The following is a 55,843-nucleotide window of genomic DNA, read 5'->3' as shown; positions in this document are numbered from 1 at the left end:
GGTAAAACGAGAAGCAGGCGGCGTCGCCGAACGATCCCACCTTCCGGCCACGGAACTGCGCGCCGTGGGCCTGTGCGGCGTCCTCGACCAGCGCCACGTCGTGACGGTCGGCGAGCTCGCCGAGTCGGTCCATCTCGGCCGCCAGCCCGTAGAGGTGGACCGCCAGGATCGCGGCCACGTCGTCCTCGCGCCGGAGCGTCTCCTCGACCGCGGTCGGATCGAGGGTGAAGGTCTCGGGGTCGACGTCGGCGAACCGGGGTTCGGCGCCCGCGAGCCGGATCGCGTTCGCGCTCGCGACGAACGAGAACGGCGAGGTGACGACCACGTCGCCGTCGCCGACGCCGAGCGCTTCGAGGGCGGCGTGGAGCGCGGTCGTGCCGTTGGCGGTCGCGACGCCCCGGTCGGCTCCGCTGAACTCTGCGAACTCGGCCTCGAACTTCCGGACCTGCGGGCCGTCGGCGAGGTGACCGGATTCGAGCACGTCGACCACCTCTGCGATCTCGCGGTCGCCGAGCGCGGGGTCGGCGATCGGAATCTCGCTCATGCGATCCGGTTCCCCCCGGTCAGTTCCGCCGGGAGCGGTCGGTGGTCGGCGGGTGCGCCCACCGCGAGCGTCCCGGGCGGGACGTCTTCGGTCACGACCGCGCCCGCGGCCACGAACGCGCCCTCGCCGACGGTTACGCCGGGCAGGAGGGTGGCGTTCGCGCCGATCGAGACGTGGTCTTCGAGGGTCGGTCCGTCGAGGTCGACGTCCCGGCGGATCGGGTAGGGGTCGTTTGTGAGCACCGCGTGCGGACCGACGAACACCTCGTCGCCGAGGACGGTGTCGGTCGGGACGTAGACTCCGGTCTGGAGGCTGACGTGCGAGCCGATCGCCGTCGTCCCGTCGATCACCGTGTCGGTGCCGACGACCACGTCGTCGCCGATCCGGGTGTCCTCCCGGATCACGGCGTTGTGGCCGGTGGTGAAGTCGTCGCCGATCTCCACGTCCGCGTAGACGATGCTCCCCGACCGGACGGTGGCGCGGTCGCCGACGACCGGGGGATCGGCGTCGGCGGCGTGGCGGTGGCCGAGGATCGCGTCGGGAGCGATCTCACAGTCGTCTCCGAGCCGCGGGACCAGTCGGTCGTCGGTGGCGGGGGCGTCCGACTTAGCCACGGACGGTCACCTCCGGCGCTGTGCGCGTCGAGAATCGAGTCGTTTCGGTCGGTAACGTGATCATAGGGGATCGAGTGGGTGTGCCCGTGCGTCCCGAGCGGGGGAAGGCCGGGCGTTATTCTCCCCATGCCCTGCACGCCTCTTTGTTATACGCCGGCTGGTTCCCCCGAAGGCGACGCCTATCGGGCCTCTCGCGGGCGAATGGGCCCGAACGAGACCCAGCGGTCGACCCCCGGTCGTCGCCGAGTCGAGCGCGCGGATCGACGCGGGCTATCCACCCCGTATCGCCGGCGCTGACCGACCGTACCGTCGGATTACCCCCGAACAGCACGCGGGTAACAAAGTGCCAACGCCGCAATATCGGGTGTATGCGGCGGTCTCACCTGCGCACATCTCCCCCGTCCGGTGGCCCAGTAGACGTATCGCCCCCGACGACCGGCCGGCGGCCACTGGACTATGTCTAGAACCGACCAGCTCTCCCAAGACGAGGTGTTCGAAGTGCTGAAAAGCCCCAGACGCCGATACGCGCTCTACTACCTCCGTCAGGAGGGCGGCGAAACCGAGCTGTCGGATCTCACCGAGCAGGTCGCGGCGTGGGAAAACGAAACCACGCTCGCGGCGCTCACGACCGAACAGCGAAAGCGGGTGTACATCTCGCTGTACCAGACCCACCTCCCGAAGCTCGATGAGGCCGACATCGTCGAGTACGATCGGGACGCGGGCGTGGTCCGACTCGGCGACCGGGCGTCGGATCTCAACCTCTATCTCGGCGAGGTCTCTCGCGAGCAGTTCCCGTGGGACCGGTACTACCTCGGGCTGGTCGCGGTGAGCTCCGCGCTGGTCGCGGCGGTCTGGCTCGACGTCTACCCGTTCGAGTTGCTCTCGGGGCTCGTGGTGGCGACGGTGATCCTCGTGGCGTTCGGCGTCTCGTCGGTCGTCCACTTTCTCAACTACCGGCGGACCGACGAGGTCGGCACCCCGCCCGAACTGAGCCGCGCCGACGGCCAGGAGCACTGAGATGTTCGGGACAAGCGGCGTCCGCGGCGCGGTCGGCGACACCGTGACCTGCCGGCTCGCGCTCGACGTGGGCCGGGCGGTCGCCAGCGAGGGGTACGAGACGGTCGTGGTCGGGCGCGACGCCCGCGAGAGCGGCCGGATGCTCGCGGACGCGGCGGCCGCCGGACTCCGGGAGTGTGGCGCTGACGTCGTCCGAATCGGACGGGCGGCCACGCCCACCGTCGCCCGGAGCGTCGGGTGGCGCGACGCCGACGCCGGGCTCGTGGTCACCGCGAGTCACAACCCCGCGCCCGACAACGGACTGAAGCTGTGGAATCCCTCCGGGCAGGCGTTCGACGAGGCCCAGCGCGAGGCCGTCGCCCGCCGGGTCCGGGAGGGCGACGTCGACCTCGCGCCGTGGGACGGGCTCGGCGAGGTCACGCGGTGGGACGGCGCGACCGACCGCCACGCCGCGGCGCTTGCCGACGCCGCCGAGCCGGGCGACCTCTCGGTGGTTCTCGACGTCGGCAACGGGGTCGGCGGGGTGACCGCCGAGGCGCTCCGGGCGCTTGGACACGACGTCCAGACGCTCGACGCCGACCCCGACGGATCGTTCCCGGCGCGCCCGAGCGAGCCGACCGCCGAGAACTGCCGGACGCTCGCGGACACCGTCGCCGCGACCGGCGCCGACCTCGGGATCGCTCACGACGGCGACGCCGACCGGATGCGCGCGGTCGCCGCCGACGGGGAGTTCGTCGGGGGCGACGTCCTGCTCGCGCTGTTCGCCCGCGAGGCGACCGGCGATCGGTCGGCGGCCGACCGGGTGGCCGTCCCGGTCGATACGAGCCTCGCGGTCGCCGACTCGCTCGACCCGCTCGGGGTCTCGGTCTCGCGTACGCGCGTCGGAGACGTGTACGTCGCCGAGCGGGCGAGCGAGCCCGACGTCGCGTTCGGCGGCGAGCCAAGCGGCGCGTGGATCTGGCCCGACGAGACGCTGTGTCCCGACGGCCCGCTGGCGGCGTGTCGGCTCGCGGGTCTGGTCGCACGCCGCGGATCGCTCGCGTCGCTGGTCGGGGAGATCGAGACGTACCCGCTCTCTCGTGGGAGCGTCGAAACCGATCGCAAGGAGGCGGTGATGGAGGGCGTCCGGGAGCGAGTCTGCGCCCGGTACGCGGAAGTCGACACCAGAGACGGCGTGCGCGCGAGCGCGGAGGGCGGGTGGTTTCTGGTGCGCGCCAGCGGGACCGAGCCCCTCGTTCGCGTGACCGCGGAGGCGAGGCGGGCCGAGCGGGCCGAGGACCTGTTCGCGGCGGCCCGACGGATCGTCGAGTCGAGCTAGATCCGGTCGACGACGTCGCAGACCGAGCAGGCGTCGGCCACCACGAACGCCTCCTCGCGGAGCTGATCCTCGTCGTCGGGGAGGAACATTAGGTGGCCCCGATCGCCCTTCTGGGCCTGGATGACCTCCCAGTCGTCGAGTTCGTACCCCAGATCCTCGGGGTCCGGATCGCGGGCCACGTCTTCCCAGCGTTCGCGGCCGGCCTGAACGTTACTCGCCATCTCGACCCTCCGGGGAGCAGACGGACCGAGCGTCGCCGGGCGCGAGCGTCCGGGTCGTGTCAGCGGGGACGGGAGACTCGGTGCGGCCCGAACGGGTGGCGGCCACACCTGCCAGCCGGGGGTGTGACCGTTCGTCGGGGCGAGTGCGTTCGGTGCCGGGGTCGCGTGCCGTATCGTCGCGTGCCATGCAGTTCTCAATGGTTGCTTACCACTTCAAAAAGCTTCCGACTTTCGCTCAATGTGAAGTTACTAATTTAAAAGCACTGGCCGTCGGTGGAACAGTCATCCGGGAGGGCCGAAACAGTCTGCAACGGACAGCGCTCGCGCGAGCCGTCTCACGGCGAGCGTGGAGTAACGAGCGGTTTCTCCCGGGCTTGGGACCGATTAGCCGCGAGGGTCGGCGTCGAAGCGATTCGTCGATCAGGAGTTGTTCTCTACCTGCACGTCGGCGGGGCCGTCGATGCTGAAGCCGGTGACCTCGCCCGAGAACCGGTAGCCGTCTTTCCCGCCGACGATGCGACCGGAGATCTCGCCGTCCGAGACCTCGTCGTACGCGTTGACCGACCCGAGGTCGGCGCTCTTGCGGGCCCGCCCCGAGACCTCGAAGGTGTAGGTGGTGACCGCACGCGGTCGGTTCGAGCCGTCGACGATCAGCTTGTTCGGGAGGACCAACTCCTCGACCGACACCTCCTCGCCGCCGTACCGGAGCGTCCAGACGCTCTCGTCGACGTCGATCGCCGTGATCGACCCCTGAACGTAGAAGGAGTCGCCGTACCCGTTGCCCCCGACGCCCGAGACCGTCACGGTCCCGTCGCCGTTGTCGGTGATCGAGTCGGCGACCTCCGCGGAGTTGTCCCCCGAGAGGTTCTTCGAGACGCTCCCCTCGACGGTGAACTCGTAGGTGACGCTCGACGCGTCGTCGGCGCTGATCAGTTCGAACAGCGTTCCGTCCTCGTCTGCGGACTGGTCGGCGTCGGTGGTCGGTTGAGTGGTGCTACCGCCGTCGCCGCCGGACTCGCCCGCGGCCGCGGCCTCGGCGGACATCGGGACGGTCTCGGGCGGGGTGACGTCGGGGTCGCCCGAGACGTTCTCCTCGGTCACGTCGCCCCGGATCGAGCCGTCGACCCGGCAGTTCCGGAGGGTGCCCGCGCCGCCGCGCCCGCCGCCGTAGACGGCGGTCGCGCCGTCGACCTTCACGTCGCAGTTCACGGCCAGCAGGCCGGTCTCCTCTTTGAACCAGATCCCGCGGGGGTTCTTCTGGCCCGACTCGTTGCTCGTGACCGCGCTCTCGCCCTCGACGTGGACGACCGAGTCGCGGATCTCGCTACCCGTGGTGCCGATCCGAATGTTCTCGATGTTGTTGTTCTTCGCGAACGCGCGCTCGACCGTGAACGTCCCGCCGGAGTTGCCGGGGACGCCGGGGTGGCTCAGATACATCCCGTCGGCCGACCAGCCCTGGACGTGTACGTTCCGGATGGTGACGTGGCCGGCGTTGCCGTAGCCCGAAAAGGCGGCGTGGCCACACCGGTCGGCCGCGCCGTCGCCCATGTAGACGTTCTCGACGAGACCCTCGCCGCCCTCGTCGGCCCGGCAGTAGATACAGCCGAACGTGTCCGACCGGTCGTTGTTCCGGCCCCGGACGCCGATGTTCCGGACGGTCCAACCGTCGCCGTTGGTCATGATCTTGAAGTGAGCGCCGTCGGCGCTGATGTCGATCAGCTTGTTCTCGAAGGTCTCGCCCGACCCGACGTCGAACACTCGGCGCTCGCCCGCGGGGATCTCGATCGTCTCGTAGTCGGCCGCGTCGGCGGTACTGCTTGACGCACCGACCGCCGCGACCGACGCCGCCGCCGCACCCGCCATCTTGAGGTACGACCGCCGGTCGAGCAGGGACGTTTCGGACTCCGTCTCGCGTGCCGCATCATCGCGTGCCATGTGTATCTCAATGGGAAGTTACCTATTCAAAAGTGTACCGATTTCAATTCAAGACTAGCTTACCAATTTAAATGTAGTGGCCGTTTACCGAACGGTCCGGGAGAGAAATCGAAACACTCCGTTGAATAGCGAGTGAGGGGCCGTAATGGAAGCATAACCGCCGAACGATCCGACAGGTCAGGTTTGTCGGGGGACAGACGGCCCATAACAAAGGACGGACGGGCGGTGGATCCGATACATGGCTGATCGCCCGGAGACGAACTTGGAGACCCTGCTCGTCGGGGTCGACGCGGGGTGTCGTCGGGTCCTCGACCCGCTGTTCGAGACCGACGCGGTGCCGCGGCTGGAGTCGATATTCGACGAGGGGACCGCGGGGGGACTGCGCTCGCAGATCCCGCCGTGGACCCCGAGCGCGTGGCCGTCGCTGTACACCGGCGTCAACCCCGGCAAGCACGGCGTGTTCGGGTTTCTGACGTTCGACGGCTACGACTGGGACGTGGTGAACGCGACCCACGTCCGCGAGCGGACCCTCTGGGAGGTCTTAGACCGCAACGACCGCACCAGCGTGGTCGTGAACGCGCCCGTGACACACCCGCCCCGCGAGATCGACGGCGCGATCGTCCCCGGATACACCGCGCCCGAGGAGCCGGACTGTCACCCCGCCGGACTCCTCGCCGACCTCCGGGCGGAAATGGGCGATTACCGAGTGTACGCGCCCCGGGACGTGTCGGGCGACGAGCAGATCGAGTGGTACCGCCGACTCACCGAGATGCGCGGGGAGGCGTTTCGGTACCTCGCCGATCGGTTCGACCCGTCGTTCGGGTTCGTCCAGTTCCAGCAGACCGACACCGTCTTCCACGAGCGGCCAGGCGACGACGAGGCCGTCCGGGCGGTCTACGAGGCGGTCGACGAGCAGGTCGGCGCGATCCTCGACCAGTGCGATCCGGACACCGTCGTGGTAGCGAGCGACCACGGCATGGGCGAGTACCGCGGGAGCGAGTTCCGAGTCAACGAATTCCTCCGCGAGCAGGGGCTCGTCGAGACCACCGCCGACGGCGAGGGGATGCCGACGTGGTCGACCATCGCGTCGAACCAGCTCCGGGAAGGCAAAGAGAGCAGGGACGCCGCCGACAGTCTCTCCCCGCTCGGGCGGGCGCTCGCCGCGGGTGCGGCGGTCGGCATCACCAGCCAGCGCATCCGCGCCGGACTCGACGCGGTGGGGCTCGCCGACTTCGTCGCCGAGCGCGTCCCGAACGACGTGGCGCGGGCGGCCGCCGAACGGGTCGACTTCGCCGAGTCGGTCGCGTACATGCGCGACCGGATCGAACTCGGCGTCCGGGTGAACCTGCGGGGCCGCGAACCCGACGGCGTCGTCGCGCCCGGCGATTACGAGCGAGTGCGCGAGGACCTGATCGCGATGCTGTCGGCGGTCGAGACCCCCGACGGCCGGCCGGCGTTCGAGCGGGTCGCGCGCCGCGAGGAGGTGTTCTCCGGGCCGTACGTCGAGGCGGCGCCCGACGTGGTGACGGTCCCGCGGGAGTTCGACGAGTTCCTCTCGACGCGGGTGGGCGACGGCCAGTTCGGGCCGCCCTCCGAACCGTACAACCACAAGCGCGAAGGGGTGATCGCGATGGCGGGGGCGGGCGTCGACGCGGACGCCGACCTCTCGGGCGCACACCTCTTCGACGTGGCGCCGACGGTGCTGGCGACGCTGGGAATCCCCGCCGGCGACAGGATGGACGGGTCCGCGCTCCCGGCGGTCGAGCCGGTCGGCACCCGGGCGTATCCGGCGTTCGACCCGGACGCGCAGGTGGCAACGGACGACGGCGACGTCGAAGCGCGACTCGCGGATCTGGGGTACATCGAATAACATGAGCACGACGATACAGAAACGCGGCATCTCGGTCAGTCGGGCCGACGACGGCGACTGGCGGCGGTGGAACGATCTCGTCGAACGGTCGCCCGAAGCGAACGTCTTTCATTACCGTGAGTCACTGGAAGTCCAGGCCGATCGGGCCGGCGCCGAACTCCACCCGCTGGTCGGGTACAAGGGCCAAGAGCCGGTCGGGCTCTTCCCGGTGTTCGAGCTCCGCAAGGGCGGGATGACGATGGCGTTCTCGCCGCCGCCGGGGCTGTGGGTGTCGTATCTGGGCCCGACTCTCCTGAATCAGGCCAAGCTCAAGCGCCGGAAGGCCGAGCGGCGAAACCGGCTGTTCGTCGACGGCTGTCTCAACTGGATCGAGCGCGAACTCGGCCCCAAGTACGTCCAAATCCGGTCGGATCCGGCCTACCGGGACGTGCGGCCGTTCGAGTGGTCCGAGTTCGACGTCGACGTCCGCCACACCTACGAGGTGGACCTCACGCCCGGCGAGGACGACGTGTTGATGTCGTTCTCGCGAGACGCCCGGAACAACATCCGGACCGATGGCGACTACCGCGTCTACGAGGGCGGCCACGACGAGATCGAGGCCGTCATCTCGCAGGTCGCCCAGCGCCACGCCGACCAGGACGAGGCCTACGGCGTCACGCCCGAGTTCGTCACCGACCTCTACGACCGACTCCCGGACGGGACGGTCCGCCCCTACGCCTGCGAGGTCGACGGCGAGATCGCGGGCGGGATGGTCGCGCTGGAGTTCGACGACACCGTCTACCGGTGGCAGGGCGGCGCGAAACACGATCGGGACCTGCCGGTCAACGATCTGGTCGACTGGGCCATCGTCTCGGACGCGATCGACCGCGGGGTCGAGCGCTACGATCTGGTCGGCGCCAACGAGCGCCGGCTGTGTGAGTACAAGGCGAAGTTCGGCCCGGAGCTCCGGTCGTACTACAGCCTCGAACGCGGCACGCGGGTCACGAACGCGCTGTCGAGCGTCTACAAGCGGCTCCGGTAAGCCTGCGCCATCGCCGGTTTAACCGACCGCTGTTCTCGGGCTCAGCGTCCTCGTAACTCCGTTCTCGCGGCGTCTGCGACCGGTCAGGCGCTCCCATCGCCGACCGTCGGCTGGTTCAGGCGCCGCGTTCGGCGCCGGCGCGCTCCCACAGGCGGTGCCTGACCGCAGGCGATTTAGTCCGGTGCTGTCGGTTACCTAAGCTCCAGAGAACAATGGTGGCCGGCGTCGTCTCGATCTGACGAGCGGGCGGTCCCGGAGACCGCGCGGAGACGACAATGACAGCCGAGAACAAAACCGTGGTCGTGGGCTTCGACGCCCTCGACTTCGAGTACCTCGATGCGTTCGACGAATCGCTCCCCAACTTCGCGTCGCTACGCGAGTCGGGCGTACAAGCGCCGCTGGCCTCGACGTTCCCGCCGTGGACCGCGAGCGCGTGGCCGTCGATGTACACCGGCACCGATCCGAGCCGCCACGGCGTCTACGGCTTTTTCAGCCCCGGCGACGATCCGGGCGACGACGAGCTGGTCACCCGCAACCACGTCCGGCGCCCGGCGATCTGGAACTACCTCTCGGCGACCGGCGAGCCGGCGGTCGTGTTGAACGTCCCGGTCACCCACCCCGCCGAACCGATCGAGGGAGCGCTGATCCCGGGGTATCTGGCCCACGAAGACGATCCGGGCCATCCGGCGAGCGTTCGCGACGAGCTCTCGGCGGCGATCGGCGAGCCCTACCGGATCTACTCGTCGGGCGAGACCAGCGACGACAAGGCCCAGAAGCGCCGGGGCTACCTCGACGCGATCGAGGTCCGCGGCCGGGCCGCCGAGTACCTCCTCGAATCGTACGACTGGCGGGTCGCGGTGATTCAGGTCCAGAAGACCGACGCCGTCTTCCACAACTTCGACGACCGCGAGACCTTCCGGGAGATCTACGAGGCCGCCGACGAGGTGCTCGGACGGGTCAGGGACGCCGCCCCGGGCGCCAACGTCGTGGTCTGTTCGGACCACGGCATCGGTCGGGTCGACGGCTACGACGTCTATCTCAACGAGATCCTCCGCGAGGCCGGCTACGTGGAGACGACCGACGACGAGACCGGCCCGAGCCTCGCGAGCGAGAAGTCGACGCTCACCGGCGAGGACGACGCGACCGACGACGACGGGTCGCCCCTCGCCGCGAACGCGGTCTCGGCGCTGACGAGCGCGCTCGGGGCCGTCGGACTCACGCCCGGGGACGCCTACGCACTCGCGCGGCGGGCCGGGATCGACGACCTCTTGCTCGATCTGCTCCCCGACGGCGCGGTCTCGGCCGCGAGCGAGGGGGTCGACAGGCGGGCGTCGGCGGCCTACTGCCGGAGCACGGAACTGGGCGTCCGGGTGAACGTCGCGGGCCGGGACCCCGGCGGCGTCGTGTCGCCCGACGAGTACGAACAGGTCCGCGAGGATCTCGTGGAACTGCTGGCGTCGCTCCGGACGCCCGACGGCGACCCGGTGTTTGAGTGGGTCCGGCGCCGGGAGGCGGTGTACGACGGACCGTACGCCGACCGGGCCTGCGACGTGCTGTTCATGCCGACCGAGATGAACCACGTCGTGAACCCCAACCTCATCGGCGAGCGGTTCGCGCCGATCGACGCCCACGACCACAAGCCCCGGGGCGTGTTCGTCGCCGACGGACCCGCGTTCGACGCCGGGACGGACCTCGACGTCCTCTCGCTGACCGACGTCGCGCCGATCGCGCTCGCGTCGGCCGGACGGGACGTGCCCGACCGGATGTCGGGCGGGGTGCCAGACGGCCTGCTCGACCGGGCGGTCACGCGGGCCGACTACGGCGACGTGGCGTTCGGGACCGCCGCCGTCGGGGACGGCGACGACGGCGCGGTCGAGGATCGGCTCGCGGACCTCGGCTACATCTAGTCGCCACAGGAGCCGTCCGTCCGGACGGCGGTGGTTTCGACGGTCGCGTCCTCGCCGACGACGGCGTCGCCGCCGACCGCGATCGTCGCGTTCCGGACCGCACACCCCTCGGCGCTCTCGACGAGCACGCCGTCCCGGCTCCCCTCGGGGTGGCTGACACAGATGTTCTCGAAGACGCAGTCGTCTCGATCGACCGCCCGGATCGCGGTGCCCGAGCCGACCGACCCCGTGACGGTGACGTTCCGACACTCCACCCGCCAGTCCTCGGGGAGCCGGTCCATGCTCGGCATCGTCTGGCCCTCGATCGAGTCGATCGGGTTTCGGACGCTGATCGCCGGCGCGTCGGCGTCGGTCCGGATCGTCGTGTCGGCGATGGTCGCCGCCCCGAACTGCTGGCCGACGACGATCGCCCCGGAGCTGTACGTGCCCGTCAGATCGGTGATGGCGATGTCGCAGTTCTCGATCCGGACCCGGCCGCCCTCCTCCATCCAGATGCCCCGCATGTTCGGCTTGCTGTCGGCGTGCTCGGGGTCGTCGACTCGGACGGTCACGTCCCGGACCGTCGCGCCCGACGGGCCGCCGCCGACCCGGACCTGGTCGATACCGTTGTTGGCGTAGTGGCCCCCGACGATTTCGAGGGGTCCCGAGTGGGGCGAGGCGTACAGCCCCTCTGCCCAGTCTTCGACCCGGCAGTTCCGGATCCTCAGGCGGCCGACGCTCTTCGGAAAGGTGTAGATGGCGTTGCCCGCGGTCGAGCCGTCGGGGAGCCGGACGTCCTCGAACAGGAGTTCGGCGTCCGGGTCGGCGGCCGCGATCTCGAAGCCGCTCCGGGGGACTCGTCGGTGGCCCCGGAGCGCCACGTCCCGGACCGCGCTCTGGCCGCCGGTCACCGAGATGTGGTTGACCGGGGCGACCCCGTCGGCGGTGCAATCGAGCGCGAACCCCTCGAAAAGGAGGTCCTCGAGTTGGCCCCACGCCAGCCAGTAGTCCTGTTTGCCCGCTGGCGGGACGAAGGTCGCGTCGTCGCCGACGACGCCGATGTTTCGGTGACCGCTGAGGTTCCACTTTCCGAGCCGGTAGCGTCCGGCCGGGAAGTAAAGCATCGTATCGTCGGCCGCCAGCTCCGCGAGCAGGTCGTCGACGCGCTCCTCGCCGGCGGTGTCGGCCCCCTCGTCCGCGACGTTCACCACCGTCTCGAAGCGGTCGGTCGCCTCGGTCGTCGCGTTCTCCCGGGCTGGGGCCTCGGCCGGCTCGCCGCCGGTCGGGGTCCGACCGGTCGTCTCGGTCGCGGTGCCGTCCGGATCGGCGTCGAGACCGCCACAGCCGGCCAACGCCCCGGCCGCTCCGGTCGCGCCGAGCGCCCGCAGATACGCGCGTCTGTTCAGCCGACGGTCGTCCTCTGTCACGCCCGGACGTTTGCCGGACGAACACATTGTTATGACCGTCCTGACGATCCTAGGCGGCGTCTTCGGTCGCGTTCGCCACCAGCGCGCCGACCGGTGGCATCCCGTCGTACACCCACAGCGCGACTACCCCGACCAGCAAGCCGAGTTCGACTGCGAGGTAGGGCGTCGGCTCGCCGGCGAGCAGTTCGCCCGCGTACCGGTCGAACAGCCGCCGGGCGGTGGCGAGCAGGCCCGCGTTGGCCTCCCCGGCGGGCGCGCTCGCCAGCGGCCAGAGCACGGCGTCGACGTTCGGTCGAGCGCCGCGGACCAGCGGGTAGAAGACGTCGCTCGGGAGATGGCTGAGGTATCCGACCGCGAACCCCTCCCCGACGCGGCGCCGCCCGACCCCGGTGGCCGCGCCGATCGCGAGCGCCGAGACCGGGACCGCGAGTAGCACCGAGTGGGCCACCGACTGGCCGCTCGCGACCACCCCGAGCGACCACGACAGCGGCTTGTCGAGCAGATCCGGAAACTGGGTCCCGACCGCGAGCGCGACCGCGGGCCAGCCGCCGGGGGCGCCGTCGCCGCGCAGGTGACAGCTCAACGAGTACGCGAGGTAGCCGACAGCGAGGTGTTCCCACGGCCACATGGATCAGTCGTGGCTCCGCATGCGGTCGATCACGCCGAGACGTTCACCCAGACGTGGACGTGTTCGTACGCGCTCTCGGTGGACGGGTCCTCCGGGGGCGCCCCGCGGTAGACGAGATACGCGAGCCGGAGATCATCGCCGGTCATCGTCGGCGTGACGTCGTGGCGGACACGCCACGTCTCCCCGTCCGCGACGGTCGGCGTGAACGCCGCGAGCCGGCGATCCTGGACGACTCGGGCGCCCCCGTCGTCGGCCTGCTGGACTCGCTGGAGTTCGACCACCACCGTGTAGTCGGTCTCGGCGCCCTCGTGGTTGTCGAGGCCGACGACGATTGGTCGGCTCTCGCCGCTGGTGAAGTTCCGCGGGTAGTCGTCGGCGACGAGCTGGCCGGTCTCGTTCTGCGAGAGCAGGTAGGCGTCGGTGTACGACTGACCGGGGCCGGGCGCGGCGACCGCGTACCCGACCGCGGCGACCGCGATAACGACCGCGCCGGCCAGCGCCACGTCGAGCGCGACCTCCCCGACCGACCCGTCCCGGACCGCGCGCCGGGCGTCCGCGAGCAACCCTCGGACCGGCACCGAGAACCGGCGGTCGGCCGGCCGGCGAAGCCGCCGGATCGCCGCCCCGATCGAGCAGGCGACCGCGAACCCGCTCGCCCCGACCAGGACCGGGACCGGCGCGATTGCCCACGGCGACGCCGCGAGCGCGAGCCCGAACGCCGGGAGAAACGCCAGACTGATCCCGAACCCGAGCGCCGCGCGCTCGCCGCCACCGAGCCCGTCCGACCGGACGGCGTCGAGCGCTCGGCCGCCGGCCGCGTCGTCGGGCGTCGCTCCGGGGAACAGCAGCGAGACGAGCGCGTAGCCGGGCGCGAACAGAAGCGCCGGGAGCCCGAGCGCGGTCGCTATCGGCGTCCCGTACACTCCGGGCCGAAAGACCACGAGGACCGCGACAGCGAGGTAGCCGACGACGGCGATCAGATCGACCGGCGCGCCCGGCCGCGCGAGTCGATCGACCAGCGTGCCGTCGCTGGTTTCGAGGCTCATGGCGCGGGCCACCGCGGGACGGCTGTCGTCCGGTGCTCGCGAGCGACGTGTCGGCGACTCATCGCCCGGAGTATCGGGCGACCGGTACTTTGTTATCTCCCGTCTGTCGGCCGGTAGGCGCCGGGTACGGCCGGACCGACGCGACCGATCTCGGCGACCGCCGCCGATTCGGTTCGACGAGACTCCCCGAGAGTCGCGGGCGAGGACGTCGTTCAACCGACGCCTACCGCGCGTTCAGACGCCACATAACAAAGGCTCGATCGGTCCCACGGTCGTATCGAACCTTCGCTCCGGCGACCGCAGGCCGGCGCAGGCGGGGAAATGCCTCGATACGACAACACAACGGTGGATTACCAATGAAACTGGACGCCGCGACGAGGGCAGACCGGGGGTACCGAGCATGAACCGAGCGATGCTGTGCGTGATCGCGGTGGCGGTGCTGGCGGCTCCGGCCGTCGGCACCGTCGGGGCCGCACCGACGCCGACCGCCAGCGCGTCGCCGCCGGCCGCCGACGCCGACGAGCCGCTCCCCGAGCGGTGGAACACGTCGGTGGGCGGGGACGGCGACGACAAGCTGACGACCGGCATCCGGACCGACGGCGGCTACCTCGTCGTCGGGTGGACCGCCGGCGATGACGGGACCGACGACGGCTACGTCGCGATGGTCGACGAGGCGGGCCGGACGACGTGGGAGCGGAGCTACGGCGGCCCCGGCACCGACCGGCTCTTCGACGTGAAGGCGGTCGAGGACGGCTACCTGCTCGCGGGCTACTCCAGTCCCGACGCAGACTCGGCGTGGGACGGCTGGGTGCTGAAAGTCGACGACGACGGCGAAGTCGTCTGGGAGGAGACCCACGGCGGCGACGGCCCCAGCGGCTTCTGGTCGCTCGCCAAGTCGGGCGACACCGTCTACGCCGGCGGCTGGCAGAAGGGCTCGACCGCCGAGGCGTGGCTGGTCGAACTCGAAAGCGACGGCACCCAAGCGTGGAGCCAGACCTACGACACGCTCAAGTCCAACGCCGACGAGTACGTCAACTCGATCTTCGTCGCCGACGACGGCGACCTGCTGTTGACCGGCACCGTCGAGTCGAGCACCTACGACCCCTCAGACGCGTGGGTGCTGAACGTCGACGCCGAGGGCGAGGTGAACTGGGACGCCGAGTACGGCGGCGCCGACGCCGACCGGATCCACGACGCGGCCGCGACCGAGGACGGCGGGTTCCTCCTCGCGGGTCGGACCGCCAGTCAGGGCGACGGCGCCGAAGACGGCTGGCTCGTGAAGATCGACGGCGGCGGCGACAAGCAGTGGGAACGAACCTACGGCACCGAGAAAGACGACGCCTTCTACGGCGTGCTGGCCGACGACGACGGGGTCGTCCTCTCGGGCGCGAAGCACAAACTGGGCCAGACCGGCGCCGACGGCTGGCTCGTAAAGGCCGACAGCGAGGGTCAAACGCAGTGGGAGCGGACCTACGGCAACCAGTACTGGGATAAGTTCTGGCCGGCGATCGACGGCCACGGCGGCGGCTACGTCGGGGTCGGCGACACGACGAGCTATTCGGAGAACCAAGACGGCTGGCTGGTCCGGATCGGCGGCCCCGCCTCGGCCGCGATCCGGGACGCCGACGCCGACCGGCCGGGCACCACCGTCGCGCTCGAGGACTCGCCCGTCAGGTCGGTGACGCTGGCCGACGCGAACGCCTCGGGCGTGCTGACGGTGTCCGAGCGGGCGAACCTCTCGGCGCTGGCGCCGCCGGGCGACCCCGTCTACGCGGTCACGCTGACCGGTCCGGCGGCGGCCGCCAACGCCTCGGCGACCGTCGAGCTCTCGGTGCCGACCGACGCGGCGGCGGTCGAGGACCTCCGGGTAGCCCAGCGAGCCGCCGACGGCTGGGCGATCCTCGACACCGAGGTCGTCGCCGAGTCGAACGCGACGGCGCGGCTCTCGGCCGCGGCCGAGGGCACCGGGACGCTGGCGGTGACGGCGGTCGACGCGCCGACCGCGAGCATCGACGCCGCCGAGTCGGTGCTGGTCGGCGAGTCGGTCGAACTGAGCGCGGCCGATTCGGCCGCCGAGGACGGTCGACTGACCGGCTACCGATGGGAGATCGACGGCGAGCGTTACGACGGCGAGACCGCGACCGTCAGCTTCGACGACCCCGGCGAGCGCGAGGTCGCGCTCACCGTCACCGACTCGGCCGCGCTGAACGACACCGCGACCGCGACGCTGGTGGTCAACGACCGACCCGGGGTCACCGTCGACGCGCCCGACTCGGTGACCGTCGGCTCGGCCGCGACCTTCTCGGCCGACGTGACCGACTCGGTTGGCGAGACCACGGTGACGTGGCGGTTCGGTGACGCCGAGGTGACCGGCGAGTCGGTCGAACACAGCTTCGGGACGAGCGGGACCGCGACGGTCGAGGTCGTGGTCGAAGACGAGTACGGCGCGACGGCGACCGAGTCGGTGACCGTGACCGTCGACTCGCAGGCCGGCGACTCGGAGACGACCCGAACGACCGAAGCCGGCGGCGCCGACGGCGGCGTCCCCGGCTTCGGCGTCGCCGCCGCGCTGGTCGCGCTCGCGGCCGCCGTCCTGTCGGCGAGACGCGTTCGTTAGCCAACCGTTTCACCGCGTTTTGGCGGGCGTACCGCGCTATAACGGGTCGTTACGACCGGAACAGTGGTGAATACTAAAGAGCCGTCCGTCACAAGGAACGATCACACCCGTCCGAACCACACGGTGATTACCCTGAGTTGGACTATCCCATCCGCAGACGACATCGACGAATCGTTCGAAGACGGCGAAGTCATGTTCGCCCTCGACGACAGCGGCGACGAGCCCACGACCGTGATCGCGGACGTGTCGAACGACGACGCGTGGCTCGTGATGCCCTACGAGGAGTCACACACCCTCTCGCAGTGGCGGTGACGGTCGGCGACTCCGGTTCGGAGGCCGCCGCCGAGCAGAACGGTTTTTAGGCGATCGACGTCCACGTCCCCGCATGGACGCGACGCTCACCGCCCTCGCGCTGGCGACCGGCACGGTCCTCGGCGCGCTGTTTCACGCACTCCAGATACCCGTCCCGGCGCCGCCCGAACTGCCGGGCGTGATGGGAGTCGTCGGGATCTATCTGGGATACCGCATCGTAGAAGAACTCGGTTTCAGTTTCGACCTGCTGGCGGCGCTCGGACTCTCCTAATCGGCGACCGACACCTCGTACTCGTCGGCCTCCCGTCGGATCCGATCGGCGTCGACCGCGACGTGGTCGCCGTCCTCGTAGAGCACCTCGCCGTCGACCATGGTGAACGCCACGTCGTCGCCGTGGGCCGCGAACACCAGATGCGAGAGCACGTCGTGGATCGGGGTCGCCCGCGTGAGGTCGGTCCTCAGCCCGACCACGTCGGCCTTCCACCCCGGCTCCAGCCGGCCGACCCCCTCGAAGCCCGCGGCCGCCGCGCCGTTGACGGTCGCCATCTCGAACACCGTCCGGGCCGGCAACGTAGTCGGATCGAGGTCCTCGACCTTCTGGAGCAGGCTGGCCTGACGCATCTCGGTGAACGGATCGAGCGTGTTGTTACACGGCGGGCCGTCGTTGCCGAGGGCGACGTTGATCCCCCGGTCGAGGTAGTCGGGGATCGGCGCGACGCCCGACGCGAGTTTCATGTTCGAGGACGGGCAGTAGGTGACGTGCGTGCCCGTCTCGGCCAGCACCTCGCGCTCGCTCTCGTCGGTCCAGACGCAGTGGGCCAGCACGACGTCCTCGCCGGTCAGCCCGACCTCGTCGAGCCAGTGGATGTTCCGCATCCCGGTGTCGGCCTCGACCTGCGCGATCTCGTCGCGGTTCTCGCTGGCGTGGGTGTGGATCCGGACGCCGTCGTGGGCGTCGGCGAGCTCCCGGACGCCCCGGAGACACGCCTCGGTACAGCTCACCGCGAACCGCGGGGTGAGCGCGTAGCCGATCCGACCGTCGTTGGCGCCGTGATACTCTTCGATGAGGCGCTCGCTCTCGGCCAGCGCGGCGTCAGTGTCTTCGGCCAGCCCGTCGGGGGCGTCTTTGTCCATCAGCACCTTCCCGATCCGGCCCCGGATCCCGATCCGGCTGGCGGCCTCGAACGCCTCGTCGGCGTGGCGGACCGAGAGGTGGTCGATGACGGTCGTCACGCCCGACTCGATCAGCTCCGCGTACCCCAGCTCGGCCGCGATACGCATCCCGTCGGCGTCGAGGTCGGCCTCCATCGGGAGGACGTACTCGAACAGCCAGTCTAACAGCGCGGTGTCGTCGGCGATGCCACGTCCGAGCGACTGGACCGAGTGGACGTGGCCGCCGACGATCCCCGGCGCGAGCACGTCGTAGCGCCGGCGCTCGCGGTCGGGGTAGCGCTCTGCCAGTTCGGAGCGGTCGCCGACCGCGGCGATACGGTCGCCCTCCACGACGACTGCGCCGTCGTCGATCACGGTGTCCGCGTCGGCGACGACGGTTCCCTCCAACAACATACCACCGTGGGAAAACACCGAGACGGAGATATAGTTGGCGATTCCCCGAGACTGCTCGGAGGACAGGTTCAAGCACTCGCGGGCGCTACACAGGCGCGTGACCGACAGCGACGACCGCCCGCCATCGGCGACCGACATCGACGACACTCCGACGGTCTCCTGCGAGCGGTGTGGCCAAGAGTGGGATCTGGCGTACGAACTCGACGACCTCGGGGTCGGCAATCAGGCGCTCGAGCAGTTCGCGCTCGACCACCAGCGCCACACCGGCCACTTCCCGGACGGGATCGCGACGTGGCGGGTCGCGTGTCGCAACTGCCCGGAGACCGTCGAGCGCCTCTCGGAGGACGCCGCCCGGCGGTGGGCCGAGACCCACGCCCGCCACACCCGCCATCGCCTCGAACTCCGCCACGCGAGCGGCGACGAGACGACGGTGATCGAAGAAGACGGCTGAGAACCCACTCGTCGGCCCGTTCGGTCTGCGCTCGGCGCGCCGCCGACGCCGACGGGGATCCGATCGAACCGCGAGCGGGACGCTCTCCGGTGGGTCGATCGAGCGAACGCGGAGGAGACGCGTCGGGCGTCGACCGCCCGGAAAAAATCGCCGTCTCAGTACGACCGGACCTTCGGCTCGTAGGTGTCTTCCTCGCCTTCGAGGATGACCGGCTTGTAGTAGAGCTCGGGGCTCCCGTCGTTCCACGCAAGCATCGTGTGCTTGAGCCACTCGTCGTCCTTGCGCTCTTGGTGTTCCTGGCGCCAGTGGGCGCCGCGGAACTCGTCGCGCGCGAGCGCGCCCAGCGTGATCGCCTCGGCGAGGTCGAGCAGGTTCTGCATCTCGATGGTGTGGATGAGGTCGGTGTTGAACGTCCGGGAGGGGTCGTCGACGTACACGTCCTCGTAGCGCTCGCGCACCTCTCGGATGTCTTCGAGCGCCGTCTTCAGCCCCTCCTCGTTCCGGAAGACGTTGACGTTCTGGGTCATCGACTTCTGGAGCTTCTCGCGGAGTTCGGCCTGCTGGACGCCCGAGTCCTCGTTGAGGAGGCGGTCGATCCGGGTGCGCTGGTTCTCGACCGCGCGCTGGACCACGTCGTCGGCGCTCGCGACCGCCGTTCCACCGTCGGACCGCGCGTCCGACGAGGATCGCGAACCGTCGGTTCGCTCACCGCCGTCGGCGACCGCGTCGCTCGCGCCACCGACCGCACCGGGGTCGACGGGCGTGTCGAGACCGTCCTCGCGTTCGAACTCCTCGTCGCGGCCGGTCGCGATCTCGGGCTCGCCGAGGTCGGTGCCGGCGGCGTGACGGCCCGCCCGAGCGCCGAACACGATGAGTTCGGGCAGGGCGTTGCCGCCCAGCCGGTTCGAGCCGTGGACCGACACGCAGGCGCACTCGCCGGCGGCGTAGAGGCCGTCGATGCAGGTCTGGCCGTGCTCGTTGGTCTCGATGCCGCCCATGGCGTAGTGTTGGCCGGGCTTGACCGGCATCGGCTCTTCGAGGCCGTCGACGCCCTCGAAGTCCCGCGCGAGGTGGAGGATGTTCTCCAGCCGGTCGGTGATGCGCTCCTCGCCGAGGTGGCGCATGTCGAGGTACACGTACTCGTCTTCGACGCCCCGGCCCTCGTTGATCTCGGTGAGTTCGGCCCGCGAGACCACGTCACGGGAGGCCAGTTCGCCGTCGTTGTTCGCGTAGCCGTACTCGAACATGAACCGCTCGCCCTCGGCGTTGTAGAGGATGCCGCCCTCGCCGCGGACCCCCTCGGAGATCAGCACGCCCGTCGAGGGGAGGGTGGTCGGGTGGAACTGGATGAACTCCATGTCTTCGAGCGGGACGCCCGCCCGATACGCCATCGCCGCGCCGTCGCCGGTGTTGGCGACCGCGTTGGTGGTGTGGTCGTACACCTGTCCGAGGCCGCCGGTCGCGAGGATGACGCCGTTCCGGGCCTTGAACCCCTCGACCTGCCCCGTCTTGATGTCGTAGCCGACGACGCCGTGGCACGTCCGCTCGCTCGGGTCGTCCTCGTCGGTGACCGCGAGCTCGCTCACGTACCACTCGTCGTACACCTGAATGCCGCGTTTGACGACCTGCTCGTACATCGTGTGGAGCAGGTGGTGGCCGGTTTCGGCGCCGGCGTAGGTCGTCCGGGGGAACGAGAGTCCGCCGAACGGCCGCTGGGAGACGGTGCCGTCGTCCTCGCGGGAGAACGGCATCCCCCAGTGTTCGAGTTGGATCGTCTCCTCGGGGCTGTCCTGTGCGAGGGTCTCGATCGCGGGGGCGTCGCCGAGGTAGTCCGACCCCTTCATGGTGTCGTAGGCGTGGAGGTCCCACGAGTCGCCCTCCCGGATCGCCGCGTTGATACCGCCCTCGGCCGCCCCGGTGTGGCTCCGAACCGGGTGGAGCTTCGTTACGATGGCCACGTCGGCGCCCTCCTCTTGGGCCGCGATGGCCGCTCGGAGTCCGGCGCCGCCGCCGCCGATTACGAGTACGTCGTGTTCGTGCATGGTTTCACCAGAATTTCAGGTTCTGCTTGACCGCTTCGCGCTTGAGCTCCTGGATGTGCTCGGTCAGCGGGATGTCCTTCGGGCAGACGTTCGTACAGGAAAACTGGGTCTGACAGCGCCAGACGCCGTGTTCCTGATCCAGGATCTTCATGCGGTGTTCCTTGAGCTCGTCTTCCTCGCGGTCGTCCATCGCGAACCGGTAGGCCTTGTTGATCGCCGCCGGGCCGAGATACTCGTTGTCCCCGGCCGCGATGTTACACGAAGACATACACGCGCCACACCAGATACAGCGCGTCGACATCTTGATCTTCTCGCGGTTCTCCCGGGACTGGCGCTGCTCTTCGAGGTCGCCGTCCGGCGTGTCGCCCTGGAAGAACGGCTCGACCGCGTGCATCTGATCGTAGAAGTGCTCCATATCGACGACCAGATCTTTCACCACGTCCTGGTGGGGGAGCGGTTCGACCCGGACCGGTCCGTCGAGGTCCGAGATCTGGGTCTGACAGCCGAGCCGCTGGCGGCCGTTGATGAAAAAGGCGTCCGAGCCACAGACCGCCTGCCGACACGAGTGACGGAAGGTCAGGGTCGTGTCGTAGTGGTCGCGGGCGTAGATGAGCGCATCGAGGACCGTCATCCCCTTCTCGCGGGGGACGGTGAAGTCGTCGAACCGCGGCTCCATCTTCCCCTCGACCTCGGGGTCGTAGCGGAACACCTTCAGCCGGAAGGTGTCTCCCTCGATCTCGCCGACCGGCTCGGACGCGACCCGCTGGTCGCTGGCCGTTCGTTTGGCCTCGCGGCGCCGGTCGCCCGGCGACTCGCGCTCGACCGGCGCTGTCTCGGTCTCGGTCTCGGTCGCCTCTTCGGATTCTTCTTGGATTTGCGTACTCATGTTACATCACTCCGGACATCACGAGCGCGACGTAGGTTCCCTGTGCGGCCAGCGCGAGGCCGGCGATCGCGAGCACGCCCTTCACCGCGCGCTTTTTCGTGCCCGTGAGTCCCTGATTCAACAGCGCGGCGTAGACGCCGTTGACGCCGTGGAACGTCGCGGTCAGCAAAAACAGTACCATCGTGAGGAGATAGCCCCACTGCTCCATCCGGGCGCTGGTCCCCGCGAACGTCACTTCGGAGGCGTGGTTGACGAAGTGGAGCAGGAAGAAGTGAAACGCCAGAACGACGACTAAGAACGCGGCGGTGACCCGCTGGAACAGCCACGATCGACTGCCGCTCCGGAACGAGGAGTAGCGCTCGGCCATCTCAGAACACCCCTTCCAGGAACGTCGGCACCGACGCCAACACGATGGCGGCGGTGACTACCAGCGACGCGTAGAAGCTCTTGTCCTGTGCTTCGAGGCCGACGCCGAGGTCCACGAACAGCAGGCGGACGCCGTTGAGTATGTGGAAGACGGCGACCGCGAGCAGTCCGACCTCCAGAACGCGGACGAGCGCGAGGCTTTCGAGCCCCTGGAGCGTCGTCGTGTAGACGTCGGTCTCGGCGGCGATGACGCCCGACGCGGCGTTCGACGCCGGGAGCGCGGTACTCAGGACGGCGATGTGCGTGAACAGGTAGCCGACGAGTACCCACCCGGTAAACTTGTGAAGTATCCAGGCCCACATCCCGGCCGTGAACTCCCGCCACCGGCCGAAGTCTTCGACGAGGCCTCGATTGTACGATTGACTCATACTTGTCCGTTCGGGTGGTTGGACTGTGGGCAAATAGAAGTTACGAGACCCGCGCCGGGGAAACGGATCGGAAATCCGCGATGCGACGGGGGAATCAGAGCCTAAACCAATCAGTCGTCTGAAACAGACGCCGCGGCGCCACCGGCCTCGGACCCGCGGGCCCACGCGCCCGATCCGAAGTCGATCGCGTCGTTCCACTTGGCCGCCAGCGACGACACTGCGAGGTCGCCGGTCACGTTGTTCATCGTGGCGATCCGACCGAGGATCGGGTCGACGCCAGCCACGAAACCGACGATTTCCAGCGGGAGCCCGAGCGCCTCGAGGATGATCGTGAGCATGATCAACCCCGCACCGGGTACGCCCGCGGTGCCGACGCTGATGAGGACCACGGTCGCCAGCACCACGATCTGATCGCCGATCCCGAGCGAAACCCCGACCAAGTTAGCGGCGAAAACTGCCGTTACCGCCTGCCGGATCGCCGCCCCGTCCATGTTGATGGTCGCCCCGAGCGGTAGCGAGAAGCCGTAGACGCTCTCGTCGATGCCGAGGTTGTCCTCGGCGTCCGCGATGGTGACCGGGAGCGTCCCGCTCGACGACCGGATCGAGAAGGCGGTCACCATCGCGTCTTTGGCCCCGTCGAGGAACGCGAGCGGCGACTGACCGAGCAGTCCGACGACGACGAGCCCGAGGTAGGTGACCGCGATGTGGACCGCGATCCCGAGCGCGATCGCTCCCACGAGCGTCGCCAGCGAGAGCGCGGCCTCGACGCCCGAGGAGCCGAGCGACGCCGCCGTCAGTGCGAACACGCCGATCACGCCGTACTCCATCACGCCCCAGACGACTTTGAACAGCGCCTCGGTGGCGGCGTTCGCGAGCGCGAAGAACGTCTCGGCGCCCTCCCGTATCGCCTCGTCGTCGGCGGTGTCGCGCACGATCGCGAGCGCGAGGCCGAACACGACCGCGAAGAAGATCGTCGCCAGGAGGTCGCCCGACGCCATCGCGCCGAGGGGGTTCTCGGGCACGATGCCGAGCACGACCTCCGCGACCGAGGGGGCGCTCGCCGACTGGGCCTCCCCGCCCGTGAACTCGACGCCTCGGCCGGGCTGGACGAGGTTTGCGACCGCCAGTCCGATCGCGGCCGCGATGGCGGTCGTGACCGCGTAGAGGCCGACGACGGTGCCTCCGACGCGTCCGAGCTTCGACGGCGAGAGCTTCTGCATCCCCGAAAGGAGCGTGAACACCACCAGCGGGACGACCAGCATCCGAAGCAGGTTCAAAAACAGTTCGCCGAGCGGCCGGACCACCGTGGCGCGCTCGCCGACCGAGAGCCCGACGAGCGCGCCGAGCAGGAAGCCGGCCGCGATCCGATACACGATCGGCACCGACCGGTACCGATGCCATCCGCGTCTGAGCGTTTTCGTACTCATCCCGGCTCGGCGTTGTCACCGGTCGACCCAGTCCGTGACGGTCCCGACGAAACTGGCCGCCGTCTGTGACTATCGGCTCTCGGGCGGGGGCGGGACGTCGCCGTCGTCCTCCGGGCCGGTCCGGGCCCGCTCGCGCTTGAGCGCCCGCCGGGTGTCGGCCGCGAGTTCGACCATGTGACACAGCGGGTTGCCCGGGTAGACGACCGGGTTCTCGAGCACGCCCACCAGCAGTCCGGTAAAGGGCGCCTCGACTCGCTCGCTGTCGGTCTTGAACGGGTTCGTGATGGTGCAGACGGTGTCGCCCTCGTAGACCAGCGAGCCCCGATCGTGGTGCATCTCGACGAGGCCGCCGGCGTCGGCCCGCAGCCACGTCTTTTCTTTCTCGTCGTCGATCACGGTCCGCCAGCCGGGCCACCGGACGGCGTCGGTACGGTGGACGCCGTACTCCGCGAGGACGCTCGCGACCCCCTCCAGTCCGCGGTCGATGAACTGGCGCTGGAACCGGTGGGCCTCTCCCATCTCGATGGTGATGGTCGGGACGCCGTACTCGCTGGTCTCGCGACGGAGCGTCCCCGAGGGCCCCTGCGAGGAGATGATGACGTTCGAGCCGAATGCCCGAGCGAGCCGGGCCACGTCCGGGTCGTCCATGTCCGCCCGGACGTGGAGCATGTTCGTGCGCCCGCGCGTGGAGGTGTGAAAGTCGAGCCCGATGTCACAGGGTGCGAGGAAGTTCCGGAAGATCTGGTGGGCCATGCGTTTGGCGCTGGTCGAGTCGACCCGTCCGGGGAACGACCGGTTCAGGTCCCGGTCGTAGATGGGGAGGTACCGCTCCTGTGCGAGAAAGCCCGGGACGTTCAACACCGGGAGACAGACCAGCGTGCCACAGAGCTCGTCGTGGTTCCACTCCTGGGCGACCTCCCGGACGACCTCGATACCGTTGAGTTCGTCGCCGTGAGCGGCCGCCGAGAGGAACACGGTCGGCCCCGGCTCCGCGCCGTTGACGATGGTGACGGGAATCCGCACCGGGTCGCCCAGATACGTCTCGCTGATGCCGTACCGGATGTTCTGGGTCTCGCCCGGTTCGACGATTCCGCCGTTGTACGTGAACGCGTCGTCGGCGTCCGACCCGGCCATACCTACCTCTCTGACCCCGCCCTATTTAAGGGTGGGTGGAAGCGCCGAGCGGTCGAGGCCGACGCCGCCGAGTAACGACGGCTTTCGGCCGGCCGGACCGCTCGCGTCCCGGCGTTCGAGCGGTCGGTCGCCGGTTCCGCCGAGGTGGGGGCCTTTTTAAGAGATGGCGTCCAATACTCCCGTACAGATGAGCAACGACCGGTCCGGCGTGCGCGTAGGCGTCCTCAGCCTCCACAACAGCAAGGAGACGAAAGCGATTCTGAACGCGATCGAAGACCTCGGCCACGAGCCGTTCTGGCTCAGAGAGGAGAACACCGCGGTCTCGATCGAGGACGGGTCGGTCGAGCTCGAACCCGACGTCGACGTCGTGATGAACCGACTCCTGTTGTCGAACACCGAACAGCCGTCCGAGGCGCTCGGACTGGCGAAAATCTACGATGCGGCTCGGCCGGTTCTCAACGGACCCGGCGCGGTGATGACCGCGATCCACAAGTTCTCGACCGCGACCGCGCTCGCGGAGGCCGACATCCCGGTCCCGGACGCGTTGCTCGCGCTGTCGAACGACCGGCTCAACGACGGCCGCGGGGAGTTCGGCGACGAAGCGGTGTACAAGACCGCGATCGGCACCCACGGCGGCGGGACGTGGAAGGTCGGCCCCGACGAGCTGGTGAACCCCCGAGTCGGCGACCGGCAGGCGTTCCTCCAGGAGCTCATCGAGCGCGACGAGGGCGAACACCGCGACCTCCGGGTGTACGTCGTCGGCGACCGGATCGTCGGGGCGATGAACCGCTACGCGCCCGACAACGACTGGCGGACCAACGTCGCGCTCGGGGGCAACGTCGAGGACGCGACCGATCGCCTCCCGCGTGAGGTCGCGGACCTCGCCCGGGACGCGGCCGACACCATCGGCCTCGACTGCGCCGGCGTCGACCTGATCGAGGGCCACGACGGCTGGTACGTCCTCGAAGTCAACCCCACCGCGGGGTTCAAGGGGCTGTTCAAGGCCACGGGTCGGAGCGCCGCGCCGTACATCGCCCAACTCGCCATCGAGCGGGCCGGCGGCGCGGTCGACGAGGCGACGGTCGAGAACCTGACGGCGACGCTCGACGACTCGGTCCCGGCGTGCAAGCCGATGCCCAAGGACATCGCGTCGGGCGATCCGATCGTGATCGGCTACACCGAGGAGGTCATCGTGAGCGGCACCAGCGGGTCGGAGAACATCGTCGCCAAGTCCGACACCGGAGCCACCCGGACCAGCATCGACACCCAACTCGCCGCCAAGATCGGCGCGGGCCCGATCAAGTCCATCGCCCGGGTCAAGTCCGGCTCCAGCAAGTCGAGCCGGTCGCGACCGGTCGTCGACGTGGTGATCGGCGTCGGCGGGAACCGCCACACCGTGACCGCGAGCGTCGAGGACCGCGGCCACATGGAGTACCCGGTGTTGCTGGGTCGGGACATCCTGAAACACTACCAGGTGAACGTCCAAAAGCGGGTCGACTACGAAGAGTCCGAGGAGTGACGGCGCCCGCGACCGGAAGCCACACCCTCATTTGGCTCCGGTCCGTACGGTCGGGCGATGACGGCCGACCCCAACGAGGCACTGCGCGCCGATGCCGATCTGGGTCCGTTCGTAGAGGCGCACGGCCCGCTGACCATCGAGCCCGCCGACGACTTCTTCTGGCGGTTCGTGGTGTCGGTGCTCCGCCAGCAGGTGTCGATGGCGTCGGCGGCCGCGACCCGCGAGCGCCTTGAAGCCGCGGTCGAGACGACCCCCGAGGGCGTGCTCGCGGCCGACGAACAAGTCCTCCGGGACGCGGGGCTCTCCCGACAGAAGACCGACTACGTGCGGAACATCGCGGCGGCGTTCCGCGACCGGGGCTACACCAAGGAGTTTTTCGCCGAGATGACCGACCAGGAGGTCGTCGCCGAACTCACCGCGATCACGGGCGTCGGGGAGTGGACCGCCAACATGCAACTCATGTTCTCGCTCGGGCGTCCGGACGTGTTCCCGGTCGGAGATCTGGGGATCCGGAAGGGGATGGCGTCGCTCTACGGCGACCTCACGCGGGCCGAGATGGTAGAGCGCGCCGAGCGGTGGGCGCCCTACCGCAGTTACGCCAGCCTCTATCTCTGGCGCGTCGAGGAAGACGTGACCGAGAGCGTCAGCGAAGTTCGGCGCGAGTGAGTCGGACGACCCATCTCAGAGGAAGAGACCGACCGGACGCCAGCGGGCGACCGATTACGCGACGTTCTCGGCTTCGGCCGCCAGATCGAGGTACTCCTCGACCGGCGAACTGTCGCCGTCGGTGAGCCGGACCAGTTCCGAGTCGGGGTCGAACGAGACGACCCCCGCGTTCTCCATCCGGGGAAGATGGCTGTGGTAGAGGGCCGTTCGGACGTGGTCGGTCTCGGCGTCGTCGTCCCGCGACGCGACCGCCTCGGCCAACTCGTCGAGCGCCATCGCGGAGCTGTGGCGTCGGAGGGTGTAGAGGACGTACCGGCGACGACGATCCGAGAGGAGATCGAGCGTCGCGTCGAGCGTCGGCGAGATGCCACCCTCGCTCGCGTACTCGTCGGGCGCGTCCGAGGTGTCCACGTTCATCATGTAATAATACCGTTCTCATTCCGGGTCAAAAAGTACGCACCCTAAACAGTTAGGCGTCGGGTCGGGCAACGTTTAACCGCGGCGGGCGCCAACTCCGAGCGCGTACCTCAAGTCCCCGCCCGAGCGAACCCACACGGGAGCGATGACAGCGCGGAGAACCCGGGTGCGCGACAGTACGGGCCGGCGCCACCTCACGGCGCCTGCTGGCCGGTCACACCGGCCCGATTCGCGACACGTCACGCCGCGACGGGCGGGTCGGCACCGCCGGCCCGCCGCTCGGTGCAGCACAGCACCCGCCCGGCACGAGGGTTTGCCAGCCGACTCGGCGCGCCGCCAGGGATGACGCTGGAGGTTAGTGTTCCGGGCGTACATTCCGACCTCTTGTAGCGCTCGCTTCGCTCGCTTGCAAAAGCTCGACCAAAATCTCTCCGCTCCAGTGCGCCTTCGGCGCGTAGTCGCTCGTCGGCCTCGCGCTCACATCCGTTCCGCCAGCGAATCGGCGACCTTCCGGATCCTTCGGACCGAACGATTGTCGATTCTATCTCCGCCGAACCTACTAACAGACCTTCGCCCGGTAGTGCTCCGAGCGCACATTTTGCTCCCGACGAGCCCTCGCCACGGCTCCCGAGACGCAGGTTCGGTCGGGGACGGAGCCGTGACGGGGTTGGTCGGTCGGAATCGCCCGGTGTCGAGAGCGGGCGATCACTCCTTCGGTCGATCCGGGCGTCGATCGAACGCTTCGAGTACCGGCGCGACGTCCGGGAGCCGGGCGAGTCGCAGTTCCTCGTCGTCCCCGAGTTCGATGACGAGCGTCCGCGTCCCGAGTCGCTCGTCGAGCCAGTCGCGCTCGATCCGGAGTCCGGTCTCGTCCCACGGCTCGACCCGCCAGAGGGTCGTTCGGAACAGCCGGTCGGACGCGACGACCGCGTCGCCGTCGGTCCGGTACTCCACGGCGCCATACCGCAGCCAGTAGTCGGCCTGCAAGAGCGCTCCCGGGACGAGAACCGCACCGAGAGCGAGCGCTCCCGCGATCGTCCACGCCCGTCCGGTCGCGAACAGGAGCGCGACGAGGAGGACCGGCACGCCGACGAGCGCCGCGCCGGGCCGTCGCCGGACGCGCGCGAGACCGCCGAGCAGTCGCCCCCAGAGCGCTGGCCGAATCCGGGACGCGTTCGAGGCCAGCGACCCGTCGACCGGCTCGTCCGTCGGCGGCTCGTACGCCCACCCGAACAGCACGTTCGTCGACTCGTCGAACGCGACCAGCCGATCGCGGTAGACCCCCGCCAGATCGAAGCCGAACTTGACGACGACGAGTCCGAGCAACAGCGGGGCGCCGACGACTCCGGGTTCGAGCGCGGCGATCGGTTCGTCGGTCGCGACCGAGTCGCTGGCGAGACCGATCATCGTAACGGTGAACAGCCCGCCCAGAGCTATCGCGGCACCGCGAACGAACACGCCCTGAATCGCGGTCTGTGCGCTGTGCTCGCGGTACTCGCCCCCGTAGAAGTACTCCCGGAGCGTCTGGGCGCCCTCGCCGACGAGGATGCCCAACGCGCCGAGAATCACCGTCTCCAGCGCCCCCGGATCCGGCGGCTCGCCGAGGACGCCCACCGTCACCGCCCCGGCGAACAGCCAGACCATCGCGAGCATCGGGACCGCGGCGACGAGGACGGGGAGCGTCGAGAGCTGAACACCGAGGCCGGTCCCCGGAATCGAGAGCGACGCCCGCCTGCGTTCGAGCGCGCCGACGATCAGCGGGTCGCCGTCGAACTCCGACGGTCGCCCCGCGAAGATCGCTCGAACGACAGCGAACAGACACATGATCCCGAGTTCGAGCCAGTAGAGCAAAACGAGCGCCGCCGCGTCCCATCCGAGCACGCCGATTCCGGCCATCGGGACGGCGTTCGCGACGCCGACGGCGACCAGTGCCGGCCGCGGAGCGATCGCTCGAAGTCGGGCGACGCCGGGCACCATTCGGTCGAACGTCCGACCGTGCGCTCATAAATCCCGCGTTCGCTCGTCGACGCGGCCTGCGTCTCGTCGGTCGGCGACCGCTCCGAGAGCTACGCCCGCTCGCTTCGAGAGGCGACCACGTCGAGGCCCGGGCTGTAGTAACACACCGGGTCGGCGTCAGGAGTCCCGAAACCGTTGGCCGAAAACAGCGTGTTCGTCTCGACGTCGGCGGCCGCGGGATAGAGCGTCCACGGGTCGTGGTCGACGTCGGTGTATCGGATCGTCCCGTCCGGGGCCTGCGTGTAGAACCGATAGCGCTCGGTGAGAAACGCGGCCAACGAGTCTTCGGACGCCGAGAAGGGCTCGCCGGTCGGCCAGTAGCTCGCCTCGTAGTGGACGGGACGAGCGCCGGGATGGCGCCGCCGGCTACTGAATCTGATCCGGCCGTCGGCCCGCTCGAGCGAGATTCGTGCGTAGTAGTAGGGCAGATGCTGGAACAATCGGGCGCCGAGGACGCTCACGACTCCCTGCGCGTCGAGGCTGTAGAAGTAGACGCTCGGAACGCCGTCGCGGGTGACGTACGTCCGGAGATTGAGCTCAGGGAGCCTGATTCCGAGTCGCTCGGGGACGCCGCTCGGTCGAACGGCGACGTTGGTGAACGGGACCACCGAGAGCCACGCCGATCCGTCGTGGACGTCGGGTGTTAGCCCGTCGGGGAGGTGAGCGTCGACGAGGTCGGGGTCGACCGGCCAGTTCTCGAACAACAGGTGGCGCCATCCCATCTCCAGCGGGACCATACTGTCTCTCGGGAACTCGGAGGAAAATACCTTTTGACGAGTCGTAACGGTGAGCTCGTCGGTATCGGAAGTTCCAACCCACCGCCGACCGTTTAGGGGCGTGTCCACACATGACGCACAATACGCGACCCGAGCCGGGTACCGTCGACCGACGCCTCTACGGCGATCCGACGAGGCTCGACGCCGAGACCGCGGCCGCCGGGATCGACGCCGACGCGACGGTGCTCACCGGCGGCTTCGGGAGCGTCGGCTACCCCAAGCTGATACCGCTCGCGCTCGCGGAATCGGACCGCGATCTGTCGCTGACGCTCGTGAGTAGCGGGAACGTCGGCGCGGAGATCGACGTCGACCTCGTCGAGTCGGGGGCCGTCGACCGGCGGTTCTCCTACCAGTCGTCGTCGGTCGCCCGCGCGAAGACCAACGCCCGCGAGATCGCGTTCGGCGACCGGAACGCCTCTGCGATCGGCGACGAGGTCCAGTACGGCGGGCTGGTCGACCCCGACGTCGCGGTCGTGGAGGCGATCGCGGTCGGCGAGGGGTGGTTCGTTCCCTCGACGTCGCTCGGGCAGGTGCCGGCGTTCGTCGAGGCGGCCGATCGGCTGGTGATCGAACTCAACCGCGCCCAGCCCCTCGAACTACAGGCGCTCCACGACGTCTATCGGCCGGGGGCGCCGCCCGACCGCGAGCCGATCCCGCTGGCCGATCCCGGCGGCCGGATCGGCGACCCGTTCGTCGAGTTCGAGCCGGAGACGCTGGTCGGGGTCGTCGAGACCGACCGCGCCGACGACACCTACACTTTCCGGGACCCGACCGACGACGATCTGGCGGTCGCGGCCAATCTCGGGGCGTTTCTCGCCGACGAGCTGGCGCGCTCGGCCGCGTTCGACGACGCGGTCCACCTCCAGTTCGGCGTCGGCTCGCTCGGCAACGCGCTGATGGGCGAGCTGAAGGAACTGGACTTCGGTGACCGGGACGTGGTGTACTTCGGCGAGGTCGTCCAGGACGGACTGTTCGACATGCTCGATGCGGGCCGGCTGGCGTCCGCGAGCGCGACCTCGCTGGCGCTCACCGACGAGGGCCAGCGTCGGCTGTTCGACGACGTCGAGCGCTACGCCGAGGACGTCGTCCTCCGACCGGCCGACGTCTCGAACCACCCGGGGCTCATCGACCGGTTCGGAGTCGTCGGCGTCAACAGCGCCGTCGAAATCGACATCTACGGCAACGTCAACTCGACCCACGCCCGCGGGACCCGGATGATAAACGGGATCGGCGGGTCGGCCGACTACAACCGGAACGCGCTGGTGTCGGTCTGTGCGCTCCCCTCGACGCTGAAGGGCGGAGAGATCTCTCGGGTGGTCCCGATGGCGTTCCACGTCGACCACACCGAACACGACATCGACGTGTTCGTGACCGAACAGGGCGTCGCCGACGTGCGGGGGCTCGCGCCGGTCGAGCGCGCCGAATTGATCGTCGAGGAGTGTGCTCACCCGTCGTTCGCGCCCGAACTCCGGGCATACCTCGACGACGTCCGGGAACAGGACGGCCACATCCCCCACGACGTGGCGCGGGCCGCGGAGTGGCACGAGTAGCGAATCGGACGGCGGCGCGACGCCCAGTCGGACCGCGCTCGGGGCTCGCCCGCCCGATCTCACCCCGTGAGGTAGAGGAACAGCCAGTAGAGGTAGCCCGCGGCGAGCGCCGCCCCGAGGATCGCCTCCATCGCCTTGGTGTAGGTGTCCCCGTGGCGTCGCCGGAACGCCTGGAACGACTCGACCCGGCCCCACACCGGGTCCAACTGGTCGGGCAGCACCTCGCCCAGTCCGCCGACGTCCTCGGTGTCGACCTGCTCTTCGGGATCATCCTGGGAGGTACTCATTGACCCACCCCCTTGAGGAAGGGCAACTGGAGCCCCCTCGTCACGACCTTCTCGGCGACGAACACCGCGACGAACACCGCGATACCCGCCAGCTTGAACAGTCGGCCGGGATAGACCATCACGAACAGCCCGAGCCCGGTCAGTCCGGCCCGAAGACCGATCCGCCGGCCGGGCCGCATCTCGAAGGGGTAGTTCAGCCCGTAGATCAGCGACAGGCCGCCGACCAGCACCATCGACCCGACCACCGCGTTGTCGAGGCCGACCGACAGCGAGACGAGCTCGGGGTTGTAGACGAACGCGACCGGGAGGACGAAAAGCGGCGCGGCGATCTTGATCGCGACCCCGCAGGTCCGCCAGAAGTTCGCGCCCGCGATGCCGGCCGCGACCACCGCCGCGGTCGCGACCGGTGGGGTGATCCCCGCGAGGATCGCGGCGTAGAACACGGTGTAGTGGGCCGAGATCTCGGTGATCCCGAAGTCGGCGATGAGCGTGGGCGCGATCAGGATGGCGACGATGACGTAGGCGGCGACGGTGGGCATCCCGACGCCCATCAGGATCGAGACCGCCATCGCGAGCAACACCGCGAACAACAACACCCCGCCCGAGAGGTTGATCAAAAGCAGCGCGATCTTCGCGGGGACGCCGGTCGTCCCGAAGATGTTGACCACGCCGCTGATGACGACCAGAATGATCGCGATCGGCGCGAGGATGATCGCGCCCCGTCGGAACCCGCCGACGGTGTTTCGAACCTGCGTGAGGAGCTCCCCGACAGGCGAAACCTCGGAGCCGTCGACGGCGCGCTGGACCGTCGGCATCAGGACGCCGGTAAGCACCATCGCGACGATCGTGTACAGCGCGGCGGTCATCACGGTGAACTGCGCGACCCCGAGCAGGTAGATCAGGACGAAAAACGGGACGCCGAACCGGACCCCCTCGAAGAGCTTCTGCTTCGAGGAGAGCTCGTCGTCGAAGAACTCGGAGAACTCCATGTCCTGACTGCTCGCGTCGCTGATCGCGACGTAGTGGACCGCGACCGCGATGCAGGCGACCAGGATCGCCGCCGGGATCAGCCCCGCGACCACGATGTCGATGTACGGGACGCCCAGATACGACGCCATCACGAACGCGGAGGCGCCCATGACCGGCGGGAGGACCTGCCCGGACGTCGAGGCGACCGACTCGATGGCGGCCGCGCGGTGGCCCGCCATCCCGCTGTCTTGCATCGTCGGGATGGTGAACGAACCGGTCATCGCGGCGTTGGCGGTGTACGAGCCGTTGATCGAGCCGATGACCGCCGACGCCAGCACCGCGGTCTGGGCCACCCCGGACTTGATGTGGCGGGCCGCCACGATGGCGACCCGGAGGATGAGGTCGAACGCGCCGTACGCGAACAGCAGGCCGGCGTACAGCAAGAACGGGGCGATCCACGAGGCGGTGAGCTGGGTCAGACTCCCGTAAAAGCCGTAGAGATCGGTGACGGTCGCCTGCAGAAGCGTCAGCTCGCTCATGCCGGCGTGACCGAGCACGCCCGGCACGTAGTTGCCGTAGACCCCGTAGAGCATCACCCCCGCGACCAGCCCGAGAAAGAGGTTTCCGAACTCCCGCCAGGTGAGATACAGCAACGAGAGGATGATGAGCCGCGCGAGCATGTACTCGTGGTCGAGCGCGTACCCCTGCCGGAGGAGATAGACGTCCTGAAAGTTCGACGCGAAGTACACCGACGCCGTGATGAGGACGATCGAGGTCGGCAACAGCACCGCGGTGTCGACCCAGTCGCCCTCCTCGAGCGCCTGCCGGCTCTGGTCGATGGCGTACACCGTCATGATTCCGCCGACGAAGATGACGGCGTACTTGACGTTCGACATCTGCTGGTTGTACGACCAGTTGAGGACGATCGCCCAGAACACGACCGCGGCGATCGTGACCGTCACGTCGAGGCCCCCGAGGAATCTGGTCGTTAGGGTGGCTCGGTCTGTCTCTGAACTCATAGTGTCTGTGAACAGGTTCGCCCCTCCGGAGAGGGGCTCTCGTCGCGCCGCCGTGGTTTACTCGCCGACCTGGAGGTCGTCGTTCCAGGCGTCGTTGTCCTTGTAGTACTGAGCGGCGCCGGGGTGGACCGGGAGCCGCTCGATCGCCGAGGCGTGCATCTCGCTCACCGACTCGAAGTCGTTGAACTGCTCTTCGGCCTCGTTGACCGTCTCGTTGTGCTCGTCGACGACCCGACACAGTTCGTAGACCGCGTCCTCGCTCGCGGCCGGGTTGAACGTGTAGTTGACCTGGAGGTCCCAGGTGAACACCTCGTCGGTGCCGATGTCCTGATCCATGCTCCAGTCGTCGTAGGCCGTCCGGCTGGTCCCCGCTCCGTCGTAGGACTCGGCGGACTCGATGAGCGCGTCGGTCGGCTCGACGTAGTGGACGTCGACCCGGGAGGCGAACTCCCGGACCCAGCCGGTGTATCTGACTCCCGGCGTGCCGTACGCGATGGCGGCGTCGATCCGGCCTTCTTCCATCGCGCCCGGCGCGGAGTCGACGCCCATGTTCTGGAGGTTCATCTGCTCGAACACGTCGGCGGTCGGCTCCTGGGACCACACGTCGAGGGTGGTCGCCCGGGTCGAGTAGCCCGGTTCGGCCGGGTAGACGTTCGCGCCCGCCAGATCGTCGAACGTCTCGATGTCGGTGCCGTCGCGCGCGACGACGTAGATGCTGTACGGGAACGCGTAGAATCCGTAGTAGGGCACCTGATCGACCGACTGTTCGGAGAACCGCCCGCGGTCGTCCATCGCCTTCGTCAGCGAGTTGTTGTCCGTGATGCCGGCGTTGAACTGCCCCTGGGCCATCCGGAAGATGGTCCCGATGTAGCCCGGACTCTCGATCGTCGAGTAGTCGAGCGCGTCGCTGTGCTGGCTGACCGCGCGTTCGACCGCGAGTCCGACGTCGCGAGTGCCGCCCGCCGACGTCCCGACCCGGAGCGACAACTGTTGGCCGTCGCCGCCGTCGCCGTCCGTCGTGGTCTCTTGAGCACCGGTCGTCGTACTGGTCAGTCCGATGACGCCGGCAGTTGCCGCCCCGTGCAAGAAGTGTCGTCGTTGTATCCCGTCCCCCGCCATAGCCACCAGTGATAACATCTGGCACGCTTAACAACGTCACTATCAGTTACGATAGACGTTCGTCGATGATGTATGACACGTCGAGTCGGATTCGATCTGCGCTCTGGCCCAGTCGACCGAACTCGGACGGCCACGGCGACGCCCGGCGCCCGAGCCCGGAGTTCCATCGTAAGGATCAAACTGCTAACGGCTACGATCGTTAGCGAATAGGCCGATTAGGTCCAATATCGGTTCGGGTCGGGGCAACGCTTTAGAGGGTGACCTCCGATACGTACCCTATATGGCAGATATTGCCACGCACGTACGATCGGTCGCGGAGGAACACCCCGACGAAGTCGCGCTCTCGTATCAGGGCCGGGAGACGACCTACGAGGACTTCTGGTCGCGAACTGGACAGTTCGCCGCCGCGCTGGACGACCGCGGGGTCGGCGAGGGCGACCGGGTGGGGATCTATCTCCCGAACCTCCCGCAGTTCGTGACCGCGTTCCACGGGACGCTCCGGGCGGGCGGCGTCGTGGTCCCGATGAACCCCCAGTACAAGTCACGGGAGATCAGCCACCTGCTCGAGGACAGCGAGGCGCGGACGGTCGTGACCCTCTCGGACCTCGTCCCGTTCGTCGAGGAGGTCCGGGCCGACACGGCGGTCGAACACGTCGTCACCGTGGGCGAGGCGGTCGATTCGGGCACCGACTTCGAGGCGTTTCTCGCCGACGACGAACTCGAGGCGGTCGAGCGCGACGACGAGGACCTGGCGGTCCAGCCCTACACCAGCGGGACGACCGGTCGACCGAAGGGCGTCCAGCTCACCCACCGAAATCTCGCGTCGAACGCCCAGACCGCGGCCGATCTGGTCCCCGACGGCATCCGGACCGACGACAAGCAACTGGGCGTGCTCCCGCTGTTTCACATCTACGGGATGACGGTGGTGATGAACGCGACCCTGTTCAACGGCGGCGCCTACTACCCGCTCCCCGAGTGGGACGCCCAGCAGGCGCTCTCGCTCGTCGAGGACGAACGACTCACGCTGATGCACGGCGTCCCCGCGATGTACAACGACGTGATAAATCAGCCCAACGCCGCGGAGTTCGACCTCTCGTCGCTCCGGCTCGCGGGCGTCGGTGGCTCGGGAATCCCGATCGAAGTCCTCCGGCGGTTCGAGGAGCTCTACGACGTGAAGATCTACGAGGGGTACGGCCTGACCGAGACCAGTCCCGTGACCCACTTCAACAGCCCCGAGGCCGGACGCCGGGTCGGCAGTATCGGCAAGTCGCTGGACGGCGTCGACGCGAGGATCGTCGACGGGAGCTTCGAGGAGCGTCCGCCGGTCGAGGCGGGCCCGGTCGACGAGGAGGAGACCGATCTCGACGAGATCACCGGAGAGTTGGTCGTCGCCGGACCGAACGTGATGAAAGGTTACTACGACCTCCCGGAGGCCAACGCGGAGGCGTTCACCGACGCCGACGGCAAGCGGTGGTTCCACACCGGCGACATCGGCTACTGGGACGAGGACGGCTTCTTCTACGTCGTCGACCGGAAGAAACACATGATCAACACCGCCGGCTACAACGTCTACCCCCGCGAGGTCGAAGAGCTCCTGTTCGAACACGAGGCGGTCGCCGACGCCGCGGTCGTCGGGATTCCGGACGAGCGGCGGGGCGAGACCGTGAAGGCGTTCGTCGTCCCCGCGAGCACCGCGAGTGGGGGCTCGTCGGACGGTGAGTCTGACGGTGTGCCGGTGCCCGACGTCGACGTGACTCCCGACGAACTCAAGCAGTACTGCCTCGACAACCTCGCGGAGTACAAACACCCCCGCGAGGTCGAGTTCGTCGAGGAACTCCCGCGGACCACGACCGGGAAAGTCCAGAAGTACGAACTCCGGGATCGCGACGAGGATGAGTAGCGCCGACACCCGGTTCGTGCCCTCGACCGTCTCGGTGACCCCGGGGCCGAGACAGTTCGCCCCGACAGAACCGCGGTGGCTCGCAGGGCGACCGCGGCGCCCTTTGGAAGGACAACCCTCTTAACGCACTCCCGGAAACCTACCCATCATGACCGCCGAATCGGAGCCTCCCGACTGGGAGTTCAAGGACCGCGACATCGCCATCCTGCGCGAGCTCACGCGGGACCCCCAGCTGTCCTCGCGGGATCTCACCGACATCCTCGCCGAGGAGTACGACATCGACGTCTCGCACGTCACCGTGAGCGAGTCGATCCGTCAGATGCGAAACGAGGGCGTGTTTCGGGAGGCCATCATCCCGAACGAGGAGTACTACATCTTCGGCCTGCTCGAGTTCAAGTTCAACCCCGAGCACTTCGCGGAGGGGTGGCGCGAGGCGATGGAGTACATCCGCGACGACCCCCACACCCTGTTTTACTTCCTCTCTGACGGCGAGTACCAGTGGAAGACCGTGATGATGTTCCCCGATCGGGAGTCCGAGTCGCGCTGGATCCACGAATTCTACAAAGCCCACGGCGACGTGATCGCCAACGTCCGCAACTCGGTCATCCACAACGTGCTCAAGTTCGGCACCGACCCCGAGATATTCGAGGGGTTACACGCCGAACGCGACGAGTAGTCCCTCGGCGTTCAGGCGTCCGACGCCGACTCGCCGTCGTCGTAGCGGTGGAACCCCGCGCCCGCCGCCTCGCCGGTCCGGCCGTTCTCGACGAGTTCGAGAAGGTAGTCGTCGGGCGCGAACCGGTCGTCGCCCGTCTCCTCGCGGAGCGTCCGAAGTTCGTCGAGGACCGTCTCGAGGCCGAGTTCGTCCGCCCGCCGACAGATCCCCTCCGGGAAGCCGAGTCCGAGCGTGACCCCGGTGTCGATCTCCTCGGGGGTCGCCACGTCCTCGCCGACGAGCCCCGCGGCCTCGTTGACCATCCGGGCCTCCACTCGGAGGGTATCGAAGTCCTCGCCGTCGCCGGGCTCGTAGTCCGCGCCGTCGCCGTCCTCGTAGTCGTAGTACCCTCGGCCGGTCTTCCGCCCGAGATCGCCGCGCTCGACCTTCTCGGCCATGATCGGCGGAATCGGCCGGCCGCCCTCCTCGCGGACGTGGTAGCCGACGTCGATGCCGGTGAGGTCGGCGAGTTCGAACGGCCCCATCGGGTAGCCCCGGCGGTGGACCATCGCGGCGTCGGCCGCCCGGACGGTGGCCTCGCCCTCCGAGACCATCCAGGCGGGCTCGGCCGAGAACGGCCCCAGCACCGTGTTGACCACGAATCCCCGGACATCCTTCCGGACGTAGATCGGGGTCTTGCCGATCGACTCGGCGAACGCGGCGGCGGTCTCGGCTGTCTCGTCGGCGGTCTCGGCGCCGTAGACGACTTCCACGAGCTCCATCTTCACCGGCGGGTTGAAAAAGTGCAGACCGACCACGGACGCCGGCCGGTCGGTCGCCGACGCCATCTCGGTGATGCTGAGACTCGACGTGTTCGACGCGAGGATCGCGTCCTCGGGCGCGAACTCGTCGACGTCGGCGAACACGTCTTTCTTGATCGCCATCTGTTCGGGCGCGGCCTCGATCACCAGCTCGGCGTCCTCGACCGCGGCCCGGAGGGCGGTCGTGGTCTCGATCCGGTCGAGGATCGTCTCGACCGGCTCGTCGAGCCGGCCCTTCTCGGCGAGTTTTTCGAGGCTCCACTCGATGTCCTCGTAGCCGTCGGCGACGATTTCGGCCTCGACGTCGCGCATCGCGACCTCGTAGCCCGCCATCGCGGCGACCTCCGCGATGCCGTGGCCCATGTTGCCCGCGCCGACCACCGCGACTCGCTGGATGCTATCGACCGTCATGCCCAATCGGTTCGTGACACGCCGACTTAACTCCACCGAGCTACGCTACCGATATTAACCGATCGTTCGGCTATTCAAAAATTTGGTAATTCGAGGTGGGGGTGGCCGCGCTCCCGGCGGCGCTACAACGGCTCGCCGCCGTCGATGATCCGCTGGGCGCGGTCGGCGAGCGCGGGCACGCGGTCTTCCATCAGCGGGTAGAGGTCGTCGTCGCTGTTGCCTTCGAGGTACCGCCGGTAGAACATCTCGCCGAGCGCCGCGAGCTTGTACACCGCCAGCGTCCGGTAGAACCGGTCGTGGGCGTACTCGATCCCGGTCGCCGCCTCGTAGCGATCGACCAGCTCTCGGCGCGTCGGGTAGCCCTCGGCTTCCATGAACGCCGCGGTGAGGTCGGGCGTGGCGGGCTCGGGGTCGCCGGGATCGCGCCAATAGGACAGCAGCCAACCGAGGTCCGCCCGCGGGTCCCCGAGCGTCGCCATCTCCCAGTCGAACACCCCGACGAGCTCCGGCGGGGTCCCCGGCCCGAACATCACGTTGTCGAGCTTGTAGTCGCCGTGAACGAGCGTCTCGGGGTGGTCGGCCGGGCAGTGCTGGGCGAGCCACTCGCCGACCCTCCGGAGTTGGGGGACCGCCCGCTCGTCGGCGGTCCGCTCGAACGCCCACTGTAGCTGTTTGGTCCAGCGCTCGACCTGCCGTTCGGTGTAGCCCGCCGGCCGGCCGAAATCGTCGAGCCCGACCGCCTCGTAGTCGACGGCGTGAATCTCCGCGAGGCCGTCGACGAGCTCCTCGCCGACGCGCCGGCGGTGGTCGACGGAGCCGAACCGATCGGGCTCGCGCCGCCGGAGTACGTCGCCCTCGATGCGCTCCATCACGTAGAAGTCGCTCCCGATGATCGACCGGTCCTCGCAGGCCAGCACCGCGGTCGGGACCGGCACGGCCGTCTCCCCGAGCGCGTCGAGCACGCGGTACTCCCGGAGCACGTCGTGGGCGGTGTCGGCGGTCTCGCCCGGCGGCGGCCGTCGGACGACCAGCTCTCGGTCGCCCCACGTCACGAACAGCGTCTCGTTGGAGTACCCCTCCTCGTGGTGGGCGACCGCGTAGTCGTCTGGCTCGCCCAGTCGATCGGCGAGATACTCTCGAAGCGCCTGTTCGTCGACGAGTCGGTCGAAGTAGTCGGATTCGTCGTCGGTCATGGTTCGTGGTCGGATGCGGCCGTCGGAGCGACCCGCCTGGGCCACGGTCCGCGTCGATCTACTGTACGCCCAACGCCGGTATAGTACTTACGCGAGTAACCGAAACGGAGTAATATTTTTACATCGTTGCGGAGACGTTGGCGTATGGAGTACGACGACCCAGCGAGCGGGGAGGCGGTGGCCGACCGAGTTCGGGAGTTCGTCGACCGGGAAGTGATACCGGTAGAGCGCGAGCACCTCGGCGGCCCGCCCGTCACGGCCGAGACGATCGAGAGCCTCCGGGAAGCGGCCCGCGAGTACGACGTGTACGCGCCCCAGATTCCCGAGGAGTACGGCGGGCTCGGCCTCGGGTTCCGGGAAGCGCTCGCGCTGTTCGAGGAGGCGGGTCGGAGCCTGCTCGGGGCCGCCGCGATCCGGGTCGACGCGCCCGACGAGGGCAACATGCACACGCTCGAACTGGTGGGGACCGACGACCAGAAAGAGCGGTGGCTCGGGCCGCTCGCTCGCGGGGAGATCCGGTCGGGGTTCTCGATGACCGAGCCGATGGACGGCGCCGGCTCCGACCCCAAGATGATACGCACGACCGCCGAGAAAGACGGCGACGAGTGGGTCATCGACGGCCACAAGTGGTGGACCACGCAGGGAAGCGAGGCCGACGTGTTGTTAGTGATGGCGCGGACCGACCCCGACGCCCACCCCTACGAGGGGTGTTCGATCTTCCTCGTGCCCGCCGACGCGCCCGGCGTGGAGGTCGTCCGAGACGTGCCCCACGTCGGCGGCGGACTCACCGGGATCGGCCACGCCGAGATCCGGTACGACGGGGTCCGGGTCCCCGAGGAGAACCTGCTCGGGGCCGAAAACGCGGGGTTCGCCATCTCCCAACAGCGGCTCGGACCCGCCCGACTCACCCACTGCATGCGCTTTTCGGGGATGGCCGAGCGCGCCCTCGACGTCGCGAAGGCCTACGCCGAAGAACGGCGCGCGTTCGACGGGACGCTCTCGGAGAAGCAGGCGCTCCGGTTCGAAATCGCCGAGGCCGAGACCCGCCTCCACGCGGTCCGGACGACCGTTCGCCACGCCGCCGACCGGATCGCGGCCGGCGAGGAGGCCCGGACCGAGGTGGCGATGAGCAAGACCTACGCCGCCAACGTCGTCCAGGACGCCGTCGACACCGCGGTCCAGATCTGTGGCGGCAACGGCATCGGCAAGGACCTCCCGCTGGCGGACTTCTACGAGAACGTCCGGCAGTTCCGGATCATCGACGGCGCCGACGAGGTCCACAAGCGCGTCATCGCGCGCGACGCCTTCGAGGACGTCGACGCCGGCGAGGTCGAACACCTCACTCGGTATCGGGACGGCTGAGTCGCCGAGCCCGTTCGGTCTGCCCCGATCTGGTCTCGCACCGGTCGCGACCGCACCGCGGCCCACCTTTATTAACGATCGGCGACAATACGGAGATTGTGTTAACAATGGTAGCTTCGAACGCGGCGATCGGGACGGAGGGACGCGCGTGACGACCGACCAGTTCGGCGTCGACGGTCGGACCGCCATCGTCACGGGCGCGAGCTCGGGCATCGGGAAGGCGATCGCCGAGCGGTTCGCCGCCGACGGGGCCGACGTGGTGGTCTGCTCGCGCGAGCAGGACAACGTCGACCCGGTCGCCGACGCCATCGCCGACAGCGACCGAGAGGGCCGGGCGCTCGCGGTCGAGTGCGACGTGACCGACCGGGACGCGGTCGAGGCGCTGGTCGAGGCGACCGTCGAGGAGTTCGGCGGCGTCGACGTGCTGGTCAACAACGCGGGCGCGAGCTTCATGGCCTCCTTTGGGGACATCAGCGAGAACGGCTGGGAGACCATCGTGGACATCAACCTCCACGGGACCTACCACTGCACGCAGGTCGCCGGCGAGCGCATGCGCGAGGACGGCGGCGGCGCGGTGATCAACCTCGCCAGCGTCGCCGGCCAGAAGGGCGCGCCCCACATGAGCCACTACGGCGCGGCCAAGGCGGGCGTGATCAACCTGACCTCGACGCTCGCGTTCGAGTGGGCCGGCGACGACGTGCGGGTCAACTGCATCGCGCCCGGGTTCGTCGCCACGCCGGGCGTCGAGTCCCAGATGGGCGTCAGCGCCGACGAGATCGACCGCGAGCAGGTCGAACGCCGGATCGGCACGTCCGAGGAGATCGCCGACGTCGCGCAGTTCCTCGCCAGCCCCGCGGCCTCCTACGTGGTCGGCGAGACGATCACCGCGGCCGGCGTCCCCGACATCATGGAGACGCCCGACGTCTGAGCGGTCGATCGCCGGTCGGGTCCCCGGCCGGAAGGAAACCGTTTTTCGCCCGGCCTCCGAACCGCGTGGTATGAACGCACGACAGATCGCGGACCTCGGGCCGGACGACCGGCGAGCGCTGTTCGACCGGGACGCCGGCATCGAGGCGGTTCGGGACGACGTCGGCGACATCGTCGCGCGCGTCCGCGAGGAGGGCGACGTGGCGGTCCGGGAGTTCTGCCGGGAGTTCGACGGGGTCGAAGTCGGCAACCTCGACGTGACCGACGCGGCCGAACGCGCCTACGAGGATCTCGACGACGACCTCCGGTCGGCGATCGAGGCCACCGCTCGGAACGTCCGGGAGTTCCACGAGGCCCAAGCGCCCGACGACTGGCGCGAGTCGTTCGGCGAGGGCCGCGAACTCGGCCGGCGGTTTCGCCCCATCGAGCGCGTCGGCGTGTACGTCCCCGGCGGGGCCGCGGCCTACCCCTCCAGCGCGCTGATGGGCGTGATCCCCGCGACGGTCGCGGGCGTCGAGCAGGTGCTGGTCGCGACCCCGCCGGCCGACGAACTGAACCCGGCGACGCTCGCGGCGATCCACGTCGCCGGCGCCGACACCGTGGTCAGCGTCGGGGGCGCCCAAGCGGTCGCCGCGATGGCCTACGGCACCGAACAGGTCGATCGGGTTCAGAAGATCGTCGGGCCGGGCAACAAGTGGGTCACCGCGGCGAAGGCCGAGGTCCGGGGCGACGTCGAGATCGACTTCCTCGCGGGGCCGAGCGAGGTGCTGGTGGTCGCCGACGACACCGCCGACCCCGAACTGGTCGCGGCCGACCTGCTCGCGCAGGCCGAACACGACCCGGACGCGGCGGTCGCGCTCGCGACCGACGACGAGGCGCTCGCCGAGGCGGTCGCCGACGAGATCGACCGGCAGGCTCCCGAACGCGAGCGCACCGAGACGATCCGGGCGGCTCTCGACAACGAGACCAGCGGGCTGTTCGTCGCGCGCTCGATGAGCGAGGCCGTGTTGTTCGCCGAGGAGTACGCCGCCGAGCACCTCTCGATTCAGGCCGACGACGACGAGGCGATCCTCGACCGGATCGACTCGGCCGGGAGCGTCTTTTTGGGGCCGTACACCCCGGTCGCGGCGGGCGATTACGCCAGCGGGACCAACCACGTCCTGCCGACGAACGGGCTGGCGAAGCTCACCGGCGGACTGTCGGTCGACACGTTCGTGCGCTCGACCACGGTCCAGCGCCTCGACGAGACGGGACTGGGCGACCTCTCGGAGACGATCACGACGCTCGCCGAAGCCGAAGGGCTCGAAGCCCACGCCGAGAGCGTCCGCAAGCGGTTCGACGGCGGCGACTGAGAGCCGACCGAACCCACGTTCGGGTCGTTGTCGGTAGTTCTCGGAGCTTTATGCGACCGCTGGACGTAGTGTGAACGGACGACACGAAAACAGATGGCGTCCGGCGTCGAGATCGCCGTACGCCACTGCAACTACTGGGCGCTCGTCGCCCGGTGGTTCGTCGCGTCCCAGTTCGGCGACGACGAGGTCTACGGGATCACCGACGGCGCGCGACTCGGCGACGAGCGGTTCGACGCCATGCGCAGTACGGGTGGTCGATCCGGACGCGCTCGACGGGACGGCGTAGGCGCCGGCTTACGTCCGGAAGCTCTCGCCGCAGCCACACTCGCTGACGACGTTGGGGTTCTCGACGTGGAAGCCCGCACCCTGAAGGCCGTCCTCGTAGTCGACGACGCTGCCCTCGATGTAGTTCAGACTCGCGGGGTCGACGAACACCCGGAGGTCGTGGTGCTCGTAGACGGTGTCGTCGGCCTCGGCGGACTCGTCGAACCGCATCCCGTACGAGAGGCCCGCACAGCCCCCCTGCTGGACGAACAGCCGGAGACCGGCCTCGTCGGCGTCGAGGCCCTCGCTGTCGAGGAGCGCGAGCGCCTCCTCGGCGGCGGTCTCGGTCACCTCGATTCGGGGCGTGGTCTCGCCGTTCGGCGCGGTGTCGGTACTCATACCACTCCCTTTCGGGCCCGGGATGATAATTGTGACGCCGAGAATCGAACGGGTTCGGCCGGGAATATTTCCGGGAGTGCTACGCTTCGAGTTCGAACGCGACCGTTACCTCGGCCTGATACTCTCGGTCGTCGACGCTCCCGAGTTCGACGCCGAGTTCGTCGACCTCGACCCACTTGATGTTCTGGAGGGTGTCTTCCGCGCGGTCGATGGCGTCGTCTGCGGCCTCGTCGAAGCTCTCGGGACTCGTACCGATGAGCGTGATCTTCTTGAACACCATAGCGAGTAGACGTTCGTCCCAGACTGTCATAAAGCCACCCGGCGGTCGCGGGCTCAGTCGGCCTGTCGCCCGCGGTTGTCGAGGCGCTCCTCGACGGCACCGACGACGTCGGTGAGGTACGCGGTGCCCCACACCGCCACGAGGAGGCCGCCGACCGCATCGAACAGCAGGTCACGCATCGTGTCTTCGAGTCCGTACTGGGTGAGCACCGAGGTGCTCCCGGTCATCGAGGCCACGCCGGCGATGCCGAACTCGATGACCTCCCAGACCACGCCGAACGCCATCACGAACATGAGGATGAACACGAACATGAACTTCGGCGGGAGGTAGACGTCGTCGGTGTGGCGGTCGATGGCGCGGGCGGTCGTGTAGCCGATCGCGGCCACGAGCGACGACGAGAGGGCGTGAGTCACGCTGTCCCATCCCAGCCCCATGACCGTCATCCGGCTCTGGTACGGCCCGAGGGTGCCGACGACGTGGAGGAACACCGCGCTCGTGATCCAGAGGGTGAGCCCGGCGTCCATCGGGATGTCGTAGTCGCGTTCGAGCACCGCCGGGAGAAAGGTGACCGCGAGCGCGATGGTGGAGTTGACCATGATGCCGACGTGGCCCCGGTCGAGCCCGATGAAAAAGATGCCAAGCAGTATCAGCTCCATCGCGCGGGTCAGCTGTTCTTGGCGGCGCTTGGAGATTCTGAGCCGGTCTCGGAGCTTCATCGCCGGCTCACCTCGTCGGGGAGCCGCGGGTCCATCCGGACGAACCGTCGGAAGTACCACTCGAAGACGACCCCCGCGGCCGCGCCGGTCGCGGTCGCCGCCACGAAGTCCCACATGAGTCGGTGCTCGCTCTGGATGAACGCGGTGCCGAGATAGATGTCAGAGAGCCACTGGACGACCGCCCACACGCCCGCGGTCGCGATCGTGGCGACGACCACGAACAGCACCGCGAACCAGTGGGTCATCTTCACCGGCGTGAACGCGTGGAGTTCGACCGCCACGATGAGCGCGAGCGCCGCGACCGAAAAGTAGGTTGCGACCCGCGAGGTGAGCACCATCGTCGCGAGCGCCCGGCCGAGCAGAGGGAGCGCGGCGAGCACGAGCACCTCCCACGGGAGCATCGCGTTGGGATCGCGGTAGATCGCGGCCGGGGCGATCGCCACCCCCGCGACGAACGCCGCGAACCCCGCCCAGAGGAAGTCGCCGTCGAGAGCGCTCTCGACGACCACGAGAAGGATGAACGCGACGAGTAGCCACGCGAGCCCCGCGTTCACTCGCTCGTCTTCGACCACGCTCTCTAGCGTCGGCGCGCGGCGTGCCATACGCCGGGGTTCTCACTCCCGCTACAAGAAATGTGAGGGTCTCGGGGTTCTACAAGAAATACGCCGACCCCGTCGACGCGAGGTAGGTCAGCGTGTACGCCAGCGTCGCGACGCTGACCGCGCCCAGCCCCGTCAGCGCCCACGTTACCGTCTCGTGCCACTCGGCGGTCAGGATCGACCGCGACGGGAGCAGTTGGGGCGCGACGCCTACGAAACCGAGCGCCAGAATCGAGAACACGAACTGATAGGAGCCGTCGACCGAGGGCGCGGGCAACACCACCGCCGCGATGGCGTACGCGATCCCGACCGCCGCGCGGGCGTCGACGTGGGCGAACAGCCGGCGGTCGGTCGCCCGGAGGTAGACGTAGCCCGCCGCCCAGATGGTGGCGAGTTCGATCCCGAACACGCCCACCAGATTCAGCGTCGGGTCGGCGTGCAACACCACCCGGGCGTCGAGCAGGCTCGGCTCGAACGGATAGAGGAACGCGGGCGGGGTTCCGGTGAACACGTCGCCGAAGGGGTGGCTCAACAGCCCGACGAGCGCGGCGACGACCACCGCACGCGGCCCGAGATCGGTGGTTCCGGCCGCGACGACCGCGAGTGCGAGCCCCGAGAGTACGAACAGCGTCATGATCGCGCCCGCGAGTCCGCCCCCGGTCGCGAACGCGACCGCGACGAGGGCGCTCGCGAACCCGACCGCGAGGAGCCGGGCCGGCCACCTCTCGCAGGCGGCGAGTCCGAACCCGACCGCACCGACCGCGCCGACGACCAGCGAGTGGGTGACCGCGCGGTGGACTAGCGTCGAACTCCCCCAGAACGCGGACGTCATCTCCCAGACGCCGCCCAGGCCCGCCTGCGCGAGCCCGAACATCGCGTACGCCATGTCGACGTCGGGGACCGCGGCGAACCCGCCGGCCACGACGCCGAACGCCAGCGCTCGCTCGGCGGGCCACCGCCGCGCCGCGACGGCGGTGGCGAGCGCGAACGCCACCATCGCGTGGCCGACCATCATGGAGTAGTCGATTGGCGCTCGGGCGATATAAGTCTCTTGTCGCCCGTTCGGTCCCGACCGGTCTGAAAACAGCGCGCCTCGACGCTCGACTCCCGCGCACCGAAATCGGAAAATGCGCCGGCCGGCGGACGACGGTTCGCCCGCCGCCGGTCGCTTCGGCCCCTCGATCTCGACGGCTCGGTACGGAGCGCAACGGCGCCGACCGGCGACCCGCCGTCCCCCGTGACGACGGCCCCGCCGCGTCGGGACCGACCCCTCCCCCATGTGATCGGTCCCGGACGGGCCGGACCGCGTCCGCCGGGTCGTCGGTCGGCGCCGCGCGTCTCCCGCAGTCCGGTCGTGTCGTTGGGAACTCTCGCCCGGCGGACGCCCCCGTTCATCCCCGGGCGCTCTCGGCTACACCGGTATCCCGAATAAACGGGCGTGACCGTTCGCGCCCGTTCGCTCGGGAAACAGATTGTTTCTCGGCGACAGGTCGAGTGGCTGTCCATCAATCCCGCGTTACCCGACCGACGCCCCGCGACAACAGCCGAATAATCCCCGCGGTCGGGTGGAAGTCTTTTAGTCGCCGGGGGCGGTATCACGGCCCATGGTAGAGAAACCTGCCGTTGGCGAGCTGACACCCCCGGACAGGACGCTGATGGGTCCCGGTCCCAGCGAAGTGCATCCCCGCGTGCTCCGGGCGATGAGCACGCCGCTGGTCGGCCACCTCGACCCGTCGTTCGTCGAGATCATGGACGAGGTTCAGGAGCTTTTGCGCTACACGTTCCGGACCGACAACGAGTGGACGATCCCGGTCTCGGGGACCGGGTCGGCCGCGATGGAGGCCGCCGTCGCCAACGTAGTCGAGCCCGGCGACACGATGCTGGTGCCGACCAACGGCTACTTCGGCGGTCGGATGGCGTCGATGGCAGAGCGCGCCGGCGGCGACGTCGTCCACGTCGACGCGCCGTGGGGCGAGCCCCTCGACCCCGCCGACGTGGCCGCGGCGTTCGACGAGCACCAGCCGGACGTGTTCGGGTTCGTCCACGCCGAGACCAGCACGGGCGTGCTCCAGCCGAACGTCCCCGAACTGACCGACGTGGCCCACGACCACGACGCCCTGGTGATCGCCGACTCGGTCACGTCGCTGGGCGGCGTCGAGCTGAAAGTCGACGACTGGGGGATCGACGTGGCCTACTCGGGCCCCCAGAAGTGCCTGTCGTGTCCGCCGGGCGCGAGCCCGCTGACGCTCAACGACCGCGCGATGGACAAGGTGCTCTCCCGCGAGGAGGAGGCCCGCTCGTGGTACCTCGATCTCTCGCTTCTGGAGGGGTACTGGGGCGAAGACCGGGCCTACCACCACACCGCGCCGATCACCAACGTCTACGCGCTCCGCGAGGCGCTCCGGCTCGTCGCCGAGGAGGGCATCGAACAGCGGTGGGCGCGCCACCGCGACGTCGCGGGCGCGCTCAAGTCCGGCGTCGAGGCGATGGGGCTCGAGATGAACGCCCCCGACGACTACTGGCTCCCGAGCCTCAACGCCGTCCGGGTCCCCGACGGCGTGACCGACACCGACGTGACGGGGTATCTGTTAGACCAGTACGACCTCGAAATCGCGACCGGCCTGGGCGACCTCGACGGCGATATCTTCCGGATCGGCTGTATGGGCTACTCGGCCCGCGCCGAGACCGTGTCGTACCTCATGGCCGCGCTCGGCGACGCGCTCGACGCTCAGGGCGCGGACGTCGACGTCGAGTCGGGGCTGGCCGCGACCGCCGCGGCGCTGGGCGACCGATAAACCGAAAACGGCGTCGTTTCAGACCGCGGGTGCGGCGCTGGGGGGCGCGCGCGCCACCTCGTAGTCGCCGGACTCGCGGACGCCGATCACTGCCCACTCGTAGGTCGGATCGAGCCGTCGGAGTTTCCGCCGGAGCTCGGGCGCGTGGTCGTCCCAGGTTACGAAGCATCGCATGTCGCCGTCGTCCGGCGTCTCGTCGGACTCCGCCAGCGCGGTCACGCGGACGGAACGCCACTTCCGCTCGGCCCGAAACTCGCTCCCCTCGCCGCCGGAGACGGTGTAGCCCAGTTCGCTGAAGATGGACCGCGCCTCCTCGACGGGTGGTGTGCTAACAGTGGGCATCCACGTTCGGCTACGACCGACGGGGTAATAAACTTTCTTGCGACCGACCGGCCCGGGCTACGAGAGACGGATCGTCGGATTCCGGTGTTGGGACGCGAACTCCTCGATCTCGCCGTTCTGGCGCAGTTCCTTGATTCGCTCGCGGGCGGCCTCTCTGTCGATGTTCGCGACGGTCTCGCCGACCGCCAGCACCTTCGACTCGGGGACGCCGCGCTCTTCGGTGACCGCACCCCACATGTCGCCTTCGGCGTCGGCGACCTCGGTCTGGATGAGTTCGACCACGTCGCGGATGTCGTCGATCCCGTCCATCGCGTCGTGCCAGTCGGGCGGGTACGCGCTGATCCGTCCGTCGCCGACCTCGTAGAAGCGTTCGCCCTCGGACCACGACTCGCTGTCGGTCACCCGGTCGTCGAGCGCCCCGAGATCGACGTCGAAGTAGACCGCCTCGGCGTACGCCGCCAGCAGATCCGGGTCGATCCCGCGTCGATCGCTCGGGTGACGTCGCTCGACCGTCTGGACGAACTCCCGAAGCGTCATCGTCTCGCTGTGCTCGTCGAGTTCCTCGACGACGCCCTCGCGTACCTCTGACATAGTGGTCGTTCGGCGACGCCGAGTAAAAGTCGAGTGGCCGGGCTACTCGTGGGCGGCGTCCCACTCGGTCGGCTTGCGGATGTTGCCACAGACGTTACACTCGATGCGACCCATCGCGTCCATCGCGTTGTCGATCCGCTCGCAGTTGCCACAGAAGTAGCCGTACCGGCGCTCGCGGTCCTCGCCGCGGTAGACGACGAAAAACGGCCCCTTCGAGCCGCGCTCGTCTTCCTCGCGGGCGACGTACACCGTCTCGCCGTCGCCGGTCGTGGTCGCGTTCATCACACCCGCGTAGTCGGTCGAGGGGCTTAGGCGTACTGACTCCGGGACCGTCTCGAAGGAGTCATACCGCGACCCTGACAACGGATCGGTAATGGCGCCCCGCCTCCTCCACTACTCCGACGTCGAGAACGTCTACGACTCCCCCGAACGGGCCGGTCGGCTCGCCGGACTGCTCCGAGAGCGCGCCGACGAGGACACCCTGATCGTCGGATCGGGCGACAACACCTCCCCGGGCGTGCTCGCGCTCGTCGAGGAGGGCGCGCAGGCGCTTGACTTCTACGAGGCGGTCGACCCGGACGTCGAGACGTTCGGCAACCACGAGTTCGACCACGGCCGGGCGGCGCTTGCCGAACTGATCGCCGACTCGCCCCAGACGTGGGTGAGCGCGAACGTGCGGACGGGCGACGGCGGACAGTTCGGCGCCGACGTCGGCGTCGCGCCCGCGACGACGCTGGACGCCGGCGCCGCGACGGTGGGGTTCGTCGGCGTCACCACCCCGCGGACCGCCTCGCTCAACCCCTTCGCGACCGATCTGGAGTTCCGCGACCCGATCGCGGGCGCTCGCGAGGCGCTCGCGGGCCTCGACGCCGACTACGCGGTGGTGCTCTCGCACCTCGGCCGGGGCGACGAAGACCTTGCGCGGGCGGTCGACGCCGACGCCATCCTCGGCGGTCACGTCCCGACAGAGCGCCGCGACCGGATCGACGGCACGCTGCTCACCCGACCCGGCGACGGCGGGTCGGTCGTCCTCGAAGTCGACCTGGCGACCGGCGAGGTGACTCGCCACCCGGTCGCGGACGCCCCGGTCGACGAGGCGGTCGCGTCGGCGATGCGCGCCCGCCTCGCCGAGGCCGGCCTCGACGAGACCGTCGGCGAGGTGGCCGACCCCATCGACCGCGCCGAGACCACGCTGTTCGGGGGGGAGAACCGACTGGGCAACTTCGTCGCCGACGCCTACCGGTGGGCGACCGGCGCCGCGGTCGGCCTCCAGAACGCCGGCGGGGTCCGGACCGGCGACGCGATCGCGGGCGAGGTGACCGCGGCCGATCTGGTGAGCGTCATCCCCTTCGAGGAGCGGGTCGTCGTCGCCGAGGTGCCGGGATCGGCGCTCCGGTCGGCGTTCGAGTGGGCCGCGGGCCCGGACCTCGACTTCGCCGAACCGGACTGGTGGCACGCCCAGATCAGCGGCGCCCAGATCGCGTGGGACCCGACCGCCTGCACCGTCGAGTCCGTCCGGGTCGACGGCGACCCCCTCGATCCCGACCGGACCTACTCGGTCGCGCTCTCGGACTACGTGCTCCACACCGACGACGAGTTCCCCTCGCTGGGCGAGGACCTCCGGGTCGAGCGCCACGGGATCCAGTACGAGGTGCTCGTCGAGTACGCCCGGGAGACGGGCGTGGACCCGACCGTCGACGGCCGGATCGTCGAGACCGCCGGGGCGGCCGGCCGGACGCCCGGAGCCGAGCGATAGAAGGGCTTTGGCGGCGTGAGAGCCGACATGACTCGCGTCGTCGTCCCCGTCCGGTACCCGCTGACTCGCCACTCCAGACGGACCCTCGCGGAGGCGATCCGCGTGGCCGACCAGCGCGACGCCACGCTCACCGTCCTCCACGTCAACCTCTACCACAGGGGTCGGGACGTGACCCGCGGGCAGTTAAAGCGCGCGGTCGAATCGGCGTTCGAGGGCCTCTCGCGGACGCGCTACGTGGTCCGAGAGGGGTTCCTCGTCGAGGAGACGATCCTCGAAGAGGTCGCGGCCGAGCGGGCGGACGTGGTCGTCATCGGCCACAAGCAGGTCGGGCGGTGGCGACGGATGTTCCGGGCGCTGACCGCCAACCCCGACATCGAGCGGTTTCTGCGCGAGCAACTCGACGCCGAGGTCCTCACCGTCGAGTCCTGACGCCGGGTTCCCGGCGGCCTCAGTCCGAGGCGTCGGACTCCCCCCGAGCCGATCGGTGTGGCCCGTCGCGGTCGATCTCGACCCGAGCGGTGCCGCTGGTCTCGTCGAACACGAGGTGGCTGTGGGGGTAGGCGATCTCGACGTCCGCGCCCTCGAGTTCGTCCCAGATGCGTTCGTTGAGCTTCGACTCGACTCGACCCATGTAGTAGGGCTCTTTGACCCAGTAGCGCAGGTCGAGCAACACCCCGTGGTCGGCGAACTCTTTGATGTAGGTGACCGGCGCCGACGGGTAGCGCGCGCTCCCCACGCGGATGTCCGGTCCGCCCTCGACGACCTCGGTCGTCTCGCGGGCCGCCCGCTCCATGATGGCGCGGGCCGCCTCGACGTCGCTCTCGTAGGTCACCAGCAGGGTGAGCGAGAGCCGCGACCGGGTGTCCTCCGCGGAGTAGTTGATGACGTCGCGCTCGCGCATGTTCGCGTTCGGAATCACGAGGAACGTGTTCTCCAACGTGAAGATCTTGGTGTACCGGATCGTGATGTCCTCGACGTACCCCTGTTTGCCCCGGTCGACCAGCTCGATCATGTCGCCGATCTCGTAGGGCTGGTCGGCGAGGATGAACAGGCCGTTGATGACGCTCCCGACGATCGGCGCGAGCACGAGGCCAAGCACCGCCGAGAACACGGTCACCGACAGCAGGATCTCGGTCCCCCGGAAGTTCAGGACGCGCGCGGCCGCGATCACCGCCCCGATCATCACGACCCCCCGAATCGCGCCTAACACCGTCTTGGTCAGGCTCGGTCGCTGGAACCGCCGGGCGACCGACCGGCCGACGACCCGGACCGCGAGCCGGCCGAGGTACCACCCGAGGATCACGATCAGCGTCGCCGCCAGCAGGTCGGCGACCGCCGAGGCCGCCAGCCACTCGATCGCGGTTCGAACCGTCTCCAGCGCGCTCGCCATGGCGTGTCGTCTCCGGCGACTCGCAAAACGTTTCGGACTCCGGGCGTTCGAGCCCCACGCTCCGAGAGATCAGAGTCGCGGCCCGCCGGCGCCCGACCCTTCGCTGTTTTTAATACGTCGCTCGCGCAATTTTTGCCCATGGACTTCAGCCTTCCCGACGAGCATCGGATGATCCGGGACACCGTCCGGGAGTTCTGCGAGGCGGAGATCGAACCCATCGCACAGGAGATCGAAGACGAACACCGCTTTCCCGCCGAGATCTTCGATCAGCTCGCGGACCTCGACGTGATGGGCGTGCCGGTCTCCGAGGAGTACGGCGGGCTCGGGGGCGACCAGCTCATGTACTCGCTGGTCGCCGAGGAGCTCGGCCGGGTCTCGGGCTCCGTCGGGCTCTCGTACGCCGCCCACGTCTCGCTTGCGACCAAGCCGATCGAGCTGTTCGGCACCGACGCCCAGAAAGAGCGGTGGCTCCGGCCGCTCGCGGAGGGCGAGCATCTGGGCGCGTGGGCGCTGACCGAACCCGGCTCGGGGTCGGACGCCAGCGACATGGACACCACCGCCGAACGGGACGGCGACGAGTGGGTGCTCAACGGCACCAAGCAGTTCATCACCAACGCCAACGTCGCCGGCTCGGTGCTCGTGAAGGCGGTCACCGATTCGGAGGCCGGCTACGACGGCATCTCGACGTTCATCGTCGACCCCGAGGAAGACGACGGCTTCGAGGTCACCACCGTCTGGGACAAGATGGGGTTAAACGCCTCGCCGACCTGCGAGATCCGGCTCGACGACGTGCGCCTCTCCGAGGACCGGCTTCTCGGCGAGATGGGCGAGGGCTGGGACCAGACCAAAAAGACCCTCGACGGCGGTCGCATCTCGATCGCCGCGCTCTCGACCGGGCTCGCTCAGGGGGCGTTCGAGGCCGCCAAGGCCTACAGTACCGAGCGCGAGCAGTTCGGCCACCCGATCTCGGAGTTCGACGCGATCCGAAACAAGGTGGTCTCGATGGACCGGAAGGTAGAGCGGGCCCGCCTGCTGACCCGCAAGGCCGCTTGGACGTACGATCAGGGCGAGCGCGTGAGCCACGAGAGCGCCCTCGCGAAGCTCGACGCCAGCGAGGCCGCCCGCGAGGTGGCCGAAGACGCCGTCCAGGTGCTCGGAGGCTACGGCTACACCGAGGACTTTGCACCCCAGCGGTTCCTCCGGGATGCGAAGCTCATGGAGATCGGCGAGGGGACCAGCGAGATCCAGCACTTAGTCATCGGTCGCGAACTCGGGCTGTGAGCCCCGAGCCCCGACCCGCCATCCGTCACGTTTCGGCGTTCACGGGGACGGCGCCATCCAAACGATAACACAGAACAGACATTTTGGTAAATCGAGGCCAGATCCTCATCCTCACTTTCACGTCGTCCTGTTCGATCCGCCGCGGTGATGACGGTCCGGACTATCGAGAAGAACACGACGGGACTCCGACGCCTACATGATCTCGGCCGCCTCTACCTATTAAGAGCACGGGTGCAAAAGAGCCCCGCTTCAGGGCCAGTTGCCGCCCTCTTCGTACGCGCCGAGCACGCGATCGATGGCGACGGCGTACGCGGCGGTTCGCATCGTCGGAGCGTCGGTCTCGTCGTAGGTGGCGACCAGTTCGTCGAAGGCGTCAGTGATGACCCGTTCGAGTTCCTCGTTGACGCGCGCTTCGGTCCAGTAGAACCGCTGGCGGTTCTGGACCCACTCGAAGTACGACACCGTGACCCCGCCGGCGTTCGCGAGGATGTCGGGGAAGACGTAGGTGTCGGTGTCGGCGAGCACGTCGTCGGCCTCGGGCGTGAGCGGCCCGTTGGCGGCCTCGACCACCACGTCGGCCGCGACGTCGGCCGCGAGGTCGCCGTCGATGGCGTTCTCCAGCGCGGCGGGGACCAGCAGGTCGACGTCGAGCGTGAGCAGTTCCTCGTTCGTGAACTCCTCGTCGGCACCGGGGTAGCCGGTGACGCTACCGGTCTCGTTCTTGTGGTCTTTGACGTCGCGGGGATCGAAGCCCGCCTCGTCGTAGACGGCGCCGCTGGAGTCGCTGACCGCGACGACGTTCGCACCGAGGTCGTCGATGAGCTTCGCGGCGATCCAGCCGGCGTTCCCGTAGCCCTGCACCGCGACGCTCGCGCCCTCGATCTCCTTGTCGAGGTAGTCGAACGCCTCGCGGGCGGTCAGCATCGTCGACCGACCGGTGGCCTCGACCCGGCCTTCGCTCCCGCCGCTGTCGAGGGCCTTGCCGGTGATGACGCCGGGCTCGGTGGTGTTTTCCAGCGTCTCGTAGGTGTCTTTGATCCAGTTCATCTCGCGCTGGCCGGTGTTGACGTCGGGCGCGGGGATGTCGCGGTCCTCACCGATCAGGGGCCGCAGTTCCGTCGCGAACGACCGGGTGATCCGTTCGAGTTCGGCCTCGCTGTACTCGCTGGGGTCGATGACGATGCCGCCCTTGCCGCCGCCGTAGGGGATGTCGACGATGGCGCACTTGTAGACCATCCACCCGGAGAGCGCCTTCACTTCGTCGCGCGAGACGCCCGGGTGGTATCGGATGCCGCCCTTGTACGGGCCGCGGTCGCCGTTGAACTGGGATCGGAACGCCTTGAACACCTCGACCGAACCGTCGTCCATCTCGACCGAGAGGTTGGTTTCGAGGACGCGTTCAGGGTGTTTCAGACGCGCCAGCACGTCGTCGTCGGCGTCGACGTACGCGGCGGCGTCGTCGATCTGTTCTTGTAGGCTCTCGAAGGGGTTTGCTTGCTCGGACATGGGTGGTACTGTCTGGCGTCACCTACTCCGTCACGACGGGGACTGATACCGTTTCCGAAACCAGTGGCCGCCTCGGCGCCATAGACGGTCGCGAGCGGGCGTTTCGGTTAATACGATTACGATTCTGCATCCGTCATACGTGTGTGTATAAGGCCCTAAGTCGTAACTATAGCATTAATATTTTATACGGCTACGGAAACCTTTGCCCC

General features: G+C 68.8%; 52 protein-coding genes and 1 pseudogene (1 of these 53 running past the window's edge). 21 read left to right on the top strand and 32 right to left on the bottom strand.

Annotated elements, in window-relative coordinates; translation table 11 throughout:
• Together EPY72_RS16585 and EPY72_RS16580 are read right to left on the bottom strand one after the other, a co-directional pair.
• A protein-coding gene (locus EPY72_RS16585) for a DegT/DnrJ/EryC1/StrS family aminotransferase (protein WP_135807139.1) crosses the window boundary here: on the bottom strand, nt 1–544 show its start. The gene continues 551 nt to the left of window position 1, outside the view; 544 of the gene's 1,095 nt are visible here — the first part of the coding sequence; it begins with the start codon at nt 542–544; the stop codon falls past the left edge of the window.
• Nucleotides 541–1,158 carry an acyltransferase gene (locus tag EPY72_RS16580; protein WP_394346152.1) on the bottom strand — a complete coding sequence of 206 codons (618 nt, stop codon included), beginning with the start codon at nt 1,156–1,158 and terminating at the stop codon, nt 541–543. Before EPY72_RS16580 ends, EPY72_RS16585 begins: the two co-directional genes overlap by 4 nt.
• A 456-nt stretch (nt 1,159–1,614) precedes the next feature.
• On the opposite strand from EPY72_RS16580, the gene EPY72_RS16575 reads away from it, so the two are divergent.
• Nucleotides 1,615–2,175: a DUF7344 domain-containing protein gene (locus tag EPY72_RS16575; RefSeq protein ID WP_134672111.1), complete on the top strand. Its 561-nt coding sequence runs from the start codon at nt 1,615–1,617 to the stop codon at nt 2,173–2,175.
• Between the two features lies 1 nt (nt 2,176).
• Nucleotides 2,177–3,493: a phosphoglucosamine mutase gene (glmM, locus tag EPY72_RS16570; protein ID WP_135807138.1), complete on the top strand. Its 1,317-nt coding sequence runs from the start codon at nt 2,177–2,179 to the stop codon at nt 3,491–3,493.
• On the opposite strand, the gene EPY72_RS16565 is transcribed toward glmM, so the two are convergent.
• Nucleotides 3,490–3,714, bottom strand: coding sequence for a hypothetical protein (locus EPY72_RS16565; protein WP_134672113.1), 225 nt, complete (start codon nt 3,712–3,714; stop codon nt 3,490–3,492). The two genes, glmM and EPY72_RS16565, sit on opposite strands and share 4 nt — an antisense overlap.
• 420 nt (nt 3,715–4,134) lie before the next feature.
• Nucleotides 4,135–5,649 (bottom strand): hypothetical protein, encoded by a 1,515-nt coding sequence (locus tag EPY72_RS16560; protein ID WP_135807137.1) that lies wholly within the window; start codon nt 5,647–5,649, stop codon nt 4,135–4,137.
• 238 nt (nt 5,650–5,887) lie between these two features.
• On the opposite strand from EPY72_RS16560, the gene EPY72_RS16555 reads away from it, so the two are divergent.
• From EPY72_RS16555 to EPY72_RS16545, 3 genes are all read left to right on the top strand, one after another.
• Nucleotides 5,888–7,519 carry an alkaline phosphatase family protein gene (locus EPY72_RS16555; RefSeq protein WP_168216060.1) on the top strand — a complete coding sequence of 544 codons (1,632 nt, stop codon included), beginning with the start codon at nt 5,888–5,890 and terminating at the stop codon, nt 7,517–7,519.
• Between the two features lies 1 nt (nt 7,520).
• Nucleotides 7,521–8,540: a lipid II:glycine glycyltransferase FemX gene (locus tag EPY72_RS16550; protein WP_135807136.1), complete on the top strand. Its 1,020-nt coding sequence runs from the start codon at nt 7,521–7,523 to the stop codon at nt 8,538–8,540.
• Between the two features lie 275 nt (nt 8,541–8,815).
• A complete protein-coding gene (locus tag EPY72_RS16545) occupies nt 8,816–10,447 on the top strand; it encodes an alkaline phosphatase family protein (protein ID WP_135807135.1) in 1,632 nt (543 codons plus the stop codon).
• On the opposite strand, the gene EPY72_RS16540 is transcribed toward EPY72_RS16545, so the two are convergent.
• The 3 genes from EPY72_RS16540 to EPY72_RS16530 are packed head-to-tail and all read right to left on the bottom strand — an operon-like array spanning nt 10,444 to nt 13,527.
• Nucleotides 10,444–11,853 carry a hypothetical protein gene (locus tag EPY72_RS16540; RefSeq protein WP_135807134.1) on the bottom strand — a complete coding sequence of 470 codons (1,410 nt, stop codon included), beginning with the start codon at nt 11,851–11,853 and terminating at the stop codon, nt 10,444–10,446. The two genes, EPY72_RS16545 and EPY72_RS16540, sit on opposite strands and share 4 nt — an antisense overlap.
• Nucleotides 11,854–11,902: 49 nt before the next feature.
• Nucleotides 11,903–12,481 (bottom strand): metal-dependent hydrolase, encoded by a 579-nt coding sequence (locus EPY72_RS16535; RefSeq protein ID WP_135807133.1) that lies wholly within the window; start codon nt 12,479–12,481, stop codon nt 11,903–11,905.
• 29 nt (nt 12,482–12,510) lie between these two features.
• Entirely contained in the window at nt 12,511–13,527 is a 1,017-nt protein-coding gene (locus tag EPY72_RS16530; protein ID WP_135807132.1) for a DUF1616 domain-containing protein, read from the bottom strand.
• 400 nt (nt 13,528–13,927) lie between these two features.
• Between EPY72_RS16530 and EPY72_RS16525 the strand changes: the two genes are divergently transcribed.
• The 3 genes from EPY72_RS16525 to EPY72_RS16515 all read left to right on the top strand — a co-directional run bounded on the left by EPY72_RS16525 (nt 13,928) and on the right by EPY72_RS16515 (nt 16,727).
• A complete protein-coding gene (locus EPY72_RS16525) occupies nt 13,928–16,144 on the top strand; it encodes a PKD domain-containing protein (RefSeq protein ID WP_135807131.1) in 2,217 nt (738 codons plus the stop codon).
• Between the two features lie 123 nt (nt 16,145–16,267).
• Nucleotides 16,268–16,456 (top strand): DUF7556 family protein, encoded by a 189-nt coding sequence (locus EPY72_RS16520; protein WP_134672121.1) that lies wholly within the window; start codon nt 16,268–16,270, stop codon nt 16,454–16,456.
• Nucleotides 16,457–16,529: 73 nt separating this feature from the next.
• The gene (locus EPY72_RS16515; RefSeq protein ID WP_134672122.1) at nt 16,530–16,727 is read left to right on the top strand and encodes a XapX domain-containing protein; all 198 of its coding nucleotides are present in this window, start codon (nt 16,530–16,532) and stop codon (nt 16,725–16,727) included.
• Here the strand turns inward: EPY72_RS16515 and EPY72_RS16510 are convergent.
• On the bottom strand, nt 16,724–18,022 hold the full coding sequence (locus EPY72_RS16510) for a 5'-deoxyadenosine deaminase (RefSeq protein ID WP_135807130.1): 1,299 nt from the start codon (nt 18,020–18,022) through the stop codon (nt 16,724–16,726). The genes EPY72_RS16515 and EPY72_RS16510 overlap by 4 nt on opposite strands.
• Before the next feature lie 97 nt (nt 18,023–18,119).
• On the opposite strand from EPY72_RS16510, the gene EPY72_RS16505 reads away from it, so the two are divergent.
• Nucleotides 18,120–18,473: a DUF8062 family protein gene (locus EPY72_RS16505; RefSeq protein ID WP_134672124.1), complete on the top strand. Its 354-nt coding sequence runs from the start codon at nt 18,120–18,122 to the stop codon at nt 18,471–18,473.
• A gap of 155 nt (nt 18,474–18,628) precedes the next feature.
• Here EPY72_RS16505 and EPY72_RS16500 read toward each other — a convergent pair whose 3' ends face one another.
• The 6 genes from EPY72_RS16500 to EPY72_RS16475 all read right to left on the bottom strand — a co-directional run bounded on the left by EPY72_RS16500 (nt 18,629) and on the right by EPY72_RS16475 (nt 24,756).
• Nucleotides 18,629–20,515, bottom strand: coding sequence for an FAD-binding protein (locus EPY72_RS16500; protein WP_135807129.1), 1,887 nt, complete (start codon nt 20,513–20,515; stop codon nt 18,629–18,631).
• Nucleotides 20,516–20,519: 4 nt separating this feature from the next.
• Complete coding sequence (locus EPY72_RS16495; RefSeq protein ID WP_134672126.1) at nt 20,520–21,401, bottom strand: succinate dehydrogenase/fumarate reductase iron-sulfur subunit; 882 nt, start codon at nt 21,399–21,401, stop codon at nt 20,520–20,522.
• A 1-nt stretch (nt 21,402) separates the two neighbouring features.
• Nucleotides 21,403–21,768: a succinate dehydrogenase hydrophobic membrane anchor subunit gene (locus EPY72_RS16490; protein ID WP_134672127.1), complete on the bottom strand. Its 366-nt coding sequence runs from the start codon at nt 21,766–21,768 to the stop codon at nt 21,403–21,405.
• A gap of 1 nt (nt 21,769) precedes the next feature.
• Nucleotides 21,770–22,195: a succinate dehydrogenase, cytochrome b556 subunit gene (gene sdhC, locus EPY72_RS16485; RefSeq protein ID WP_134672128.1), complete on the bottom strand. Its 426-nt coding sequence runs from the start codon at nt 22,193–22,195 to the stop codon at nt 21,770–21,772.
• A gap of 110 nt (nt 22,196–22,305) precedes the next feature.
• Nucleotides 22,306–23,622 carry a dicarboxylate/amino acid:cation symporter gene (locus EPY72_RS16480; protein ID WP_134672129.1) on the bottom strand — a complete coding sequence of 439 codons (1,317 nt, stop codon included), beginning with the start codon at nt 23,620–23,622 and terminating at the stop codon, nt 22,306–22,308.
• A 69-nt stretch (nt 23,623–23,691) separates the two neighbouring features.
• Nucleotides 23,692–24,756: a succinylglutamate desuccinylase/aspartoacylase family protein gene (locus tag EPY72_RS16475; RefSeq protein WP_134672130.1), complete on the bottom strand. Its 1,065-nt coding sequence runs from the start codon at nt 24,754–24,756 to the stop codon at nt 23,692–23,694.
• Between the two features lie 187 nt (nt 24,757–24,943).
• On the opposite strand from EPY72_RS16475, the gene EPY72_RS16470 reads away from it, so the two are divergent.
• Nucleotides 24,944–26,275 (top strand): ATP-grasp domain-containing protein, encoded by a 1,332-nt coding sequence (locus EPY72_RS16470; RefSeq protein WP_135807128.1) that lies wholly within the window; start codon nt 24,944–24,946, stop codon nt 26,273–26,275.
• A 57-nt stretch (nt 26,276–26,332) separates the two neighbouring features.
• Nucleotides 26,333–26,941, top strand: a complete 609-nt coding sequence (locus EPY72_RS16465) for a DNA-3-methyladenine glycosylase family protein (protein WP_135807127.1) — start codon at nt 26,333–26,335, stop codon at nt 26,939–26,941.
• Between the two features lie 54 nt (nt 26,942–26,995).
• On the opposite strand, the gene EPY72_RS16460 is transcribed toward EPY72_RS16465, so the two are convergent.
• The 3 genes from EPY72_RS16460 to EPY72_RS16450 all read right to left on the bottom strand — a co-directional run bounded on the left by EPY72_RS16460 (nt 26,996) and on the right by EPY72_RS16450 (nt 30,111).
• Nucleotides 26,996–27,361, bottom strand: coding sequence for a DUF7344 domain-containing protein (locus EPY72_RS16460; RefSeq protein ID WP_134672133.1), 366 nt, complete (start codon nt 27,359–27,361; stop codon nt 26,996–26,998).
• A gap of 702 nt (nt 27,362–28,063) precedes the next feature.
• Nucleotides 28,064–29,335: a DUF6498-containing protein gene (locus EPY72_RS16455; RefSeq protein ID WP_135807126.1), complete on the bottom strand. Its 1,272-nt coding sequence runs from the start codon at nt 29,333–29,335 to the stop codon at nt 28,064–28,066.
• 89 nt (nt 29,336–29,424) lie between these two features.
• Nucleotides 29,425–30,111, bottom strand: a complete 687-nt coding sequence (locus tag EPY72_RS16450; protein ID WP_135807125.1) for a YqjF family protein — start codon at nt 30,109–30,111, stop codon at nt 29,425–29,427.
• 110 nt (nt 30,112–30,221) lie between these two features.
• On the opposite strand from EPY72_RS16450, the gene EPY72_RS16445 reads away from it, so the two are divergent.
• Nucleotides 30,222–31,700: an acetyl-CoA hydrolase/transferase C-terminal domain-containing protein gene (locus EPY72_RS16445; RefSeq protein ID WP_135807124.1), complete on the top strand. Its 1,479-nt coding sequence runs from the start codon at nt 30,222–30,224 to the stop codon at nt 31,698–31,700.
• Nucleotides 31,701–31,759: 59 nt separating this feature from the next.
• Here EPY72_RS16445 and EPY72_RS16440 read toward each other — a convergent pair whose 3' ends face one another.
• Genes EPY72_RS16440 through EPY72_RS16430 form a run of 3 tightly spaced genes read right to left on the bottom strand, consistent with a single transcriptional unit; the run spans nt 31,760 to nt 35,094 of the window.
• Nucleotides 31,760–31,987, bottom strand: coding sequence for a hypothetical protein (locus EPY72_RS16440; protein ID WP_134672137.1), 228 nt, complete (start codon nt 31,985–31,987; stop codon nt 31,760–31,762).
• Complete coding sequence (locus EPY72_RS16435) at nt 31,984–33,975, bottom strand: TRAP transporter permease (protein ID WP_135807123.1); 1,992 nt, start codon at nt 33,973–33,975, stop codon at nt 31,984–31,986. Before EPY72_RS16435 ends, EPY72_RS16440 begins: the two co-directional genes overlap by 4 nt.
• Nucleotides 33,976–34,032: 57 nt before the next feature.
• The gene (locus tag EPY72_RS16430) at nt 34,033–35,094 is read right to left on the bottom strand and encodes a TAXI family TRAP transporter solute-binding subunit (RefSeq protein WP_134672139.1); all 1,062 of its coding nucleotides are present in this window, start codon (nt 35,092–35,094) and stop codon (nt 34,033–34,035) included.
• A gap of 280 nt (nt 35,095–35,374) precedes the next feature.
• On the opposite strand from EPY72_RS16430, the gene EPY72_RS16425 reads away from it, so the two are divergent.
• Entirely contained in the window at nt 35,375–36,994 is a 1,620-nt protein-coding gene (locus tag EPY72_RS16425; protein WP_135807122.1) for a long-chain-fatty-acid--CoA ligase, read from the top strand.
• Between the two features lie 148 nt (nt 36,995–37,142).
• Nucleotides 37,143–37,670, top strand: a complete 528-nt coding sequence (locus EPY72_RS16420; RefSeq protein ID WP_134672141.1) for an Lrp/AsnC family transcriptional regulator — start codon at nt 37,143–37,145, stop codon at nt 37,668–37,670.
• Between the two features lie 26 nt (nt 37,671–37,696).
• Here EPY72_RS16420 and EPY72_RS16415 read toward each other — a convergent pair.
• A pseudogene (locus EPY72_RS16415) lies at nt 37,697–38,881 on the bottom strand (3-hydroxyacyl-CoA dehydrogenase); the annotation flags it as partial.
• A gap of 122 nt (nt 38,882–39,003) precedes the next feature.
• Nucleotides 39,004–40,074, bottom strand: coding sequence for a phosphotransferase family protein (locus tag EPY72_RS16410; protein WP_135807120.1), 1,071 nt, complete (start codon nt 40,072–40,074; stop codon nt 39,004–39,006).
• Nucleotides 40,075–40,218: 144 nt separating this feature from the next.
• Between EPY72_RS16410 and EPY72_RS16405 the strand changes: the two genes are divergently transcribed.
• From EPY72_RS16405 to hisD, 3 genes are all read left to right on the top strand, one after another.
• Complete coding sequence (locus tag EPY72_RS16405; protein ID WP_135807119.1) at nt 40,219–41,436, top strand: acyl-CoA dehydrogenase family protein; 1,218 nt, start codon at nt 40,219–40,221, stop codon at nt 41,434–41,436.
• Nucleotides 41,437–41,584: 148 nt separating this feature from the next.
• Nucleotides 41,585–42,364 (top strand): SDR family NAD(P)-dependent oxidoreductase, encoded by a 780-nt coding sequence (locus tag EPY72_RS16400; RefSeq protein ID WP_134672145.1) that lies wholly within the window; start codon nt 41,585–41,587, stop codon nt 42,362–42,364.
• 70 nt (nt 42,365–42,434) lie between these two features.
• A complete protein-coding gene (gene hisD / locus EPY72_RS16395) occupies nt 42,435–43,715 on the top strand; it encodes a histidinol dehydrogenase (protein ID WP_135807118.1) in 1,281 nt (426 codons plus the stop codon).
• A 294-nt stretch (nt 43,716–44,009) separates the two neighbouring features.
• Here hisD and EPY72_RS16390 read toward each other — a convergent pair whose 3' ends face one another.
• The 5 genes from EPY72_RS16390 to EPY72_RS16370 form a co-directional block, all read right to left on the bottom strand.
• Nucleotides 44,010–44,378: a HesB/IscA family protein gene (locus EPY72_RS16390; protein WP_134672148.1), complete on the bottom strand. Its 369-nt coding sequence runs from the start codon at nt 44,376–44,378 to the stop codon at nt 44,010–44,012.
• Between the two features lie 79 nt (nt 44,379–44,457).
• Complete coding sequence (locus tag EPY72_RS16385; RefSeq protein WP_134672149.1) at nt 44,458–44,658, bottom strand: dodecin; 201 nt, start codon at nt 44,656–44,658, stop codon at nt 44,458–44,460.
• 53 nt (nt 44,659–44,711) lie between these two features.
• A complete protein-coding gene (locus tag EPY72_RS16380) occupies nt 44,712–45,374 on the bottom strand; it encodes a DUF2238 domain-containing protein (protein WP_134672150.1) in 663 nt (220 codons plus the stop codon).
• Entirely contained in the window at nt 45,371–45,976 is a 606-nt protein-coding gene (locus EPY72_RS16375) for a hypothetical protein (protein ID WP_134672151.1), read from the bottom strand. The genes EPY72_RS16380 and EPY72_RS16375 overlap by 4 nt, the downstream gene beginning before the upstream one ends.
• A 49-nt stretch (nt 45,977–46,025) precedes the next feature.
• A complete protein-coding gene (locus tag EPY72_RS16370) occupies nt 46,026–46,988 on the bottom strand; it encodes a metal-dependent hydrolase (protein ID WP_134672152.1) in 963 nt (320 codons plus the stop codon).
• Between the two features lie 589 nt (nt 46,989–47,577).
• Between EPY72_RS16370 and EPY72_RS16365 the strand changes: the two genes are divergently transcribed.
• Entirely contained in the window at nt 47,578–48,768 is a 1,191-nt protein-coding gene (locus EPY72_RS16365) for a pyridoxal-phosphate-dependent aminotransferase family protein (RefSeq protein ID WP_210423558.1), read from the top strand.
• An 18-nt stretch (nt 48,769–48,786) separates the two neighbouring features.
• Here EPY72_RS16365 and EPY72_RS16360 read toward each other — a convergent pair whose 3' ends face one another.
• The 3 genes from EPY72_RS16360 to EPY72_RS16350 are packed head-to-tail and all read right to left on the bottom strand — an operon-like array spanning nt 48,787 to nt 49,983.
• Nucleotides 48,787–49,110, bottom strand: coding sequence for a DUF7116 family protein (locus tag EPY72_RS16360; protein WP_134672153.1), 324 nt, complete (start codon nt 49,108–49,110; stop codon nt 48,787–48,789).
• Nucleotides 49,111–49,167: 57 nt separating this feature from the next.
• Nucleotides 49,168–49,701, bottom strand: a complete 534-nt coding sequence (locus tag EPY72_RS16355; protein WP_134672154.1) for a hypothetical protein — start codon at nt 49,699–49,701, stop codon at nt 49,168–49,170.
• Between the two features lie 42 nt (nt 49,702–49,743).
• Nucleotides 49,744–49,983 (bottom strand): DUF5816 domain-containing protein, encoded by a 240-nt coding sequence (locus EPY72_RS16350; protein WP_134672155.1) that lies wholly within the window; start codon nt 49,981–49,983, stop codon nt 49,744–49,746.
• A gap of 91 nt (nt 49,984–50,074) precedes the next feature.
• On the opposite strand from EPY72_RS16350, the gene EPY72_RS16345 reads away from it, so the two are divergent.
• Both EPY72_RS16345 and EPY72_RS16340 read left to right on the top strand, forming a co-directional pair.
• Nucleotides 50,075–51,457: a bifunctional metallophosphatase/5'-nucleotidase gene (locus EPY72_RS16345; RefSeq protein WP_135807117.1), complete on the top strand. Its 1,383-nt coding sequence runs from the start codon at nt 50,075–50,077 to the stop codon at nt 51,455–51,457.
• Between the two features lie 27 nt (nt 51,458–51,484).
• The gene (locus EPY72_RS16340; protein WP_135807116.1) at nt 51,485–51,886 is read left to right on the top strand and encodes a universal stress protein; all 402 of its coding nucleotides are present in this window, start codon (nt 51,485–51,487) and stop codon (nt 51,884–51,886) included.
• Nucleotides 51,887–51,905: 19 nt separating this feature from the next.
• Here EPY72_RS16340 and EPY72_RS16335 read toward each other — a convergent pair whose 3' ends face one another.
• Nucleotides 51,906–52,847, bottom strand: coding sequence for a mechanosensitive ion channel family protein (locus tag EPY72_RS16335; protein WP_135807115.1), 942 nt, complete (start codon nt 52,845–52,847; stop codon nt 51,906–51,908).
• A 138-nt stretch (nt 52,848–52,985) separates the two neighbouring features.
• Between EPY72_RS16335 and EPY72_RS16330 the strand changes: the two genes are divergently transcribed.
• Nucleotides 52,986–54,128, top strand: coding sequence for an acyl-CoA dehydrogenase family protein (locus tag EPY72_RS16330; protein WP_135807114.1), 1,143 nt, complete (start codon nt 52,986–52,988; stop codon nt 54,126–54,128).
• Nucleotides 54,129–54,377: 249 nt separating this feature from the next.
• Here the strand turns inward: EPY72_RS16330 and EPY72_RS16325 are convergent, their stop codons facing one another.
• The gene (locus tag EPY72_RS16325; protein ID WP_135807113.1) at nt 54,378–55,634 is read right to left on the bottom strand and encodes a Glu/Leu/Phe/Val family dehydrogenase; all 1,257 of its coding nucleotides are present in this window, start codon (nt 55,632–55,634) and stop codon (nt 54,378–54,380) included.
• Between the last annotated feature and the right edge of the window lie 209 nt (nt 55,635–55,843).

Origin of the sequence: Halorussus marinus (genome assembly GCF_004765795.1) — an archaeon.
Lineage (GTDB): Archaea > Halobacteriota > Halobacteria > Halobacteriales > Haladaptataceae > Halorussus > Halorussus marinus.
Note: the sequence above shows the minus strand (reverse complement) of the source record. Positions and strands in the feature narration are given on the sequence as shown.

Bases quoted from the DNA above. Each gene is read 5' to 3' on its own strand.
- EPY72_RS16335 (WP_135807115.1), bottom strand. From the start codon at position 52,847: ATGGCGAGCGCGCTGGAGACGGTTCGAACCGCGATCGAGTGGCTGGCG.
- EPY72_RS16380 (WP_134672150.1), bottom strand. From the start codon at position 45,374: ATGAAGCTCCGAGACCGGCTCAGAATCTCCAAGCGCCGCCAAGAACAG.
- EPY72_RS16435 (WP_135807123.1), bottom strand. From the start codon at position 33,975: ATGAGTTCAGAGACAGACCGAGCCACCCTAACGACCAGATTCCTCGGG.
- EPY72_RS16455 (WP_135807126.1), bottom strand. From the start codon at position 29,335: ATGGTGCCCGGCGTCGCCCGACTTCGAGCGATCGCTCCGCGGCCGGCA.
- EPY72_RS16490 (WP_134672127.1), bottom strand. From the start codon at position 21,768: ATGGCCGAGCGCTACTCCTCGTTCCGGAGCGGCAGTCGATCGTGGCTG.
- EPY72_RS16545 (WP_135807135.1), top strand. From the start codon at position 8,816: ATGACAGCCGAGAACAAAACCGTGGTCGTGGGCTTCGACGCCCTCGAC.
- EPY72_RS16450 (WP_135807125.1), bottom strand. From the start codon at position 30,111: ATGGTCCCGCTGGAGATGGGATGGCGCCACCTGTTGTTCGAGAACTGG.
- hisD (WP_135807118.1), top strand. From the start codon at position 42,435: ATGAACGCACGACAGATCGCGGACCTCGGGCCGGACGACCGGCGAGCG.
- EPY72_RS16565 (WP_134672113.1), bottom strand. From the start codon at position 3,714: ATGGCGAGTAACGTTCAGGCCGGCCGCGAACGCTGGGAAGACGTGGCC.
- EPY72_RS16575 (WP_134672111.1), top strand. From the start codon at position 1,615: ATGTCTAGAACCGACCAGCTCTCCCAAGACGAGGTGTTCGAAGTGCTG.
- EPY72_RS16365 (WP_210423558.1), top strand. From the start codon at position 47,578: ATGGTAGAGAAACCTGCCGTTGGCGAGCTGACACCCCCGGACAGGACG.
- EPY72_RS16445 (WP_135807124.1), top strand. From the start codon at position 30,222: ATGACGCACAATACGCGACCCGAGCCGGGTACCGTCGACCGACGCCTC.
- EPY72_RS16420 (WP_134672141.1), top strand. From the start codon at position 37,143: ATGACCGCCGAATCGGAGCCTCCCGACTGGGAGTTCAAGGACCGCGAC.
- EPY72_RS16460 (WP_134672133.1), bottom strand. From the start codon at position 27,361: ATGATGAACGTGGACACCTCGGACGCGCCCGACGAGTACGCGAGCGAG.
- EPY72_RS16475 (WP_134672130.1), bottom strand. From the start codon at position 24,756: ATGGCCGGGTCGGACGCCGACGACGCGTTCACGTACAACGGCGGAATC.
- EPY72_RS16355 (WP_134672154.1), bottom strand. From the start codon at position 49,701: ATGTCAGAGGTACGCGAGGGCGTCGTCGAGGAACTCGACGAGCACAGC.
- EPY72_RS16555 (WP_168216060.1), top strand. From the start codon at position 5,888: ATGGCTGATCGCCCGGAGACGAACTTGGAGACCCTGCTCGTCGGGGTC.
- EPY72_RS16560 (WP_135807137.1), bottom strand. From the start codon at position 5,649: ATGGCACGCGATGATGCGGCACGCGAGACGGAGTCCGAAACGTCCCTG.
- EPY72_RS16425 (WP_135807122.1), top strand. From the start codon at position 35,375: ATGGCAGATATTGCCACGCACGTACGATCGGTCGCGGAGGAACACCCC.
- EPY72_RS16345 (WP_135807117.1), top strand. From the start codon at position 50,075: ATGGCGCCCCGCCTCCTCCACTACTCCGACGTCGAGAACGTCTACGAC.
- EPY72_RS16535 (WP_135807133.1), bottom strand. From the start codon at position 12,481: ATGTGGCCGTGGGAACACCTCGCTGTCGGCTACCTCGCGTACTCGTTG.
- EPY72_RS16385 (WP_134672149.1), bottom strand. From the start codon at position 44,658: ATGGTGTTCAAGAAGATCACGCTCATCGGTACGAGTCCCGAGAGCTTC.
- EPY72_RS16465 (WP_135807127.1), top strand. From the start codon at position 26,333: ATGACGGCCGACCCCAACGAGGCACTGCGCGCCGATGCCGATCTGGGT.
- sdhC (WP_134672128.1), bottom strand. From the start codon at position 22,195: ATGAGTCAATCGTACAATCGAGGCCTCGTCGAAGACTTCGGCCGGTGG.
- glmM (WP_135807138.1), top strand. From the start codon at position 2,177: ATGTTCGGGACAAGCGGCGTCCGCGGCGCGGTCGGCGACACCGTGACC.
- EPY72_RS16530 (WP_135807132.1), bottom strand. From the start codon at position 13,527: ATGAGCCTCGAAACCAGCGACGGCACGCTGGTCGATCGACTCGCGCGG.
- EPY72_RS16515 (WP_134672122.1), top strand. From the start codon at position 16,530: ATGGACGCGACGCTCACCGCCCTCGCGCTGGCGACCGGCACGGTCCTC.
- EPY72_RS16470 (WP_135807128.1), top strand. From the start codon at position 24,944: ATGAGCAACGACCGGTCCGGCGTGCGCGTAGGCGTCCTCAGCCTCCAC.
- EPY72_RS16360 (WP_134672153.1), bottom strand. From the start codon at position 49,110: ATGCCCACTGTTAGCACACCACCCGTCGAGGAGGCGCGGTCCATCTTC.
- EPY72_RS16440 (WP_134672137.1), bottom strand. From the start codon at position 31,987: ATGAGTACCTCCCAGGATGATCCCGAAGAGCAGGTCGACACCGAGGAC.
- EPY72_RS16480 (WP_134672129.1), bottom strand. From the start codon at position 23,622: ATGAGTACGAAAACGCTCAGACGCGGATGGCATCGGTACCGGTCGGTG.
- EPY72_RS16510 (WP_135807130.1), bottom strand. From the start codon at position 18,022: ATGTTGTTGGAGGGAACCGTCGTCGCCGACGCGGACACCGTGATCGAC.
- EPY72_RS16525 (WP_135807131.1), top strand. From the start codon at position 13,928: ATGAACCGAGCGATGCTGTGCGTGATCGCGGTGGCGGTGCTGGCGGCT.
- EPY72_RS16430 (WP_134672139.1), bottom strand. From the start codon at position 35,094: ATGGCGGGGGACGGGATACAACGACGACACTTCTTGCACGGGGCGGCA.
- EPY72_RS16500 (WP_135807129.1), bottom strand. From the start codon at position 20,515: ATGCACGAACACGACGTACTCGTAATCGGCGGCGGCGGCGCCGGACTC.
- EPY72_RS16390 (WP_134672148.1), bottom strand. From the start codon at position 44,378: ATGAGTACCGACACCGCGCCGAACGGCGAGACCACGCCCCGAATCGAG.
- EPY72_RS16340 (WP_135807116.1), top strand. From the start codon at position 51,485: ATGACTCGCGTCGTCGTCCCCGTCCGGTACCCGCTGACTCGCCACTCC.
- EPY72_RS16405 (WP_135807119.1), top strand. From the start codon at position 40,219: ATGGAGTACGACGACCCAGCGAGCGGGGAGGCGGTGGCCGACCGAGTT.
- EPY72_RS16550 (WP_135807136.1), top strand. From the start codon at position 7,521: ATGAGCACGACGATACAGAAACGCGGCATCTCGGTCAGTCGGGCCGAC.
- EPY72_RS16410 (WP_135807120.1), bottom strand. From the start codon at position 40,074: ATGACCGACGACGAATCCGACTACTTCGACCGACTCGTCGACGAACAG.
- EPY72_RS16330 (WP_135807114.1), top strand. From the start codon at position 52,986: ATGGACTTCAGCCTTCCCGACGAGCATCGGATGATCCGGGACACCGTC.
- EPY72_RS16350 (WP_134672155.1), bottom strand. From the start codon at position 49,983: ATGAACGCGACCACGACCGGCGACGGCGAGACGGTGTACGTCGCCCGC.
- EPY72_RS16325 (WP_135807113.1), bottom strand. From the start codon at position 55,634: ATGTCCGAGCAAGCAAACCCCTTCGAGAGCCTACAAGAACAGATCGAC.
- EPY72_RS16375 (WP_134672151.1), bottom strand. From the start codon at position 45,976: ATGGCACGCCGCGCGCCGACGCTAGAGAGCGTGGTCGAAGACGAGCGA.
- EPY72_RS16370 (WP_134672152.1), bottom strand. From the start codon at position 46,988: ATGATGGTCGGCCACGCGATGGTGGCGTTCGCGCTCGCCACCGCCGTC.
- EPY72_RS16495 (WP_134672126.1), bottom strand. From the start codon at position 21,401: ATGAGTACGCAAATCCAAGAAGAATCCGAAGAGGCGACCGAGACCGAG.